This window comes from Paenarthrobacter sp. NCHU4564 (assembly GCF_052156435.1).
Taxonomy (GTDB): domain Bacteria; phylum Actinomycetota; class Actinomycetes; order Actinomycetales; family Micrococcaceae; genus Arthrobacter.
The window spans coordinates 56877-114547 of sequence record NZ_JBQLIS010000011.1 but is presented as its reverse complement, the minus strand read 5'-3'; the positions used below and the strand labels follow the sequence as shown (position 1 = coordinate 114547).

The following is a 57671-nucleotide window of genomic DNA, read 5'->3' as shown; positions in this document are numbered from 1 at the left end:
CGCAGGGGTGCCTTGGCCGAAGAACACTTCAAAGGTGTAGGTGGAATCGGCCGCACTGTAGGAGCCTTGGGTCAGTTCCTTGTGGACTTCGCCCGTGGCCGTGTTCCGGAAGGCGACATACACGTCGTTCAGCGGGCCGGAAGCCTGGAACGTGATCCGCGAGGTCGCATGACCGCCGGAGGCCACGTTTACGGGCGTCGTGGAGACCGCCACAGGAACGGGTGCGAACGTGTCATCAGCCTGCGCCGCTGGTGCCAGACCAAGTCCACCGGCCACCATGATGCTGCCAACGATTGCGGCCAGCCAATTGCGCACACGGCGCCGAGGAGTGCTCCCCATGATTCCCCCAATTCGGGCCGGCCACAGACAACCGGCAGGTATAAGTGAGTTGAGAGTACATGCTCGAAACCGCAGTCTGGGAATTTGCTGGCAAAAATTCACGCAGAAGACAAGTCAAGCTTCAAAAGCAACCGAAATCGGCTTAGAAAACCGCCGTGAAGCTGCCCCAGCCCCAGCCGACAGCCGCAGCACCTTTCCAGTTGCCGTTGCCCGCGCCGTAGTACATCACCAGTTGGCCGGTGGAATCGATGGCCCAGACGTCATTAAAGCCGTCGCCGTTGAAATCACCCGCGCCACCGATCCGTGACATGACGTTCCATCCGGTCCCGACGGCCCGCGCCGTGGTCCACCCTCCGCTGCCGTTGCCGCCATACAGCCGCAGGTTCCCGGCGGAGTCGCGCCCCATGATGTCGGGGTGGCCGTCGCCGTCGAAGTCGCCGGGGGAGAAGACGTGGCTGAGGACTTCCCAGCCCTGGCCCACTGCGCCGGGTGCCCGGAACCCGCCGTTTCCGTTGCCCGGATACAGCACCAAGGCGCCTGTGGGCGTGCGGGCCATGAGGTCGTTGTTGCCGTCGCCGGAGAAGTCGCCCACGGGGAAGACCGCGTCAAAGATGTTCCAGCCCCACCCGATTTCCTTGCGCGCCAGCCAGCCGCCAAGGCCGTTGCCCGGGTACAGGAAGAGCGTGCCGTTCCGGTCCCGGCCAATGACGTCGTTGAACCCGTCGCCGTTGAAGTCACCAGCGTTGAAGACGGTGTCGAAGACGTCCCAGCCGTAACCGATGGTCCTCCGGGCCTGCCAGCGGCCGGCTCCGTCCGTGGGGTACAGCAGCAGGTTCGCGGCAGCGTTCCGGGCGAACATGTCCAAGGAGGTACCGGCGTCGAACCCTTCTGCGGGCGGCTTGTTCCGCACCACGGTGCGGCCGTACACCGTGAACGGCCTGGTCATCCCGGCAGGATCACCGGCCTGGACTACTGCCCGGAAACCCACGACGGCGCCACGGTCGGCAGCGGTCAGGGTGTAGGTACTGCTGGTCGCACCGCTGATCGGGGTTCCGTTCCGCACCCATTCATACCTGACGCTGACGGGACCGCCGGCTGTTCCGGTGGAGACGGTGGCCTCGTTGAAGACGCCGGTGAGCTTTGATCCGACGGTCAACTTGCCCTGGAGTGTGGGAGGTGTGGCCGTCATGGGGGAAGTGGGCGTCAGCGGAAGCGACGACGCGGACACTGCGCGGTACCCGGACCGGGTTGCCGTCACGCGGACGGACAGGGTCTGGTCAAGGTCCGCTTCGATCACCCGGTAGCTGTTGACCGTCGCACCGGCGATCGGCTGCCCGTTCCGCAGCCATTGGTAGATGTAGCCGGTGGGCGGATGGGTCCAGGCGCCGTTGTCCGTGCTGAGGACCTGGTCGTAGCGCGCCGTCCCGGAGACTACCGGCGGCTTGGTGTTCGGGTTGTCCACCAGGGGGAGGGCGGGGTTGTCGACCGAGAAGTCGATCCTGTCCAGGGCGCCCGGGCGCTGGGTCGGCGCTTCCAGGCCCTGGGTGAGGAAGATGATGTTGCCATCGCGTCCGTACCGCACGGCACCTTGCCCTGCGGGCAGGGTGATGTTAACGCTGACCAGCCTGTAGCGGCCGGTTCGTTTGAAGGAGCTGCCCGTCACAGGAACCTTCGCCTGTGCGCTGTACGGTCCAGCGGCTGAACTGGTGGGGCCCAGGAGGGTCGCTTGTTCCAGAGTGTCCTGGTTGACGTAGGTGAATCCGACTTCCTTGGCAGGACCGTTCAGGGTGAAGGACACTGCAATGGTGTCGCCGGGCCCCGCAGTGGGCGGCGATGTCAGCGTGGCAACGGTGGGCAGCGGGACGCCCGGCCCGGCAGCGCCGGCCGGAACGGGTACGGCCATGACCAATCCTGCGACGAGCAACACCGCCACAAGAACCTTTAAAAGAGTGCGGACGGAAAAGAACACTGCCATGACTTCCCCCAGCCCTTAGAAGACGGCGTTGAAGCCGCCCCAGCCCCAGCCGATCACGCCGGAACCGTTCCAGCCGCCGTCGCCGTCACCGTAGTAGGCGATGAGGCGGCCGGACCCGTCCACGGCATGGACGTCAACGTTGCCGTTGCCGTCAATATCGCCGGCGGACGCAATGGTGGTCATGCCGCCCCAGCCCCAGCCGATGGTGGAGGACCCGCGCCAGCCGCCGCTTCCGTTGCCGGTGTACAGGCGAAGGTTTCCAGCGGTGTCCCGGGCCAGGACATCGACGTCGTTGTCCCCGTTAAAGTCACCCGGGGTGATGATCTGGTTGACCACGTTCCAGCCGGTGCCGGCTACCGACCTGCCCAGCCAGCCGCCGTTGCCGTTGCCGGGGTAGAGGAAGAGCGTGCCGGCGGAGTCCCGTGCCAGGACGTCGTTGTTGCCGTCTCCGTTGAAGTCGCCGGGGGAGACAATCGCAGTGAATCCGTTCCAGCCGCTGCCGATCTGCCGGCCGGCGAAGAAGCCGCCGTCGCCGGTGCCTGCGTAGAGGAACAAGCGGCCGGAAGAGTCGCGGGCCAGGATGTCGTTGACGCCGTCGCCGTTGAAGTCACCGGGCGAGAGGACGGAGGTGAACCCGTTCCATCCAGGTCCCACGGTACGGGGTGCTTCCCAGGCGTTGCCGGAGCGCGGATAAAGGACGAGGTTGCCGTCCGTCCGGCGGGCCAGAACCTCGAAGATGCCGCGGCCGGTGAATCCGTTGGCGCGGTGGGAAGCGGAGATCGCTGCGGTTTCCTGGCTGGATACCTCCACGGGGTCACAGCCGTTCTGGCTGGCTACCAGGTGTGCGGCGATTGTTGCTCCCCGGTCTTCCTCCGTGACGATGTAGTTCGGCCACTGCCTGGAAGAGGGGACGCCGTCGCGGGTCCAATAGATGCTGTAGTCCGGCCCGGCAGCAGCTCCGCAACCGCTGAACGAACCCTGTTCGATCTCCACGGTGAGCGTCGAGCCAACGAACGGAGCGCCGTGGATGACAGGTTGGTCGGGATCCATGGTTGCCTGGGCCGGGGCCGGTGCGAGCATGAATGCCGCTGCAAATACGGCCGCGATTCCGGCTACGGCCCGGCGCACGCCAAACACAGGGCACGGTAAAGCGTTCATTGTGTCCTCCCCAGACTTATGCGCCAATAATATCGCGGCTGGGTTTCAGCTAAAAGATTGCTGTGAACCCGCTCCAACCATTACCTGCCGGCTCGGACTTGCGCCAGCCGGTCCTTCCATCGCTGTAATACATGACCAGCCGGCCCTGTTGGTCCACGCCGTAGACATCGGGAAAGCCGTCCCGGTCAAAGTCGCCCGCAGCGCCGACAGACTTGAGGGCACTCCAACCCACCCCGATCAGCCACGACCGCGTCCACCCGCCGGCGCCGTTGCCGCCATAGAAGTAGAGGTAGCCGCTGCGGTCCCGCGCCAAAACGTCGACCTTGCCGTCGCCGTTGAAGTCTCCGGGAGTCACCAGTGCGTCCATCACCTGCCAGCCCTGCCCGACGGCGGTCCTCGCCAACCAGCCTCCGGAACCGTTGCCGGGGTAGAGGTACAGGGCGCCACCTGGCTCCCTGGCCAGGATGTCGCTGTGGCCGTCACCGTTGAAGTCGCCCGGGCTGACAATCTGGTCGAAGATGTTCCAGCCCTTGCCGATCACTTGGGCCGGCTTCCAGCCGCCGGTTCCGTCGCCCGCGTACAGGTAAAGGGTGCCGGAGGCGTCCCGCGCCAGGACGTCACCTTTGCCGTCACCATTGAAATCTCCCGGGCCGAGCAGCGCAGTGAAACCGCTCCAGCCCCAGCCCACGGCACGCGTGGTGTCCCAGGCTGTTCCCTTGCGCCCGTACAGCATGAGTGTGCCGTCGTTGGCGCGGGCCAGGAGTTCGAAGCTGCGGCCGGTGAAGCCGCTGGCGCGGTTGGCCGCTGCCACGGGTCCGGTCTCGTTGCTGTGCAGCGTTTCTCCGGAACACGCGGTCTTGCTTGCTGTGAGGTGGGCGGACATCCGGGCGCCGGTGTCGTCGGGCTGCAGGACGTAGCTGCGGGCTGTTTCACCCGCCACGAGGAAGCCGTCGCGGGTCCAGTACACCGTGAAGTCCGGGCCTTTTCCGCCGCCGCAGCCATAGAAGGTATAGGGCCCGATCTCCGTGGTGAGCGTCTTGCCCACCACGGCCTCCCCCTGGACCACCGGGTCGGGGCCGCTGCTGGGGGCTGCAGACGCCGGCAGGGCGCCCAGTGCCATGACCGCCGCCGTGGCCGTTGCAAGCGCCGCTGCCATCCGGCGTCGTAATGTCCCCATGCTGTTTCCTCCTGCGCGCCCCTGTGCCCCAACCGGGTCGAAGTTGGGGGTGAAAACCTTCCTGAAGTTTAGGGTCGCGGGTAGCCGAATCCGGGGAGCGGCATGCTGCCGGCCTGATCCAGGCACTCTCAGGAAACAGTCAAGAAGCTCCCGTATCATTGATGCGATCGGCCAGCCGCGGGTCCTCGATTCCGGCCGGCCGCTGCCTTGCCAGCTTCCCAAGAGATCGCCGGAGATGTCTGCAGCAAATTCACTGGAACCGTACTCACTGGATCTGACCACGGGGTTGCCCCGCATGGCTGCCGCGCCCACCACGCCGCGGCAGTTGCTGCGCTATGCCCGGATCCTGAAGACGGCCGCAGGTTTTGCGCAACGCCAGTTCGACACACTGAGCCTTTCGGACGTTGCCGCCCGGGCCGATGTTCCGCTGGGAACTCTGTACCGCTACTTCCCGTCCACTGCACATCTCATGCTCGCGGTCTACCGGCAGCAATTGCGTGAGCTGAAGGACGGGCTGCGGCAGCGCGACGGCAAGGGCCATGTGCTCTCCGGGCTGATGATGGAGATCTTCCACCTGCGGGTCATGCAGCCGGGCGTCGAACATTGCCTGATCCGGCCTGCGGGCAAGGACACTGACACGGCGCAGCTGCTGCGGGAGATCGATGTCCTGTCCGAGGAAGTGGTGGGTTCTTTGACGGACCGCGGCAGCAAGGACCCGGCCAGGGCACGTATCCTCCTGCATCTGGTCAGCGGGCTGGTCCAGGCGGTCCGGTGCCGTCGGCTGTCCCTTTTTGAAGCGGAGAAGGACCTCAAGAGGGCCTGCAGCCTGCTCACCGGCGACTGACTGGTCTAGACCGGATGCCTGCTGGGATGCGGTTTTTCCCGTGACGTGAGTCACATTATTTGCTGGATAAACGTTTTACTCTCGAATCGTCTCTCTTGGTATTGAATCTTGTACCTTCCGGGCTTGCCTACGCTGGAAAGACCGAAGCGGCTAGCAGCCCATCTCTGCAGAAGCACCTTCCAGGCCAGCCACCTTTTGGCCTGAACAGCAGTTCTGTTCCTGCCCGAATCATTGCCGTGGGTCCACGGCTAGCCTGAGGAGACAACGACGTGTCCACCGAGACAATCGCTACTGAAACCACTGACAACCTGATCCTCACCGATGAGGAAATCTTCACCGCCCACGAGGGCGGCAAGCTCACCGTCACGAGCACTGTTCCGCTCAACGACAAGCGCGACCTCTCCATCGCCTACACCCCCGGCGTCGCACAGGTCAGCCGCGCCATCCACGCCGACCCCAAGCTGGCCCGCACCCACACCTGGGCAGAGCGCCTGGTGGTAGTGGTCAGCGACGGCACCGCCGTCCTCGGCCTGGGCAACATCGGTCCCAGCGCTTCCCTCCCTGTGATGGAGGGCAAATCGGCGCTGTTCAAGACCTTCGGCGACCTCGACTCCATCCCGCTGGTCCTCAACACCACCGACGTGGACGAGATCATCGAAACCCTGGTCCGCCTCCGCCCGAGCTTCGGCGCAGTGAACCTCGAAGACATTTCGGCGCCGCGCTGCTTCGAACTCGAAGAGCGGCTCATCGAGGCCCTGGATGTCCCGGTCATGCACGATGACCAGCACGGCACCGCCGTTGTGGTCCTCGCAGCGCTCACCAACGCCGCCAAGGTGACCAACCGCGCCATCGAAGGCCTGAAGGTAGTTGTCTCGGGCGCAGGAGCCGCCGGCATCGCCATCGCCGAGATCCTCCTGGCCGTGGGCATCAAGGATGTCATCCTGCTCGACTCCAAGGGTGTCATCAACGCTGACCGTGCAGACCTCGTGGCCGATTCCGGCAGCGTCAAGGCCCGCTTCGCCCAGCGCACCAACCCCCGCGGCGTCAGCGGCGGCCCGGCAGAGGCCCTGACCGGCGCCGATGTCTTTGTGGGTGTCTCCTCCTCCAAGCTGGATGAAGAACACCTCAAGCTCATGAACGACCAGTCGATCGTGTTCGCGCTGTCCAACCCGGACCCCGAGGTCCTGCCGGAGGTGGCCCGCAAGCACGCCGCTGTTGTTGCTACCGGCCGGAGCGACTTCCCGAACCAGATCAACAACGTCCTGGCCTTCCCGGGCATCTTCCGCGGTGCCCTGGACGCAGGTGCCCGCCGCATCACGTCCGAGATGAAGATCGCGGCGGCCCTCGCCATCGCTGAACTTGCTGAGGAAGACCTCTCCGCCGACTACATCGTGCCGAGCCCGCTGGATGCCCGCGTGGCACCTGCGGTCACCGCGGCAGTCGCTGCCGCAGTCACCAAGTAGCGGTCACCACCGCTTCCACAACGACGGCGACCCTCCCCACCGCGGGGAGGGTCGCCGCAGTCGTAGGCGTCAGAAGGCCGGACCGAAGTTCAGCCACCTAGACTTGGGGCCATGAACGCCGAACTTATCGTGACCATCCTGTGCGGCCTGGCCATTGCGGTAGGGATAGCCGGGACCATCATTCCGGTGCTGCCCGGAAGCATCCTGATCGGCGCAAGCCTGCTGGCCTGGGCCATCTGGGGAGGAGCCGGAACGCTGGGTTGGGTGGTCTTCGGTGTGGGCCTGGTATTCGTGATCGCGGGCATGGCGGCGAGCGCGGTCCTGACCGGGCGGAAACTCAAGGAACATGGCATCCCCAACAGGTCCGTGGTGATCGGACTCGTGCTGGGCGTCGTGGCCATGTTCCTCATACCCGTGGTGGGGCTCCTGGTGGGGTTCGCCGTCGGCCTTCTGCTCAGCGAGGTCCAGCGGACCCGCAACTTCCGCACCGCCGTCCGGTCCAGCCTGGCTGCCATCAAGGCCACGGGCATCGGCATCCTGGTGGAGTTCGGGCTGGCGTGCGCCGCCGGGAGCACGTGGATCATCGGGGTGTGGATCAACGCCGCGACCCCTTAACCACGCGCCGAGATGGCACTTAATGACAATGCTGGGCGGCAACATTGTGATCTTTTGCCATCTCGGCGGCGGCTTAGAAGCCCGCAGGCAGGCAGGAAGCAAGGCCCTACTTCAACACGATCGTCCTGTTCCCATTCAGGATGATCCGCCCTTCGCAGTGCCAACGAACGGCGTTGCTGAGGGCCTTGCATTCCGTGTCCCGACCGGCGGCTACGAGATCGTCCGGTCCGAACGTGTGGTCCACCTCCACTACCTGCTGCGAGATGATCGGTCCCTCATCGAGCTCGCCGTTGACGTAGTGCGCTGTAGCGCCCACGGTCTTGACGCCTCGTGCGTAAGCCTGGTGGTACGGCTTGGCGCCCTTGAAGCTCGGAAGGAACGAGTGGTGGATGTTGATGGCCCGGCCGTCAAGCTTCCGGGCAAGGTCGTCACTGAGGACCTGCATGTAGCGCGCCAGGACCACGAGTTCAACGTCGAGCTCGTCGATGATCTCCAGCAGGCGTGCCTCGGCAGCGGGCTTGGTGGCGGCTGTGACGGGGACATGGAAGTACGGGATCCCGTGCCATTCAGCGAGGCCCTTGTGGTCGAGGTGGTTGGACACCACTCCCACCACGTCGATCGGAAGCTCACCGATGCGGGCCCGGAAGAGCAGGTCATTCAAGCAGTGCCCGAATTTGGACACCATGATCAAGACGCGGCGCTTGTAGCCCTGGCGTTCCAGTTGCCAGTTCATGCCGTACTTCTCGCCGACCGGGGCAAAAGAAGAACGCAGCGCCTCAACCGTGGACTCGTCTCCCTCGGATGCGAAGTGCACCCGCATGAAGAAGTGACCCTCGGCGCGATCGCCGAACTGCTTGTTGTCGATGATGTCGCAGCCGTGCTCCAGCAGGAACCCGGAGACCGCGTGCACAATGCCGGGACCTTCGGGGCAGTCCAGGGTGAGCACGTGCTCCACGGTGGTCCCTTCACCGGAAGGAACGGAGGTTTCGGTTTGGATGGCAGTCATTGCTAGCACTCCACTACGTTGACGGCGAGGCCTCCACGGGAGGTCTCTTTGTACTTGGATTTCATGTCGGCACCGGTTTCGCGCATGGTCTTGATCGCCTTGTCGAGGGAGACCTTGTGGCTGCCGTCGCCATGCAGCGCCAGGCGGGCCGCGTTGATGGCCTTGACGCTCGCGATCGCATTGCGCTCGATGCACGGAATCTGCACCAGCCCGCCCACGGGGTCGCAGGTGAGGCCAAGGTTGTGCTCGATCCCGACTTCTGCGGCATTCTCAACCTGCCTCGGAGTTCCGCCGAGCACCTCGCAGAGCCCTGCGGCCGCCATGGAGCAGGCCGAACCCACCTCGCCCTGGCAGCCGACTTCGGCTCCCGAAATCGAAGCATTGATCTTGAACAGGATCCCGACGGCGGCCGCGGCCAGCAGGAACCGCACGACGCCGTCGTCGTTGGCTCCTGGAACAAACTTGGTGTAGTAGTGCAGCACCGCCGGCACAATGCCGGCCGCGCCGTTGGTGGGTGCCGTAACGATCCGGCCGCCGGCCGCGTTCTCCTCGTTCACCGCCAAGGCAAACAGGTTCACCCATTCCATGGCGAGCAGGGGATCGCTGCTGTTGGACGCGTCGGCTTCAGCCAGCTTCTTGAACAACGACGGCGCCCGTCGCTTGACGCTCAAGCCTCCCGGCAGGATTCCCTCGGCAGAGCAGCCGTTGTCCACGCACTCCCGCATGACGGCCCAGATGCCCAGCAGCCGTTCGCGGAGCTCCTCCTCGGAACGCCAGACGAGCTCGTTGGCCAGCATGATGTCGGAGATGGATTTGCCTTCGCGTTCGCAGATGGCCAGGAGTTCGTCGCCGGTCGTGAAAGGGTAGGGCTGGACCGTGGTGTCCGGCACCACCTTCTCCGTGCCGGTGACGTCGCCATCAACCACGAAGCCGCCGCCGATCGAGTAATAGCTGCGCTCCCGCAATACCGCGCCGGTGTGATCCAGGGCGCGGAAGGTCATCCCGTTGGGGTGGGCAGGGAGGGATTTGCGGCGGTGCAGGACCACGTCCTCTTCCCAGTTGAAGTCCACCCGGTGGGTTCCGCCCAAGCGCAGCTCTGCATCCAGCGCAGCAGCCGCCACCTGGTCATCCGCCGTGCGGGTGTCCACTGTTTCGGGGGAGTGGCCCTGCAAACCCAGGACCACGGCTTTGTCCGAGCCGTGGCCCCGGCCGGTGGCGCCCAGGGAGCCGAAAAGCTCAGCCTGGACGCGCACCGTGGCCGGGAGTTGGCCGGACGAAACAAGTCCGTCCGTGAACTGCTTTGCCGCCCGCATGGGGCCGACCGTGTGTGAAGACGACGGCCCGATGCCAACGGAAAACAGGTCGAGCACACTCAGTGCCATTACGGGACCTCAGGCGACGCGTACTCCCGCATGGAATCCAGGAGCCAACGACCCAGGTAATCGGCAAAGGAAGCGCGCGGGAAGATCTTGAACGACTCCTCGTCGACCTTCCAAAGGACCACCGGGATGTGTCCGATTTCCGTGGACAGGGCGGTGCCTGCCTTCAGGACACGGGGGTGGAGGTCCAGTGCGCAGCTCTTCTCCAGGACTGCGCGGGCGCGGCTACCCGAGAGCTCGAACGTGGTGCGGTTGGCGGAGAGGTCCACCACCTGGCCGGAGTCGCTGCCCAGAGCGGCCGTCAGGTCGCTGACCAGGGAGCCGCCGAGGGAATCGTGGGATTCCTCCGGTGCCACGACCAGGAATTCGGTGGGGCCGAGCCACACGGTGCTGGCGGAATCCGAGGACACTACCTCACCGCACGCGGCAGGCAAGCCGCCGGTGACGGACGCAACCCGGGTACCGGCGTCGGACGTCCTGTCCACCCGGACACCCACCTGGGTCTGGTAGGGGATTTCCTTGAGCGTCACCGCCCCGGGCACTGAGCCGGCGGCGAAGGCGTCGGCAAGGTGCTCGGCCGGGCTGCGGCGCGCGGCGCGAACGCGGTCAACATTCACGGTTTCTGCGGGAGTTGCTGTCTCAGCCATCTTTGCGGGTCCCTTCAGCATCAAAAAGTACGGTTTCGCCAACAACCACGTCCACCAGCTGGTCTCCCACGGAAGCCACGAGGGTTTCGCCAATGCGGTTGCGGCCGTTCTGGATCAGGGCCAAGCCAAAGGAACGGCCCAGGGCGGCGCTGTGGTAGCTCGAGGTCACGAAGCCTTCCATGGGAACGGGACCGTTGGCCGGGTTGACCGCGATGCCCTTCTCCACCAGCTGGGTGCCTTCGGGCAGCTTCAAGGAGTGGTTCACGGGCAGGACGCTCACCAGGTGCTTGCGGTCCTCGCGCTTGGAATCCTCTCGGAGGTAGGAACGCTTGCCGATGAAGTCCTTGGCCTTGGAGACGATCCACTCCATGCCGGCATCCTGCGGGGTGACCGTGCCATCGGTGTCCTGACCCACGATCGGGTAGCCCTTTTCGGCGCGGAGGACGTGCATGGTTTCCGTGCCGTAAGGGGTGATGTTGAACTCGGCACCTGCGGCAGCAACCGCTTCCCAGGTGTTGAGTCCGTACCAGGACGGAACGTTGATTTCGTAGGCCAGTTCACCGGAGAAGGAGATCCGGCATACACGGGCCTGAACGCCCGAGGCCAGCGTGGTCTCGCGGAAGGTCATGAACGGGAAGTTCTCTGCTTCCAGCCCACCGTTTTCGGCCAGCTGCGGAGCCACCTTGGCGATCACCGCACGGGACTTGGGACCGACGACGGCGATCGTGCTCCACTGCTCCGTGACGGAGGTGAAGACCACATCCAGTTCCGGCCACTCCGTCTGGTGCCACTCTTCCAGCCAGTCCAGCACCTTGGCTGCGCCGCTGGTGGTGGTGGTCATGAAGTAGGTGTCTTCGTCCAGGCGCAGGGTCACGCCGTCATCGAAGATCATGCCGTCCAGCGTGCACATGACGCCGTAGCGGGCGGAGCCGGGAGCGAGCTTCTTGAACGCGTTGGTGTAGACGCGGTTCAGGAACTCACCGGAGTCCTTGCCACGGATTTCGATCTTGCCGAGGGTTGTGGCGTCCATGAAGCCCACGGAGTCGCGGACTGCGGCGCACTCGCGGAGTACCGCGGTGTCCATGTCCTCGCCGGCCTGCGGGTAGTACCAAGGACGCTTCCACTGTCCGACGTCTTCGAACAGCGCACCCTGGGCAACGTGCCACGGGTGGATCGAGGTGACGCGGGCGGGGTCGAACAGCTCGCCGCGCTGGCGTCCGGCCAGGGCTGCGAAGGCCACCGGGGTAAACGGCGCGCGGTACGCGGTGGTGCCGATCTCGCCGATGCCCGGAACAGCGTCCGCGCCGCCGAACTTGAGCGCTGCGGCAATGACGCCGATTGCGTTGACGCCGGAGGTCTTGCCCTGGTCATTGGCGGTGCTGATGGAGGTGTACCGCTTGACGTGTTCCACCGAGCGCATGCCGGCACCGGTGGAGCGGAGGACATCGGCCACGGACTGGTCGCGCTGGAAGTCAACGAAGTGGTTGTGCCATTCACCCGGTTCGCCGCTCTGGCCGGGAACCAGCCACAGCTGGCGGGTGGGTGCGCTGGCTACCGGAGCCTTGACCTCGGAAGGAGTCACTGCGGACTCGAAGCCTGCAGCGATGGATGCGGCTGCACCGGCGGAGATACCCTCTGCCAGGCAGTCCTGCAGTTCGTAGCTGCCACGGCCTGCGCCCACAACCTGCTGGTCGCGGACCACGGTGGAGGGGACGAACGCTGCGAGTTCATCGTCCCAACGCAGTTTGCCCTGGCGCTGGCTGTGGAGGTGGACCACAGGGCTCCAGCCACCGGACACGGCGAGGACATCGGCGGCGATCTGCTCGACGCCCGAGGTGAGTTCGCCGTCGTCGTTGATGCTGCGGACGGTGACGCCGCTGAGGCGGCCCGACTCATCTGCGCTGGTATCGGCAACGGCGCTGCCGATCAGGACGCGCAGGCCGGATTCGACGGCGGCTGCGGCCTTTTCGCTGATCTGCGGACGGGCATCGACGACGGCGGCAACCGGCACGCCTGCTGCCTTCAGGTCCGCGGCGAGCAGGTAGGCGGAGTCGTTGGTGGTGCTGATGACGACGCGCGAACCGACGGCGACGGCGTAGCGGTTGAGGTAGGTGCGGACGGCCGAGGCGAGCATGATGCCCGGGCGGTCGTTGTTCTCGAAGACCAGCGGACGCTCGTGGGCGCCCGGTGCCAGGACTACCTGTGCAGCACGGATGTGCCAAATACGGGTACGGGAGACGCCGGGAGCTGCAGGAACGCTCAGGTGGTCCGTGCGGTTCTGGGCTGCAATCAGGTAGTTGGAGTCGTAGGAGCCGAAAGCCGTGGTGCGGTGCAGGACCGTGCATTCCTCGGCAGAAACGAGTTCGGCTTCAACGTCGGCAACCCACTCCAGGGCGGGCTTGCCTTCGATCTCTTCCGCGAGTCCCTCCGCGGTGGAACCGGAAAGCAGCGAACCGCCGAGTTCGGGCTGGTCGTCGATCAGGATGACGCGGGCGCCGGTGCGGACTGCTTCACGGGCAGCTGCCAGGCCGGCAACGCCGCCGCCGACCACCAGGACGTCGGTGTGGACGTACTTCTTGTCGTACTCTGCCTTGTCTTCGGCCGGGTCAAGCTTGCCCAAGCCGGACAGGAGCTCGATGCTCTGTCCGTCCACCAGCGAAACAGCCGTGGCGGGGAGCATGGACTCGGCAACGTGGCCGGGGAAGCGGGGCGCGATCTTGACCAGTGCGTTCGGCTCTTCGACCCCTGCGGCGACAATACCGCGGGGGCGGTCCTCGTAGAGGGAGTTGCCTGCGTTGATGTGGCCGTTGGCAAGGAGGGCCGAAGCGATGGTGTCACCGGGGTGGCCGACGAATTCCTGGCCATCCACGGTGAACCGCCAGGTGATGCTGCGGTCAATGCGGCCGCCGGTGGCAAGGCGGGCGTTCTGGCTGCTCACTTCTGGGCTCCTTCCGGGGAGGTGGTTGTGGTGGGGGCTGCCGGTGCGAGTCCGGGGGTGCCGGCTTGACCTGCTGCTCCCTGGTCTGTCGCTGCGAGGTCCGGCCGCGGTGAGCCCATCGCGTAGATCGAGTGGATGTCGTAGCTCACGGTGTCCCGGAGCATGTTGAACCACTGGCGGCAACCGGTGCTGTGAACCCAGCGTTCGGCGTAGGTGCCCTTGGTGTTCTCGCGGTAGAAGAGGTACTCAGCCCACTCCCGGTCCGTGAGGTCGTTCGGGTTTTCCGGGTAGGGGACGTGGGCCTGTCCGCCGTAGTGGAATTCGGTTTCGTCGCGTGGCCCGCAGTTGGGGCATGAAATGAGGAGCATGTCTTTTCCTGTCCTGTGCGGCTAGTGGGCCACGGCTGCGGCGCCGTGTTCGTCGATCAAGGCACCGGTCTCGAAGCGTTCCAGTGCGAAGGGAGCGTTTAGCTTGTGCGGTGCGCCCGTGGCGATCGTGTGGGCGAAGGTGAGGCCCGCTGCCGGGGTTCCCTTGAAGCCACCGGTTCCCCAGCCACAGTTGACGAACATGTTTTCCACCGGGGTCACGCCGACGATCGGCGAAGCGTCCAGCGTGGTGTCCACGATGCCGCCCCAGGTACGGAGCACGTGGGCCCGGGCGAAGATCGGGAAGAGTTCCACGGCTGCTGCCATCTGCTCCTCGATCACGTGGAAGGAGCCGCGCTGGCCGTAGCCGTTGTAGGAGTCGACGCCCGCACCCATGACCAGTTCACCCTTGTGCGCCTGGGAGACGTACACGTGGACGTGGTTGGACATGACCACCGTCGGGTGGACGGGCTCGTGCAGTTCGGAGACCAAAGCCTGCAGCGGGTGGGACTGGATCGGCAGGCGGAACCCGGCCATCTCGGCCAGGACCGAGCTGTGGCCGGCGGCTGCCAGGCCTACCTTCTCAGTGTGGATGGTTCCGCGCGTGGTCTTGACGCCGGTGACGCGGTTGCCGTCCTTGATGAAGCCGGTGACTTCGCAGTTCTGGATGATGTCCACGCCCAGCTCGTCGCACTTGCGGGCGAAGGCCCACGCAACGTGGTCGTGCTTGGCGATGCCAGCGCGTGGCTGGTAGGTGGCACCCATGACGGGGTAGCGGATGTTGTCGCTCGTGTTCAGGATGGGACAGAGTTCCTTGACCTGGTCCGGCTCCAGCCATTCTGCGTCCACACCGTTGAGGCGGTTGGCGCCGACGCGCCGCATGCTTTCGCGGACATCGCCCAAGGTGTGGGCGAGGTTCATGACACCGCGCTGGCTGAACAGGAAGTCGTACTCGAGTTCCTCGGGAAGGATTTCCCACAGCTTGAGGGCGTGCTCGTAGATGGCCGCGCTCTCGTCCCAGAGGTAGTTGGAGCGGATGATGGTGGTGTTGCGGGCCATGTTGCCACCGGCCAGCCAGCCCTTTTCGAGGATGGCGATGTTGGTCATGCCATGGTTCTTGGCCAGGTAGTAGGCCGTGGCCAGGCCGTGCCCGCCGCCACCGACGATTACTGCGTCATAGGACTGCTTGGGTTCGGGGTTGCGCCAGAGGAAGTCAGGGTGTTCGGGGAGGTGGTCGACACTCACTGGGCTGCTCCAATCATTTCTGCTTCGAGTACGGATTCGGCACCATTGCCGTTGTTGGAAAGGTGGGGGTACAGCGGGAACTTGTCCGCCAGCACGGTCACGCGGTTGCGGAGTTCGACGGCGGTCTGGTCATCCAGGGTGCCGGTGGCTGCCGAGGCGATCAACGCCGTCGCAATGATGTCTGCTACTTCAGTGAATTCCTCGGCGCCGAAGCCGCGGGCGGCAAGTGCCGGGGTGCCGACGCGGAGGCCGGAGGAGACCATCGGCGGGCGCGGGTCGAAGGGGACGGCGTTGCGGTTGACGGTGATGCCGATGCGGTGGAGGGCATCTTCGCCCTGCTGGCCGTTGAGTTCGGAGTTGCGGAGGTCGACGAGGACCAGGTGGACGTCGGTGCCGCCGCTGACTACCGAGATGCCGGCCTGGGCAACATCATCCTGCAGGAAGCGCTCGGCCAGAATCTTGGAGCCTTCCAGCACGCGGACCTGGCGTTCCTTGAACTCAGGCTCGGAGGCGAACTTGAAAGCCACGGCCTTGGCGGCAATGACGTGCTCCAGCGGTCCACCCTGCTGTCCGGGGAACACTGCGGAGTTGACCTTCTTGGCGATGTCGGCGTCGTTGGTCAGGATCACGCCGCCGCGCGGGCCGCCGAGGGTCTTGTGCGTGGTGCTGGTGACGATGTGGGCGTGGGGGACAGGGCTCGGGTGCAGGCCTGCTGCCACCAGTCCGGCGAAGTGTGCCATGTCCACCATGAGGTAGGCGCCTACCGAATCGGCGATCCGGCGGAATTCGGCGAAGTCCAGCTGGCGGGAGTAAGCGGACCAGCCGGCAACGATCAGCTGCGGCTTGTTCTCGACGGCGAGGCGCTCCACCTCGGCCATATCGATGGTGTGGGTGTCCTCGCGGACGCTGTACGGGACCACGTTGTAGAGCTTGCCGGAGAAGTTGATCCGCATGCCGTGGGTGAGGTGTCCGCCGTGGGCGAGGTTGAGGCCCATGATGGTGTCGCCGGGGGTGATCAGCGCGTGCATGGCAGCAGCGTTGGCCTGGGCACCGGAGTGCGGCTGTACGTTGGCGTATTCGGCGCCGAACAGGGACTTCAGACGGTCGATGGCCAGCTGTTCGATCACATCAACGTGTTCGCAACCGCCGTAGTACCGCTTGCCCGGGTAGCCTTCAGCGTACTTGTTGGTCAGCACTGAGCCCTGGGCTTCCATGACTGCGGTGGGAGCAAAATTCTCCGAGGCAATCATCTCCAGCGTGGACTGCTGGCGGATAAGCTCCTGGGCGATCGCCTGATCAACCTCCGGGTCCGCCTGTGCGAGCGGGCGGATCAGCGGTTCAACCATGGTGTTCTCCTTTGACGTGCTTCTAGCGGCCGACTGTTAGGCAACTGATATATTAGAACTATTGCCATAGTATGTTGAACGTCACATAGTCGTCAACGGGTCGGTCAAAACTCGTCCGGCAGACCGCTTTACGGCCACGGGAAGAGAGTCATGAGCACAGCACTGGAAGCGTTGGAATCGGCACCGCAGGGTACGTCCCTGGCGGAAAACGCCTACCTGCTCCTGCGCGACAGGCTCATCATGCTGGATATCAAGCCTGGCGACCCCATCAATGACGGTCAGATCGCGGCCGAGCTCGGCATTGGACGCACACCGGTCCGCGAGGCGATCAAGCGGCTGGAGAGTGACCACCTCGTGGTTTCCTACCCTCGCCGCGGCACCTTCGCGACCGGGGTGGACATCACCCAGCTCGCGGAGGTCTCCGAAATTCGTGAACTGCTGGAACCCCTTGCCTCGCGTAAGGCCGCCCGAATGGCCAGCCCTGCCATGCGTTCCGAGCTTCGTGATGTTGCCGCGGCCATCCGTGAGCTTGAAGGCCAGGATGCTTCCTCCAAGGAACTCATGCGGTACGACATTCAGGTACACCGGCTCATCTACAAGGCCTCGGCCAACGCCCACCTTGAGGACGTCCTGATCCGCTACGACAACCTGGCCACCCGCATCTGGTGCCACATGCTGGAGAAGATGCCCTCGGTTTCGGGGCATATCTCCGAGCATGCCGAGCTCCTGACGGCCATTGCCGACGGTGATGAAGAGCTGGCCGCCAAGTTGGCCACGCACCATGTAGTGAGCTTCGAAGAGACCATCCGCAAGGTCCTCTAACCCCTCTCTCACCTTTTTCCCGCTTTTTTGGGGACGCTCTCTCACCTTTTTCCCGTTTCTTAGGGACGCTCTCTCACCTTTCGTGTCGTTTTTGGGGACGCTCTCTCACTGTCCGCGCGCGGGTTGGTCGGCCCATGCTCGACGGCGGCACTCGCTTGGTCGCAGCAGGTACCTCAGCTGCCGGGCTGGTGAGAGAGCGTTGCGCCGGGGTGGGGTTTTGGTGGCAGAGCGTTGCGCCGGGGTGGGGTTTTGGTGAGAGAGCGTTGCGCCGGGGTGGGGTTTTGGTGGCAGAGCGTTGCGCCGGGGTGGGGTTTTGGTGGCAGAGCGTTGCGCCCGGGTGGGGTTTTGGTGAGAGAACGTTGCGTTTCAGGCTCACATGGCGCAACAGGGTCTCACGTATGACAACTCGCCGCTCGGCTTAGCTGCTCCGGCTGTTGTGTTGCCCTAGATCGGTTTCGTCGCAATATTCTGTTCCAGGTAAACCTTGACCGTGCCGCAGGTCACACATACTCTGGTGCAACAGTGTTGCGTTGAATGCAACCCCAAAGATTTTGGTGGATCCATGACTAACGAAACATCCTCAGTGGCAACCGCTGCTTCCAATCCGAAAAGCCGAGTCAGCAGGGACACGCGACGACGCGTCGTCACCGCCAGCTTCATCGGCAACTTTGTCGAATGGTTCGACTACGCCGTCTACGGCTACCTCGCAGGCATCATCTCGACCGTCTTCTTCCCTGAGTCCGATCGGCAGACCGCACTCCTGGCAACGTTCGGCGTCTTTGCGATCTCCTTCTTTGTGCGGCCAATCGGTGGTTTCATCTGGGGCCATATCGGCGACAGGATCGGACGCAAGCAGGCGCTGAGCCTCTCCATTCTGATGATGTCGGTCGCTACGTTCTGCATCGCCCTGATCCCCGGCTACGCCACGATCGGCGTCATGGCTCCGATCCTGCTTTTGCTGGTCAGGGTGGTCCAGGGATTCTCCGCGGCAGGTGAGTATGCCGGGGCTTCCGCCTTCCTGGTGGAATACGCGCCGGCCGGTCGGCGCGGACTGTATGCCGCCGTCGTGCCTGCCAGTACCGCAGCGGGACTGCTGCTGGGATCGTTGCTTGCCGCCCTCCTCAGTTCGCTGATGACCGCTGAGCAGCTCAACGAGTGGGGTTGGCGCCTTCCGTTCCTCCTGGCCGCGCCGATGGGCCTGATCGGCCGCTACATCCGGACCAAACTGGAGGACACGCCGGCGTTCCGGGAACTGGCCGAGAAGGACCATGCGGTGAAGGCGCCCGCGTTCGCGATGTTCCGCCGCTACAAGAAGCAGTTGATCATCGCCACCGGCGCGGTGCTGCTGAATGCCGTCGGCTTCTACGTGATCCTCAGCTACATGCCGACGTACCTCTCGGAAGAACTGGGCTTCGGCGCGACGGAGTCGTTCCTGGCTACCACCATTGCCTTGGCCAGCTACATCGGCTTCATCTTCCTGACCGGCATCGCGTCGGACAAGTTTGGCCGGAAGCGGATGCTGCTCACAGCGTCCATCCTGTTCGCGCTGCTGACTGTGCCGGCGTTCATGCTCCTGGACACGCGGAACTTCCTGGTGATTGTGCTGGTGCAGATCCTCCTCGGCGGAATGCTCACCCTGAACGACGGGACGCTCCCCAGCTTCCTCGCGGAACTTTTCCCCACCAAGGTCCGCTACACCGGCTTTGCTGTCAGCTTCAACCTCTCCAACGCCTTGTTCGGCGGCACCGCCCCGTTCATGGCCACCCTCCTGATCGGCATGACCCACAACCAGTTGGCACCCGGCTGGTACCTGGTGGCTGCCTCCCTTGTTTCCCTCATCGCAGTCCTCTTCGCAGCAGAAACGTCAAAGAAGCCGCTGCAGCAGGACTGACAAACAACCACACCCATTGAAAGGAACACCCATGACCATCACCCAAGACCAGGCTGTCAACGACGTCGCCAAGCTTGAGCGCCTCAAGGTCCTCAACAACGGCCGGAAAGTCTCCTTGACCTTCTCCGACGCCGAGTTCGAGCGCCGTCTCGCCGGCCTCCGCCGCATCATGGCCGAGAAGGACCTCGACGCCGTGGTCCTCACCAGCTACCACTCCATCAAGTACTACTCCGACTTCCTCTTCACGTACTTCGGCCGTTCGTACGGGATGGTGGTCACCAAGGATGACACGGTCACCATCACGGCAAATATCGACGCCGGAATGCCTTGGCGCCGCAGCTACGGTGAGAACCTCGTGTACACGGACTGGCGGCGTGACAACTACATCCATGCCATCCAGGAAGTCCTGCGCACGCGCGGCATCAAGCCGCGCCGCATCGGCGTCGAAGATGACTTTCTGCCGCTGGACAACCGCAACAAGATCCAGGCCGCGTTCGCCGACGCGACGCTCGTTGACGTGGCCCAAGCCGCGATGCGCCAGCGCATGATCAAGTCGGCTGAGGAAATCGAGGTCATCAAGCACGGCGCCCGCATCGGTGACCTTGGCGGCGAGGCAATCCGCAACGCCATCAAGGCCGGAATCACCGAATACGAGGTAGCGCTGATCGGTACCGAAGCCATGGTCCACGAGATCGCGCGCACCTTCCCGAACTCGGAAATCCGTGACACATGGGTGTGGTTCCAGTCGGGCATCAACACTGACGGCGCGCACAACTGGGCAACTACGCGAAAGATCCAGGAACACGACATCCTGTCCCTGAACTGCTTCCCGATGACCAGCGGCTACTACACGGCACTTGAACGGACCCTGTTCTATGGCGAACCCGATGCCCGCTCGCTGGAACTGTGGAACATCAACGTCGAGGTACACAAACGAGGCCTGAAGCTCATCAAGCCCGGTGCCGTCTGCAAGGACATTGCCGCCGAGCTCAACGAGATCTATGTCAACCATGGCCTTCTCGCCAACCGCACCTTCGGCTACGGCCACTCGTTCGGCGTGCTCAGCCACTACTACGGCCGCGAAGCCGGACTGGAACTGCGTGAGGACATCGAGACGGTGCTGGAACCGGGCATGGTGGTGTCCATGGAACCGATGATCACTGTCCTGGATGGGCAGCCGGGTGCCGGCGGCTACCGCGAGCACGACATTCTGGTGGTTGGCGAGGACGGTGCGGAGAACATCACCAAGTTCCCGTTCGGCCCCGAGCACAACATCATCGGAGCGTAAGTGATGGGACCGGTGGTCACGGTGCACGGTGGCCACCGGCCCGATCGCGCCGCCGTCCGGTTCGTGCCCGCGAGACGGTTCCGGTGCGGGCGACCCGGCGAAATATAGTGAATCCATGACTCCCGCGGAATCCAACGATGCTCCCAGCAACGGCGAAGGCAAAGGCGCCTCAGTAATCGTCAACGCCATCGCAGTGCTGAAGAGCTTCAGTGCCGAAGAACCTCTGCTCGGGGTCACCGAAATAGCCGGCCGCATCGGCATGCACAAGAGCACGGTGTCGCGCATCCTTGCCACTTTGGAGCAAGAGGGTTTGGTAGAGCGCGACGTCGATTCGCGCAGGTTCCGCTTGGGGCTGGGAATGATCGCCATGGCTGGCCCCCTCTTGGCGGAACTTGAAGAGCGCCGCGTCGCGTATCCGGTCCTCCGGGAGTTGACCGAACGCACCGGTGAGACCAGTGCGCTCATGGTGTGGAACGGCGTCGAATCCATGTGCGTTGAGCAGATCCCCAGCCGGCATCAGGTGAAGCACCTTGCTCCACTCGGCGCGCGCTACAACGAAGCTCTCAGTTCGTCAGTGCAGGTGTTTCTCGCTGGGGAGAATCCCGATCGCGTCCGGAGCCTGCTGCGCAGCGGCTCGGTCACGTTGCCCGGACTGGATGACGACGCCGTTGAGGCGTACGTCGGGCGGTTGGCGGAAGCGTCCAAGCGCGGATGGGCCGTCAATTTCGGAGAAACGTCCATTGAGGAAGTGGGCGTGGCCTCGCCCGTCTACGACCATCGCGGCGACATCGTGGCGTCCGTGCTGATCCCCGCACCCAAATTCAGGGTCTCCGAAGACATCCTGAACAGCCTTGGCGAAGCGTGCGCCGCCGCAGCAGCTAAGGTCACCACGCGCTTGGGCGGGCGCCCTCAGGCGTAGAGGCTCTACGGATCCCCTCGAGGTGGCAGTTAATGACAATCCCGTGCCGCAGCATTGTCATTAACTGCCAGCTCGGGGTTGACCTGACTCTCCTTCCTTCCTAGGGTGTTCTGAGAAAACGTTTTCTTACCCTTGATTGTCCATGCCGGAGCGCCGTGTGCGCGCTCCAGGACTGGGTCACATCGTTGTGCCCGGGAAGGAATCATCCATGCGAACAGCCCGTACGAAACGCGCGCGCCTTGGAACGGCCGTTTTGGCAGTTGGCCTCGTGTCGCTCACGGCTTTTGGAACGCCGGCTGCCGCGGCACCGGCCAAAAAGCCCGGCGGGACGGACAGCCCCGTTTGCTCCAGCAGCAGCGTCATGCTGACCGCAGGCACTGGCAACGCACCGCAGAACCTCTGCGTTCCTGCCCAAGCCACGGACCACAGCAGCACGCTCTTGGTGTGGAATAAGCCGGCGGACTACGCCGATGTGGTGGACTACCGCGTCTATATGAATGGGCGGCCGCTGGGAACAGCTGAGGAAAATGCCAAAATCCACTCGCCGGCCCAGGAATACATAGAAGCGTTCAGGGCCGCTGACCGGGACGGTTTCCACGTGAGGACCGTGGCGCACAACTTCACCGTGACCGGGTTGGCCCCCACAACGGCCTACCAATTCAGCGTCTCGGCGGTGAGGGAAGATGGAACGGAATCGACGGTGAGTGGCCCCATCACTGTGACCACAACCCCGAGAGCACATAAAGTCAGCATCACAGATCCGGCCTACAAAGCCATTGGCGACGGGAAAACCCTCAACACCGCGGCAATTCAGAAAGCGATCGATACCTGCCGCACGCCGGGCTGCACCGTGGTGGTTCCTGCGGGCACCTTCACAACGGGGGCTCTGTTCCTTCATTCGGACATGACGCTGCATCTGGAAGAAGGCGCCCGGCTCCTCGGATCGGATCGGCCTGAGGACTATCCGCTGGAGAAGGGCTACTACCTCTATCCCGTCCCGGACCCCCTGCCCACCGAAACGGAGTACCGGAACTTCCGGAGGCCGCCGTCGTTGATTAACATCCTGCCGACAGACAACGGACGCTCGGCCGAAAGCCGCGAGCCGGGAGCCGTCGCGAAGAACGTCCGCATCACCGGTAAGGGTGTGGTGGACGGTAACGGCTGGAAGCGGACCGCAGAAGGTTCCATCACGGACGAAGCCGGAAATGTGCTTCCGCAGTATGTCGCCAGCTCGGCCGGCAAGGTGCTGGATGACGGCCTCCTTGCCGCGGCCCAATTCCGCAGCGCGAAGGAGCACCCGGAGTTCCTGACGGGAGTGGTCAATAAGCCGGAAACGCTGGAGGATTCCGTGCTGTACGGCCAGTATCGCTCCAGCCTGATGACCTTCGTGGGTGTGGAAAACCTGTACCTGGAGGGAATCACAGCCGACAATCCTGCCTTCCACGGCGTCATGATCCTGGACAGTGAAAACACCACCGTGAACGGCATGCGCCACACGACATACAACACCAACAACGGTGACGGCTTGGAATTCGGGGGCACCAGCAATGGCATGGTGCTCAACAACTTCTTCGACACCGGGGACGACCAGGTCAATTTCGCTGCCGGACAGGGCAAGTACGGGGCACAAGGACGGCCGAGCGAGGATGTGTGGATCTTCAACAACTACATGCGTATGGGCCACGGCGGAGTTGCTGTAGGTTCCAATACGGCGGCGTGGGTCCAGCGCGTCCTTGCCGAGGACAACGTGATGTACAAGGTCGAAACCGGCGGACTCCGGATGAAGAGCACCTCTGATATGGCAGGCGGCGGACGGGATTTCCTGTTCCGTGATACCGCCATGGCCTGCATGGGCAGCAGCGCGTTCATCATGACGCTCAGCTATAACCAGTCGCCGTCGGGGTATGTTGCCGCGGACTCCGCGACCTTCAAGAACGTCGCCGTCAGGAATGTTTCTGTGGATGGCAATAACTCGCCCACATGCGGCATGGCTGTCTCTGACAGCAAGCCGGTGATCGACATCCAAGCCGGCCCATCCCTGGGCGAAGGGACGGCCACCCTGGGCGCCTTCACGTTCCAGGATGTGGTGTTCCGAAATGTGAATCCCACCAACATCAAGGGGCTCACGGACTCAACTTTCGACGGCGTGACCTTCGGGAGCGTCCGGAACAACGCCAATCCCTGGCGCTTGGACGAGTACTCCACCGGAAACACCTTCACGGAGGTAAGCCCGGCGCCGCAGTAACCCCGAGATGGCAGTTAATGACAATCCGACGCGCAAACACTGCCATTAACTGCCACCTCGGCGGGTGAGACAACAGAACGGCGGCCGTCCCGCGAAAGTGGACGGCCGCCGTCGTTGTTATCAACGTGGGAAAGGCTACCTGGCCCTTCTTGCCGTTGTTGTCTCGTCCATGGCATCCCTGCCGAGCCACGCACCCAGGCCGATCATGGCCACGCCCAAGATCAAGTGCAGCCAGTTATCAGCGGTGTTGAACGGAACAAAGTTGGCGCCGGTTTCCTGGTTGATGACCAAGCCGTAGATCCAAAGAACTACGTAAACGGCGCCGCCACCCAGGAGGAACAGGCGTGCCATGCGAGCGTTCCTCGCCATGGCCAAACCTGCTACGCCGAACAGAAGGTGGACAATGTTATGGAGTATCGACACTTGGAAAACTCCAAGCAGCATGGCGCCGGATTCATGTCCCGCGAAGGTCATGGCGCCGTAATTGGTGGTGATTCCGGGGATGAATCCCAGAACGCCTACCAGCAGAAATACAATGCCAACGCCCATGGCGGTGTTGTGGAGCGTTAAGCCCATCGCGTGGTGATGGGCGGGGTGCGAAGCGGTGGTCATAAGTCCTCCCTTTCACGCTGGTTTCCGGCTCTTCTCGTGGAGAGCCGGCCTGCGGCAAGGGTGTCGGAAAACCTTGCCGACGCCGCCATAATACTCCTGAAATGCCGCAGATAGCAGGGGAAACAGCCGGATAGCATGGGTTCATGAGCCATGGTTCAAACGGGGAATTCAGGTCGTTCTTTTACGACACCCGTGATCTCACGCCGTTCCTGGAAGGGTACGTCCGCACTCCCGTCCGCGGCCTGACTGACGGTTTGGGTGACGCGTTTTCCGGCGTCCTGAACGGTCGCAATTCCGCCAAGCTGTCCGTCGCGGGTCCGGTACCGCGGCTGAAGATGCTCTCCGCCAAGCCGGCCAAGGCCATGCACGACGCCGTTTTCACCTCCACGGAGCCGGAATCGTTGCTTGCCCTGGCCCGCGCCTACCCGGGATGGGCGGGCCTTTGCCACGTCATGGCCGGACTTCTGGCGTACAAGCATGGCAGCTATCTCAGGGCGTCGGAACTGTTGCGGCGCGGCTTGTCCACCAGGATCGACGACGACGCCAGCCAGTTCTCGGCAATGTACCTGGGGCGTGTGGTCACCCGGGTTGAGGTTGCGGAGCGCATCGAGGTGCCGGTCCTGTTCAGTGAGGAATCCGTGTTCCTTGCCTTGGCCCATTGCCTTCGCGAGATGGGCCTGACCGACTCGGCGCTGCAGGCCGTGGTGGGGCTGCCGCCGTCGTTGCCTTCGGCTTTGGCGCGCTGTTCGGCAGCGCATGCACTGGGACGCCACCGCGAAGTAGTGGCCTGGACTGAGGGGCTCCTCAACACCGATGACCTGTCTGCTGCGCTGTTGCTCGTTCGCGCCAGGTCCCAGCGGGCGCGGGGTGACTATGACTCAGCGCAGCAAGCGTTGCGGGAGGTCCTCCGACGGCGGAAGACCAACCTGGCGCTGAAAAATGACGCACTGACCGACCGTGCCCTGCTTGCCCTGGACCTGGGTCGCCGTTCCCTCACGCCCCGCTCCATGAGGCCCTCCCCGGCGGCGGACCTGGAACCCGTGGAGTTCATCCGCAAAGACGAGGAAATGCGCAGGCTCTGGGAGAACGACTTCAAGAACCTCGGGGGCGAGTAGGCCTAGGCAAAAACCGGCAGGAGTTGCTCGGCCAGCAGCACCGCGCCCAGCCCCACCATGATGATCCCGCTCGCCAGGGTCACCGCCCGTGCCGCACCTGGTCGTGAAGCCAGCAGTTTCCGCGACGCCAAGGCGACGCCCGTGTAGACAAGCCCGGCCAGGGCCACGAACGTCAAGCCCAGCAGCCCTGACTGGACGGGCACGGGAAGGGTGGCGTCGGAGCTTACGAATTGCGGAACCAGCGCCACGAAGAACAGTAGGCCTTTGGGGTTGATGCCGCTGGTGCCAACGCCCTGCAGATAGGTGCGGAGGCGGCTGCCGGAAGGTACGACGGCGGCTTCCGCGCTGAAGCTCGCCCCGCGCCACGAGCGGAGGGTCACGACGCCGAGACACAGCAGGTAGGCAGCGCCCGCGACGGTCAGCCAACCCAGCAGGCCCGGAACTCCTGCCAGGAGTGCCGCCAGGCCCAGCACCATGAGCGCGGTGTGAAGCACGTACCCGCTGCAAAGCCCGGCCACGGCAGGCACGAAGCTGGTGTGGCGTAGACCGGCGGAGATGGAGTAGGCCCAGTCGACGCCGGGCGTGCAGGCCAGGGTGGCTGACACGACGAGGAAGGCCAGAAACAGCTGCGGGTCCACGGTTCTCTCCAGGGTTTGTTGGTAGGAAAACTCTAGGGAAAACGGGGCGAAAAGTGCTCTCATTTTTTACTGCCCAGACTGCGGCTTGCAGTAGTATTCTTGCGTGATTGATGGAATCGACAGAAGTATTTTGCGTCACCTTCAAGAAGACGGGCGGATTACTGCTACCGCCCTCGCGTCGAAGGTGGGTCTGACGGTGGCGCCCTGCCATCGACGTCTCCGCGATCTTGAGCAGTCCGGCGTTATCCGTGGGTATCGTGCGGACATTGACCCGGCCGCCGTCGGGCTTGGATTTGAGGCGATTGTCTTCGTCACGCTGCGCCAGGCGGACAAGGCCACCATGGCCGCCTTCGAAGAGAAGGTCGCCGCGAGCACCAACATTGTGGAGGCCCAGCGGCTCTTCGGTTCGCCGGATTACCTCCTGAAGGTCATCGCGGCCGACCTGCCCGCATACCAGCGCTTTTACGACGACGAGTTGGCGGCGTTGCCCGCAGTTGAGCGGTTGAATTCAACGCTGGTGATGAAAAACCTGAAGACCAACACCGGCCCGCCGGTCTAACCCTTTTCCTGCAGGAGTCCGGTGGTCCGGTACGGGATGACTTCGCGGAGGAACATGCTGGTGGACGTGCGGACAATGCCTGGGCACAGCCGGATCTCCTCGGACACCCGGTAGAGGTCGTCGGGGCTCCTGGCCACTACCCGGATGATGAGGTCGGTATCGCCGGCGGGGGCGTGGCACTCCAGAACTTCGGGTATCTCGCGCAGTGCGGCTATGGCTTCATTGAGGTGGCTTTGGTCCAGTTCGGCGCTGACCGCAGCGGCCACGCCCCGGCCAAGCGCGGAAGGAAGGACCCGGCTGCTGTTGGCGCGCAATGCCCCCGAGGCGGTCATACGCTCCAACCGTGACTGGACGGTCCCGCGGGCCAGCTTGAGTTTCTGCGCCAGCACCATGATGGGGACACGTGGATCCTCGTCCAGTGCGGCCATGATGCGGCGGTCTGTGGCGTCGAGTTCCTGCAAAGTGACCACTTCCTGTCGATGAACCGTGCCGGGACTGGTCAGATTGACTACTCAAGCCAGTTCCTGTTGCACCTACTGTATGCCCCCTGCTGAAATAGTGGCAACGAGGCAGGGTGAAGCTACCGCTGGAATCCTGCCGGCACCAGGCAGCTGGAACACCACCCGGCGTCCTGCGACGTTTCCCGCAAGGAAACCGCCGCTGATTGACTCTTGTTCACGCATTGTCATTCTGCACTCGCCCGGAAACGGGCAGCACAGTAAGAGCCCCTGAGCCACCGAACCGTTGCGGTAGCTGAGGGGCTCTTGTGCTGCCGCCCGGCACATAGGCTGGGACCATGACTTCCGCAGGCCGTTTTGCCCCCAGTCCCTCCGGCGAACTCCACGTGGGCAACCTGCGCACTGCCATTCTCGCCTGGCTTTTTGCGCGCTCCACGGGGAGAAACTTCCTGCTGCGCGTCGAAGACCTTGACCGCGCGCGGTCCGGCGCCGAAGCCCGGCAGCTCCGCGACCTGGAGGCCGTCGGCGTCGGGTGGGATGCCGCCGTCGTACGTCAGACGGAGCGCGGTGCGTTGTATGCAGAGGCGATTGACCGCCTGGCCGGGCAAGGCCTCACTTACGAATGCTTTTGCACCCGCAAGGAGATCCAGGAGGCCCCGTCAGCGCCGCACGCACCGCAGGGTGCCTATCCGGGGACGTGCCGGAAGCTGTCGCACGCTGAACGGGAGATCCGGCGCGCTTCGCGCCCCGCCTCGATCCGCTTGAGGTCCGACGTCACGGAGTGGGCTGTTGAGGACCAGTTGCGCGGCCGCTATGTGGGCGTGGTGGATGACTTGGTGCTCCGCCGGAACGACGGTGTGACCGCCTACAACCTGGCGGTGGTGGTGGACGACGCCGCCCAGGGAATTGACCAGGTGGTGCGAGGCGATGACCTGCTCCCGTCCACACCGCGGCAGGCATACCTCGCCTCGCTGCTGGGGCTGCCGGTCCCCGAATACGCCCACGTTCCGTTGGTGGTGAACCACGACGGCGTGCGGCTGGCAAAGCGCGACGGTGCCGTGACGCTGGGCGACCTCGCTGCCGTCGGAATCCCGGCTGACCAGGTGCGGGACCTGCTGCTGGGGTCGCTCGGGCTGCCACCCGGATCTTTGGAATCTTCTGTGTCACGGTTCCGTCCGGAGGAGCTTCCACGGGAAGCGTGGGTGTGGAGCGTTCCCCGCGGCGCTTAGCTGTTGGCCTCGGCCGCCCGTCGCGGCGGGGACCAGTTGTCCTCAGCCCTCAACGAGGCGGCGCCGATGTTTGAGTTCCTTAATCCAATCTCTCGTTTGCATGGCGCCAAAGGGTGAGGCGCCGCCGTCGAGGTCGCCGATCAAGGGGCCGCTGGCTTTGAGTGCAGCCTCCAAGGAATGCTGCGCGGCCCGGTCCGTGAGCCCGAGCTTCACTGCCCAACCCAGGAAGTGCTTCCGGCTGATTCCGGTCTTCTTGCCTCCGATGGCCAGGGCCAGCGTCTTGTCGCCGTAAACCACTGTGGAGGGGATGTCGTAGACCGGAGCGATGATGAACTCCCGCCGACCCTGCACGCCGGGTGTTTCGACCACCGAAACGTTCTTGGCGTGGAGATCGCCGTTGCCGGTCAGCCAGGCGAAGGCCACCTGGATCGCCAGGCTCCTCAGGGCGGGAAGTGGCGCAGGGCAGTGTGCGGCCAGCGCCATGCACACGTCGCTGAAGGGAATGCTGTACTTGTCGGCCGGATAGAGGCCCAGGATTTGTGCTCCGTCCTCCACCGCCAACCGCTGCGGTGAGCCGTCGGCTGCGGTGATGCGGTCGAAACGCTCCACCAAAAGCCCTGCCCGCCCGCCGACGTCGTGCACCAATTGGACATGGCTTACCGGAATCCGCAGCCGACGCGCGTAACGGAACATAAGAAACTCGTTTTCCACGACGAACGGAAACTCCGGCGCGTTGAGCTTCAGGATGTAGCGCTTCCCGGCCTGTGCCACGGGCAGGGAGATCATCCCCGCCGACAACTTGTCCTGCACACCCGCCAGAGCCACGGGGTCGATCAATCCGGAGTCGCCCAGCAGGGCGTCGAAGTCAAGCGGCAGTTTGGGATCAAGCACGACGGCGGAGCCCCCTTCTGCCGGCGGCTCGCCGTGGGGGACCGTTTGGACATCGCCGACCGCGTCTCCGCCGGCTGCCATGAGGAGCGCGAGTTCGTCGTCGGCGCTGGCCTTGACATGGCGGCGAAGTGCGTTGAGGCGTCGACCCTCGGGCAGCAGCCCTGTGAAGTAGGGAGGAACAGCGCCGCTTGGCGTGACTACCGGTTCATTGCTGACGGGCAGGGTGGTTGCTACCGCTGGGAGGTCCTTGTTCAGATAGCCAGGCAGGTAGCTGAACTTGGTGCCCCCTTGATGGCGCTCAAGACGGGCTGCGTGGATGCCTTGCTTGTAGACGTCTGCGATGCGGTGGTACGTCATGGGGTTGCCGTGCTGGCTGGACTGGCGGCGTGGACGACCGAAAGTTCCAACCCGAGTGTGGACAGGACGGCCATAAGTGGCTCAAGTTGAATGGTGGGCTTGCCGTTTTCCACGAAGCGCACGAAGCGTTCGGAGACTCCTGCGAGGTCGGCCACGTCCTGCTGGCTGAGGCTGAGGGACGTGCGGCGGGCACGCACTTCCGCGCCGAGGGTTGAGCTGAAACTGCTGTCTGTCACCCTGGCCTCCTGAATCGGTTGGAGCGGCACGAACGTGCCGGTCTCAACATTGTGGGCGCTTTTGTGCGTCGCTTCAAGGGGCGTGCGGGCGATTTCGGCACGTTCGTACCGGAGGTTTACGTTGCGGCACCTTAGAGGACGTGGGGGACATGTCAGGATGTGAAGCACACATTTGCATAGGGCCACGGGAGGTCCCTAACGCCGGCAACTACACGGTACGTTCATGGGTGGTGCGGTTCATCCTTGCAATCATCATGATTCCGGCCGCGATCGGCAGCTTCATCATGCTTAGCGCGGCCATCGTCAGTCTGAACTGGATCGTGCTGATCTCCGGCTTGGTCTGGACCCCGCTATTCGCTGCCGCTCCATCTTTAGGCTTCGAAGCAGCCAGGGATGGGCGGAAAGCTCGGAAGGCGCGCAAGCTAAACGGTCTTCCGAAACCTCAGACATCCGTGGACGACGAAGCAGCCAGGCGCTACTTCACGAAACATAAGGAACCCGGGCTAGAGATCACCCAGGGAACTTCCCTGACGCCAAATGGTGAGCACGTTGACCGGGAACTGTCCCGGCGGGGTGTTCCAGTTTCAAGGAAGTGGACTGGTTAACCGTGTAGCGTTTAGGGAACCTTCACCGGGCATTTTTGGGGGCGGGTCTTACGGGAATGCCGTAACACTGGAACGGCGGGGTCGTCGATTGCACGTCAGATACGGCCGGTGGGGGACCGGCTTTCAGGCAGACGCGACGCGGGTGGTAACTGCCAGTGACGGTAACGAGAAGCGGTACGCTGGCCAGATCCAATGATCGCTTTCAGTGAGGAGCCCAAAATCAGCAGCCAGAGCGGCATTGTCGAGGAATTGCTTGAGGACGGCTTGGCAGATTGGGTGTCTTTACAGAACGTGGTTTGGCTGTGCACCAGAGGAACGATCAACCCCGACACTAAACAGGCAGTTCTCGACGTACTTCATTTGCTCTACTCTGAGGGGCTCATGGTGCCTGGAGAGCTCGGGAAGAAGGGCTTTGAAGATTGGGCTCCCCCGTCAGGAACATGGGTTATTCGTTCAGAGATGGCGCTCGACGCTCTAGAGTGGCAACCGATGGGTGATGGCTTATGGCTGAGGCTGACAACCCGCGGCAAGTCTCTGGCGCGCAGTCAAAGAGAAGCGACTGACGCAGATTTGGTGATGAAAGAAGAAGACCCTCAATGACTGACCAGCCAACGAGATTTACAACCCAAGAATCGCGCGATGCCTTCGATGTCCTGATGCCGCACGTCGAGGAAAGCCATGGCTCGACTATCGACGGGGACGCTGCCGCAGCTCACATCGTCAATACTGAGCTATCAAAGATGCTCGGCAGGCACGTGGGACCCGACCTGCCTGATCTCAGCGGCCCATTACCTAGCCTTGAACTCCAAGCCGCAGCACGGATGCTAGCCAAAGCCGAAGGCACTGATCCCTGGAAGGGCCTCATGCTGGTCCAACTCCACTACGTCGAAGCCCTATCGGCGCCCGACAAGCTAAAAGCCACCCTCGAGACAGTCAGCCGATACTGGACGCAGGGCACTGGTAGTCCCGAAACCTTGTTGGAAGCAAAGCGCCAGTGTTGGGAGTACCTGAAGAAGTTCCCTATCGAAGAGCACCTGGATAAACCGGACACAAAGTTCGCCCGGGCAATGCTGTGCCTGGTTGAGCCCGTGGGCGATGATGACATGCTCTCAGATACAGCAGACTGGTTTTGCTCAGTGCTCTGGGACATATGGTGATGTCCTCGCAATCGGTCTTTCCGGGCCGCTGATTCTTCTCGACCGACCCGCCCGCAAGACGATCCTGCAACGGGCGTGCCCTCGAGTCCGGAGAAGAAGCTAACTCAACGATGAATCACCTCACCAGGGTCGAGCCCCAGCGATAAGAGGTCGAATTCGATTTGACTGAGGAACTGTCTGCAGCCGCTCTCAACTTCCGACCAATCGAGTGGATTGCTGACCACATCGGGGCTGAATACTGACCCCACCCGCCAGCCTGACGACCCACGTGTCAGTGAAACCGCGCCAAGTTCTTCAAAGGACATCGAGTCAAACACGAAGTCACCTCGGTTCGCGGGCGTTGAGCCAGAGAAACAAGCTGCGAGCGAGTTCTACTACGGGAAAGGCTAGCTCTCGATAGAGCATCACAGGCCCTTCCGAGACAGTGCGATCGGCATCAAGACCGACCAAGTAGTCAGCTTGGCTCGTTCCTCCGATGTTGTCAGAGTCTAAGTTCGCGTAAGAAAGTCTCATAGTTGCCATCTCATCACCAACCCTCCGTGCTCTGCCCGCGGTTCACTCGCACCGTAGACGTCCGAGGATTCAGCGCACAACAATTCCAGGCCCTTCTACCGCCCGTTGAAGATCCACTTTCGCTCGTAGACAGGGCTATGAAGGATCGTCAGGCCACCCTGGGCTAGGTTCCACTCCTACTCCGCCGAAGTCTACGGGCGCGATGCCTGCTCGCCTGGCTGGCCCAAGGCGCTTCTTCAATAGCAATGATGACGGTGTCGTCGACGTCACTGGCGGGAAGAGAATCCAGCCATGGCACGGCAAGTGAAGTCCAATAGTCCATCTGAGTCGCCACAGCTGTCGCCGGAATCGTTGCCAGCGGAACTTTTGAAAGCAGTGTCCCGGACACCATGGATAGCTCACGCTCGCGCTCTTCAAGCTCTGCTCGGACTTCTTCGTAAGGACGTTCAAGGCACGGAAGTAGCCCGACCGGATGCTCCAGATCGAGCTGCCTTTTAGGCCGTAGCTCATCACCCACGTAGAGGACATCTCCAACGAGACCGAGCCATGAATGTTGCCCAAGCCAAAGTATCCGGATCCACGGTGGGTGCATCCGACCAGTGTGAAATAGGGAATGCGAGACTGCAAAAAGACAACCCGGGGCGTTACGGGTGGCGTGGAGCACTGTCCGGTAAAGGATCCTGCAACGGACGGACTTCCGATCTGGATTTTGGACCGGCTGAGGGATGCTTGAACAGGGGTGAGAGTGTCGGGTGATCGACTCTTGGGCGACAACCGCATTCTGGCGGGTATGAGCGTAGGGTGTATTGGCCGCCCACTTTTGAAGAGCGACGACTGGCTTGTTACGCGATGATGACGTGCTTGCTTTTCTGCGAGGTGGTCGATTTCTTTGCGTGGGAAATCTGAATAGGTTGTATCTCGTTAACGTCGGGCGAGACCATAAGGCACCTTCCTGTGTGTTGACTGGATAATGCTTGGCAAAACCCTTAATGCCGGGTTAGTCTCCTCTCGCTAGTCGAATTTGGGGGTTCCTGACGGCAACTGACGCATCCCTCTGTCGAGTGACTTTTGCTCCGGAAAGTGATGCTGTGGCTTCTTCTGCTGCCTTCCTTCGTCGTGCCTGTGTACCCGCGCTGACTGTTTCGTTGTTCCTTGCCGGTCTTGCCGTGCCTGCTGCTGTGGCCGGTCCTGGGGTTCAACCCGCTGAGACGGATCCGGCGGTTGTTGAGACGGGCCCTGGTGCTGTTGTGGTAGAGCCGGGGTCGGAATCAGCGGCGCAGGCTGAGGCGAAGGCGTCGGGGGAGAAGGTCGTGGTCGACTCGGCAACGACCCCGACGGATCTGACGGTCGCGAATCCGGACGGGACGTTTACGCGGTCGATGTCGTCGTTGCCGGTGCGGATGGAGACCAGCGCGGGTTGGGTGGATATCTCCACTGACCTGGTCAAGACAGTGGAGGACGGCAAGGCGGTTATCAAACCGGAGCAGGTCCCGGTTGATGTGACCATCGGTGCCGGCGGGTCCAATGAGATGGCGAAGATTGATGACAAAGAGGGGCATTCGATCACGCAGTCGTGGCCGTTCGGTGCCTTGCCCGAGCCGGTGCTTGATGGTGACACAGCCACCTACCGGCAGGTGCTCCCGGGTGTTGATTTGGTGCAGATCGCGCACCAGACGGGTGTTTCCCAGGTCCTGAAGATTGAGTCTGCTGAGGCTGCCCGGGATCCGCGGGTGGTTGAGATGAGGTTGTTCCTGGATGCCGAGAACGCCGAGCTGGGTCAGTCACCGGAGGGGACACTCACGGCGACCGGTGAGGACACCGGCCAGATCGAGCTTCGGACGACGGGCGGCCAGTGGTGGGATTCTTCGCAGGAAGGCGCTTCAGCGACCGATCCGGGCAGGACAGGGCTGACGAGGCCTTTCACTTTGAGTTTGGGGCAGGACGGGGATAAGCAGACCCAGGTTTTCGGTATGTCTGAAATCCTTGACACCCCTGGCCTGCAGTACCCGCTGTATGTTGATCCGTTGTGGCACCAGACCCGCACCTCGTACGTCTTTGTGGACACGGCGTACCCGAACACCTCGTATTGGAACGGCCAGTTCACGGATTCAACGGTCAACGTCGGGTACTTGCAGGCGCATTGGGCTCCGGACGGTGTCCAGCACCTGGCGAGGACGTATTACCAGTTCGAGGGCAAACCTTTCGACACGTCCGCGGCGATTATCACGGCACGGTTGAGTGTTCTGGAGACGTGGTCGTCCTCGTGCACACCGACGGGGGTGGCGTCCTGGATTACGGGGAACGTCAGCCCGAGCACGACGTGGAACAACCAGCCGTCCTTGACGATGCGCACCGACGTCGCTTCGGTTGCGAAGGGTTACAGTTCTGCCTGCCCTGCCGGGACGGTCGGTTTTGACTTGATGGCGGGCAAAAACGTTCTGTTGAATTCGTCGAAGTGGACGATCATGCTCGCAGCGGAAAATGAGCTCGACAGCAGCGGTCTGGGCTGGAAGAGGTTCTCCAACGGGGCCACCCTCGATGTGGACTACAACCGCAACCCGTACGGTCCGGCGATTGATTCTGTCCAGTCCGGCCGGTGGACGGACGTGCCGTGGCAGTCCAAGTACGTCACCCGCATCACCAAACCCAAACTGTCGGTTTTCGCGGGCGACCCTGACGCCGACGGTGGCAACATCCAGGTTGATTTCAGCGTCCGCCCGGCCGCTGGGGGCGCCAATGTCTTCAGCGGTTCGGTCTACAACACGTCCCCGGCCTGGAAACAGGTTTCCATCGACTGGGGCGGCTGGGCCGCGCTGGCCGAAGGTAACTACATCTTCGAGTCCCGGGCCTACGACATCTGGGGTGGGATCTCACCGCTGATGAGCTTTCCCTTCACTGTTGACACCACCGGCCCGAAGCCGCCGGTGCTGACCAAAGTGGGCACTGCCCTGACGCAACCAGATCCCACAGTGGCTGCTTACACGGACTCCGCGAACGAGCCCGGGAAGGTCCCCTACCAGTTCGAAATCACGAACTCGTTCACCAATTACCGGGAAATGCGGGCCAGCGGGTTCATCTACGCCGTCAGCGAGGCAGAACAAGTCACACTCCCTGCATCAGTGACCTGCCTGACGCCGCCGACCCGGGAATACATCGTCCTTTGCCCCGAAACGGACGGTGTGGTGATCAACATCGGCACGGTCAGTAAGAAAACCAACCTGTCGGTGTGGGCCTTTGACGCTGCCGGGAACGTCACCGGGGAGACCTACAGGATGGGATCACCGACGAGGGCGACGATCACGGTCCCGGAACCGGAACCTGTGCGTACCGTGGAGCCGTTGACGTTGTCCGGCGGGGCGGTGTGGAAGGACATCGTGACCACTCAGGCGACCGGTGACCAGCGCAAGCCGACCGGAACGTGCGGGACAGCGGATGCGACGGGTACGACTAATGCCAAGGCATTGCAGCTCGGTGCAGGGGCGAAGGCCGAGTACCCGTCCCGGGCGGTGGACACCGCGGAGAACTTCAGCGTGGCCGCCTGGGTGTGCCCGACCAGCGTGAACGGTTCGATCCAGTCGTTGATCACCCAGCTCGCCGGCTCGACCCCGGGCGCCGCGTTGGAGATCGACGAAAACTCCGGTGCGGCACGGTTGCAGGCCTGGACCGGGGCAAGTTCCAGTCACATCGTCAAGGGCGACTACCCACTCGTGGCCGGTGGCTGGCGCTACGTCACGGCCGTATACGACAAGATCAACCGCCAGCTCCGGCTCAGTTCCACCTCGGGAACAACGGTCACGACCTGGGTGGTCGCCGCCTCACAGAACAACATCGTCAGCGCCGGATCCACCCAGAAAGTCGTCATCGGGCAGGGCATCACCCGTGGCCAGCAATTCACGGGCAAGATTTACCGGCCCGTGCTGACCAAGGGCATGCTGACCACCGCCCAATTCGAGACCGTGCAGGACGCCTTCATGAACCCAGACGGCATCACTGAGAAGACAGGACTGCTCAAATGAGAACAACCACCCTTTGGGCAGCCCCTGCCAAAGTCATCCTGACGGCAGCGCTGTCGGCGGCGCTGATCGTCTCCGGCTCCGGATTCACCACCGTCCCCGAGACCGCACCAGCGGCTGCGTCCTTCACGCCCGACGCTCCGGACCTGGGCACCCCTGTCCCGGTCCAGCGCTGGAGCGAACCACAACCCGCCACGTCCAGTGCCGGGGTTGAGGCGACCACGGCAGCAGCCCCTGCTGGGGACACCGTGATCGGTGATTCACCCACCGCGAGCACGGTGGGGCAGAAGACCGGACGGGTACCGATGACCGATTCGGTGCCGACAAGTTCGAACGGCACCTCGAACTTCACCGGTCTTCCCGGTGTGGGTGCCGGGACGTGGGGGACCACCGGCCAGACCGGCGGGTTCACCTGGAACTACCCGTTCCCGATCCGTAACGCCCCGGCAGGGAAAACACCGGCCCTGGGGCTGGCGTATGACTCGACCATCCTGGACGGGCTGACCAGCTCAACAAACACCCAGGCCTCCGTGGTTGGTGATGGGTGGACCCTCGCCGGCGCGGGAACGATCCGTCAGAACTTTGGGGCCTGCAAGGATCAAATGCCGGCCGGGACCCCGACCTGGGATTTGTGCGGTAACCCGGGCGGGCAACAGTTCAGTATTTCGTTTGGCAGCCGGTCCGGGCTGATCGTCGAGGACGCCAACCCGGAAACGGACCCGAAACTGAGGTACCGGTTGCAGAAGGATGACGGCAGCCGTCTTGAATACCTCACCGGCGCCACGAACGGCACGTTCGCCGGGGACTATTGGAAAATCACCGACCCGGAAGGCACGCAGTACTTCTTCGGCGTGAACCGGTTGCCGGGGTGGTCCAGTCCAACGCAGTACACCAACTCCACCGATTACGTACCCGTCCGGGCCGCGAACAGCACCCAGCCCTGCGCGCACCTGATCCCCACTGGTGATTTCTGCCAGCAGGCCTACGCCTGGAACCTGGACTACGTCGTGGATGTGCACGGTAACTCCCAGGCGTTCTACTACACCCAGGACACGAACTACTACCACACCAAGGCAGGCACCGGCCCGACGTATTCCTACGTCCGGGCCAGCCGCCTGACCCGGGTTGACTACGGCATGCGCGCCGGCAGTGAACTGACCGCCAAGGCCCCCATGGTCGTGCACCTGGGCTACACCGGCCGCTGTGAACAAGGCGTCAGCTGCGCCGCGGGCAACGATGTGCCTTATGAGCAGTTCAACTGCCCGACCGCGACGAACTGCCCGGTCCAGGCACCGACCTTCTACACCCATTACCGGCTCTGGAACGTCCTTTCCCAAACACTTGTCGGTACGAGCTACGGCAACGCGGACTACTGGTCCCTTGTCCACACCATGCCCAACCCAGGCGACGGCACCAGGCCTGCACTGTGGCTGTATTCGGTCACCCATTCCGGCGCGGACACCACCACAACGGGCATCACCTCATGGGTGACCGACCCGCCCACCGTTTTTGATGGGCACGGGAAGTACAACCGGGTCCAGGACATCCGTTCCGGGCAGGCCTCGATGAACCGCATCCGCCTGGACTATATCGGCAACAGCACCGGCGGCCACACTGACGTGGCGTACATGCCGGCCGAGTGCACGAAGGAAGACGTCAGCGGCGGCAGCGCCGACGGCAAAGCCGACATCGTGCCGGAGACGAACACGAAACGGTGCTTCCCGCAATACTGGGTCCCCACCGACCCGATCGTCGAAGACCAGCGCCTGTCGTACTTCAACATCTACCCGGTGGCAAAGGTCACGACCTACTCGAGTTCCGGTAACGACGGCAGCACCCCGATGCAGACCACCTACGACTACACCGGAACGCCCTTGTGGAAGTACGCCGGCCCCACGTACGACACCTCCACGGGCGGGTCCAAGAAGACCTGGTCCGTGCTCGGTGGATGGTCCCAGGTCAAGGTCACCACGGGCAACGACCCCGTCACGGCGAACAACCCCTACACCATCACCACGTATCTTCGTGGCGGTCACGGCACCCCGTCCAACACCACCGGTGGCATGCGCTCCATAAACGTCACCTCCTCCGACGGTGTGACGGCCACGGTCCCGGACTGGCCCTGGTTCGCCGGGCGCGTTCTGGAAAAGCGCAGCTACAAAGGCAGCGGCGGGACCTACCTGTCAGGAACTGTCACCAAGCCGTGGATGGCAGGAAACCCGACCGCGACCTCCAAAGCGTCCCTCGGATCGGTGAAGGCGTACTTCACCGGGACCGAGTTCACCCAGACCCAGATCGCCTCCAGCCAGGGCAGCGGGTGGCGTAAGACCAAGACCACCAACACGTACGACACCCTGGGCAGGGTCGTGGCCGTCAGTGACGAGGGTGAAGTCGGCATTCCCGCCGATAGCAGCTGCACCACCACCAGTTACGCCGACAACCCCGGCCTGAACATCCTGTCCCTGCCCGCGGTCACCTCGACCTACACCGAGGTGTGCAACACCGCCGGTGTGACCTTGCTGAAGTCCACCCGGACCCTGTACGACGGATCGACCTCCGCCGTGCCCGGCACCACCGGCTACGTGATGCCGACCAAGGGTGACAAGACCCGTGTCGACGCGGCCACCGCCGTCTCCGGCGGGACCGCCACGGCGTGGCAGACCGGCGCGGTCACCGTGTACGACGCTCTGGGCCGTCCGACACAGTCCACGGACAACAGCACCGGAACAGCCCGGGTCTCCACCACCACCTACGCCCCGGCAACCGGTGCGGTGACCACGGTGACGAGCAGGAACGCCGCCCAATGGACCACGGTCACGACCCTGGATGCGATCCGTGGGAACACCCTGAAAACGGTGGACCCGAACGGGCGCGAAACCAGCGCCAAGTATGACCCGTCCGGCCGGGAGATCGCCTCCTGGGACATCCGCCGGCCCCAGGCAAACTACTCCACGGTCCCGACGGTGGCGACCAGTTACAAGGTGTCCGCGACCAGCCCGTCCTGGGTGAAGAAAACCATCCTCAGCGGCAACCAGGACCAAACCAGCAGTTACACCATCTACGACGGTATGGGCCGTGTCCGGCAAACCCAGGCACAGTCACCCGGTGGCGGGACCATCGTCACCGACACCACCTACAACTCAGCCGGGCAGAAAGACCTCGAACGCAACGCCTACTACGTCGACTCCGCCCCGGACGGTGTCCTGGTCACCCCCACCCTCGCGGTGCCGTCCTCGACCCTTTATGAATACGAAGCCGGGGGCCGGGTGGCGGCGGTGCGGGCCATGGCCTGGGACAACGACGAAATCTCCAAAACCACCTACACCTACACCGGTGCCGACACCACCACCGTGACTGTCACCGATGACACAGGTTTCACGACCTCCCCGGTCAAGACGCTGATGAACACGGACGGGAAGCTACAGAGCCGGACCAGCTACTACGGCACCACCGCCACCGGTACCGCCGATGTCAGCTCCTACGTCTACGACGTGTTCGGTCAACTCATCCGCATGGGAGACGGGTCCAACCTGTGGTCCTGGGCGTATGACCCGGCCGGACGCCAAACCGGCAGCGAAGACCCCGACACCGGCAGTGGCACCACCGCCTACGATGCCGCAGGCAGGGTCGCGTCCCGCACCGATGAGCTGAACACGGTCACCAAATACACCTACGACGTCCTGGACCGGGTCACCAAACAGACCCTCACCCCCGCCGGGGGTACGGAGAAGACCCTGATCACCAACACCTACGACGGGTCAAGCCTCAAGGGTGTGCTCTCCAGCTCCACCAGGAACAACGGGGCCGCTTTCAACCAACCCGTGACCACCACGTTCACCGGCTTCGACCTGGCCTACACCCCCGGCACGACCACCACCACGCTCCCGGCCGGGCTGACCAACTTCAACGGCTCCTACACCTTCACGAACACCACCACCTTCACCGGCAAAACCGACGTGGCCGGGACCCCGGCCATCGCCGGCTTGCCGGCCGAATCCGTCGGCTACGGCTGGGACGGATTCGACAATCCGACAGAAATTGTCGGCAGCGGCAACAAATACGCCGGCAACGGCATGTACAACCATTTGGGCCAGCTGACGAAGTACACCCAAACGGACAACAACTACTCCTCCGGCGCCAACACCGCAGGCAGCATCGACGTGACCTTCACCTGGGACGCAACAACCGGCCGCCTGGACAAAACCCAGGCCACGAACAAGCTCGGCTTCGCCCCGGCCGACCTGGGCACCACCCGCTATACCTATGACCCGGCCGGGCGGATCACCGAACGCGAACAGGCCTACACCTCCAGGCCGTCATCACCGCTGGATAACCAGTGCTACGCCTACGACCACGCCGACCGGCTCAAAGCAGTCTGGACACCAGCCACCACCACCTGCGGCGCCGCCCCAGCACCGACCGCTACGACGGTCACGGGGCTTGGTGGGCCCGCCCCGTACGCGCAGACCTACACCTACACCGGTGCCGGTGACCGGTCCCAGGTCAAACGCTTCGGATCCAACGGCGCCCTGGCCGTCACCGAAACCTACGCCTACCCAACCCCAGGCACCGTAGGACCCCACCGGGTCCAGTCCGTCACCTCCGTTGCCGGGTCAACCACCACACCCCGGTCCTTCACCTGGGACACGGCAGGGCGGATGACAGGCCGTGCAGGTCAAACCATCACCTACACCCTCGACGGGCGCGTCGACACCACCACCGGAACCAGCACCATCCCGGCCAACCCGAACCCCAACGCCACAGCAGGCACAGCCCCGGCCCCAACCACCGGTGCCGGAAGTGCCGGTGCCCGGTACTATGACGCCGCCGGGAACCTCGTCGGCATCACCGACGGCACCGGCACCACCATCACCCTGGGCAGCATCACCGCCCACTCCACCCCCGCCGGCGTGAAAACAGCGACAAAGACCTACACCTTCGCCGGTAAAGTCGTCGCCCAACGCACCGCCACCAGCGCGGGCACCAAAGTCGCGTTCATCATCGGCGACAACATCAACACCGCCCAAACCATGGCACTGCCCAACACAACCGCCGGTACCGGTGCGGTCACTCTCATCCGCCGCACCGACCCCCTCGGCCTTGCCCGGGGATCGAACAACACCGGCACCGGCAATGCGGCCTTCACCACCGCCGCGGCCACCACCGCCGGTGCCGGTTCCAACGCAGCCAGCAGCACGGGGTTCAGTGCCGTCAACGGCTACATCGCCGGACTCGACGACACCATCAGCTCCCTCACCCACCTCGGAGCCAGGGACATGGACCCCGTTCTCGGCGTCTTCACCGCACCCGACCCTATCCTCATCACGGAAGACCAAAGAGGATTCACCCCCTACACCTACGCCTTCGGCATGGTCATTAACGCCTCAGACCCAAGCGGCCTGGCTATCCAGCAGCCACTTCCCGACGGTGAAGGTGGAACTTGGGACGGGCAAATCTACCAAGATGCCATGGTCGAAGGTGGAAACGGCGACGTCCCGTATTACACATCTAACCCTCTGGGTAAACCGCTAGTCGTTCGTGCTACAAGTCCCATTACTGGGGATCCGGTCAGAGGCCACTCTGGACTAAACAACAAAACACCGGATCCAGACATGCTTCATTCGGGCGCGTATTCGTATCATGTCGAAAACTGGCTCGGAGCCGATGTGAATGCGTACAGTGCGAAGGAGATTGCGAAAGTCTTCAAGGATCACCCAACGGAAATCTTCCCATTCGATGTACAGGGATGCTCCACCTTCGAGGACGGTGCCTCTTGTACCTTGATCAAGGCTGTCGCAGGAGACTATTGGCCATTCGGCGACGACACAGGTGTGGTAGCCGTGAGCGCGACGGACACTAGCGTGACCTTCACTGTTACATCCGAGGACTATTTCGATGCTCCTGGATCAACCATTACCTTTGATGTTGTACAACGACAGAATGGCTATTATCTCGACCAAACTACCCAAGCGTCAGGAGCTAACGTTTTCGTGACCATGGGACAGGCTGTCGGTATACAGCGGATTCCCTGGGCAGAACAGGCAAACAACCTTAGAGAGGCGGTGGTCAAGTATGGCCAGAAATAGCTCACAAGTCGGGTGGTGGAGGCGGGGAAATCTTAGGCCCAGGGCGCTTTGGCTGGGAGTCATCCTCGGTGTAGTTGGTTCAATCATCTACTTTCTGAGCTTGGGCTGGGGTAAGCCAGTAAGACTAGGGGAACTTGTGTGGGCCCTATTCGCCTTCTTCTTCATCGCTGTAGCTGCGGCAGCTCTAGGACTGTTTGTAGCCGGAATCGTCACTGGTTTTCAGCGTATGGTTCCAGAAACGTCCTCTCGTTCGAGGCGTGCGATGCTTACAGGTGGCGTTGCAACGGTGGCATCATTCGTCGCAACCATTATCCTCTTCAGCGCACTTCCCCTGGTCCTGCATGCTGATCGCTGGGCAACAGCGGTCATTACCGGAATATTTGGAGGCGCTGCATTCGCTGCGCTTTCTTATTGGCGCACGACTGAGAGCTAACGGTCACGAAGCGCTGCCCGTATGTCGATCCCTTACCATGCGCCCGGCCCCTGATTTTTTCACCGGCCGCCATGTGCCGGTGTGAATCTTGAGGGAACGAACCCTAATGTCGGGAGTACAGGACTCTCCCCGTCGAGGCGTCTCGGACTTGGGTGACCTTGTCGGTGAAGAAGAAGTCTATCGGCTGACCGGCTACGAACGGGCTCGCGTTAGTTGTCATGTGCGCGTACTCATCGCCAAGGTCGTAACCCCAAGCGATGTTGAAAACCGTGAAAGTATCCCCGTCCCTTACGTCCACAACGGTTCCGATGCCGTCACGAGCATTCAAGAGGTCGACTAAATCCCCATCTCGGGGCTCAGGGTGTGACACTTCCATGAAAGCCAGACTACCGGCGGCACGTCCCGAGCTGTCCAGGCTAATACCGACTACCCGAACCACGTCCGATAGCGGATCCTTCAGTGGACGGCCTTAATCAATAGTGTCAGCCGAGGGCTTCTGCTGAGTGGAGGCGTAGATGTGGGTGAAATAGACTCCGTACGCGCTTTCGTCCGAGAACCCCGACAGGTCCAAATCGCCGCTTGCCTGGAACTCAGACCACAACTTTTCCCCAACGGCCTCCCACGGCGTAGGACCGCAACCGCAACACCAGGGAAACGACTTCGACATCCAACCCAGGACGAATCTAACCGTGGTGTCGATCTCAGCAGGTGAGGTGAGGTAGGCAGCCAGCTCGGGGAAAAGAGAGGTGCTGTAGTCGTATTCCGGTAGTCCGGTCAGAAAGCCGGGTTCACTACAAGACCACCATTCGAGGAATGCGAGTCGAAGTGCGGTTCCCTTATCCGGCGGGAGGGAGTGCCAGCGGGCAATCAACGCTTCACACGATGCGGAGAGCGCTCCGGGGTGCTCCAACTCAATTGCTTGTCTCAATGACAAGGCCTGCTTCTCATTCACTGCGCGATTCTATGGCACCTGCTTCGGCTGTGTTCCAGCGTCCGTAAGCCGACCGGCTTACGCAACTGCTCAGCGATGACTCGATGGCCGTCGAAGGGCTATTTGGCGGAGCTGACGTTGGGTGAAGCAACTATCCAGAGATGGCCTTGGGCGCAGTCGCGTTCAGTCCAGTTTTCACCTGGCGAGTCCGGAAGACCGAGACCGCCCCCGATCTGAAATTCGGATCCTGAACGTGCCACGACATTCTTATCCGCATCTACAACTTCGAAGGCGTTCGAATCGCCTTGGACTGTATAACCCTGCGGCCAGACGAGCGTGTAAACCGTGGACTTGTCGGTTCCTTGACGCGCCTGAACGCACCCCTTGGCATCGATGGTCAACGTGCCGGAAAAGTTCGCATCCATGGCACCGTTCTGGGGTGCGTTGATTGTGACGAGGCGCAAGGATTGCGACGCGGAAGGGGAAGGGGGCAGCTCGGGGGCAGGTGCCGAGCATGCATTTGCCGACGCTAGGAGGCCCATCAGCGATCCAATGGCGATAGGCGTTGACCATCGTGTCTTCATGATGGGACTCTACCGCCCTTGTGCCCTACCAACGGGGCCAGAAGAGGAGACCTTTGGACCAATCCGGACTAACGGCTCCCCGGCGTGTCCTATGCTGTTGGCCGGGATGTCGGCTGAGGGTCCTGCTGATTTGTCGGATGATTAGTGCTTGAGGCTGAAGCTCGGAAATCCCCGTCCGGTAGTGCATCCCCTTACGGACGCCCATGCAGCCGACTTCGGACATCCGTGCAGCCGCCTCTGAAAACTGACACGAATCCGCGCGATCCCGCGGAACGCCAACGTTTCGCATGTAGTCCCAAAACTCATGCAACAAATCTCTGCTACAGGGACAACTTTCGGTACAGCACGCATGGTATATCTGCGCGTACTTTCAGTTAGTGCAGAGAAGTCTAGGCCTGTGGTCCGGCCGTGAAGATACCCGCTACGCTCCTACGACTGGGAGAATGGCAGCGTAATTGTCGGCTGGGAGAGCAAGGCGGATGGCCTGTGTCGTTTTGGCTTCAAGTAAGCAAACGAGAGAATTCCTGGTGGTGGCTGGTACCCCTTGTGCTTTTCTCGTCGCTATCTGGATCAGCAGTGTTGCTGCAATGGCCCACGCCAATCCTCGTGATCTGCTTGGTCCTGACCGCTTCGGTGCCCTTGGTTGTTACTGCGGCTAAACAACGGGCCAAGGAGATTGATACTTCCACTAGCGCTAAGAAGAGCTCCATGCGCACAGCTCATCTAAGGTCCGGGGAAGCGCCCCTCGCCAAGCATGTCCATCCCGAGGATTGGGGTGTGCATCCTTCTCTCATACGCATTCCGTACCTCAAAAGGGATATTGAGGGTGAAATCCTGGATGTCATCGAAGGCAACCAACCGGTACTGGTCATTGGTCCATCGATGGCCGGAAAAACCCGTATGGCAGCGAAGCTGGTGCAGGAGTGCTTTCCCGACCGGCAAGTCGTCATGCCTGACGTACCCGACGGCTTGGCCACACTGATGGCAGCCGGTGGCATCCCTCAATATGCGGTTATCTGGCTGGATGATTTGGATCGCTACATAGCAGACCCCAAACACCTCAAGACCCGCTGGCTGGACGAGCTAAGCGAGGCTGGCAACTTCATCATTGCCACGATGAGAGCAAGCCAGTACGAGGCTTTTCAGCCCTCTGACGGTATGCCCAAGACCCAGTGGGAAACTCTCAGCAAATTCCAAAAGGTACATCTCATCAACGAGAGCCAAGAACAGGCCCGCCTTGCGGCCCGGGTGGCGGACCCACGGCTTCGGCAGGGGATCCTCGAATATGGATTGGGGACGTATGTCGGTGGCGGGTACATAGCCAGGGAAAGATTCCTCGGAGGGAAATCCACCAATCCAGTCGGGGCCGCGCTGATCCGCGCAGCGATTGATTGGCAACGGACGGGCATTGCCGAAACGATTCCTCATGACATCTTAATGGCCGCTCTCCCTGAGTACGTTGGCACAGCCAACTCTCAGCTTGACGACGAAGTCCTATCCGGCGCAATGGCCTGGGCGAGCGATGCCAAGCCGCTCGGCGGCAGGGCGGGTCTCCTCATCAAAGCGGGGGACTCTTGGCGTCCATTCGATTTCTTGGTTGATGAAGCAGCAGCAGCCGGTGACCCGATTCCCCGGAAGATGTGGCAACTCGTCGTCAAACACGACGCTCCTGCCGCGCGTCTGAACCTCGCAGGTCTGACAGCCCACTTCAATAACCAGGCCGATATAGCAGACAAGCTGTTCTATCGGGCAGCGGTGGCCGGAGATCCGGAGGGCATGGCCAACTGGGCAATGACATTGAATCTCCGAGACCGTTTCGCGGAAGCATTGGAGTACTACCGCCGGTCAGCCGATGCCGGCAGTAGCCACGGCATGACGGGCGTGGGCATCGCACTCATGGCAGAGGGAAACTACGACGAGGCAGCGGTCTACCTTCGGAAGGCCGCAGAGGAGTACGGAAATCCTGATGGGATGGCGAATCTGGGTACCTTGCTCTTAAGGCAGGGGAACGTGACCGAAGCCACCGAATGGTACCGAAGATCGTCAGAGGCGGGCAGCGCATACGGTATGGCAAATTATGGAGCCGAACTGATGAAACTCGGTCGGGACGAGGAAGCCGAGGGCCTGTTCAGGCGAGCAGCCGCTATGAACAGTGCGGGAGGACTATACGAGCTATCGGAAATCTACGCAAAACAAGGGGACGACGAACATTCAGAACGGCTGGCCCGTCGTGCCGTGACGGGCGGCAATCCCAGCGCCATGCTCAAGATGGCCGGAATCATGATCCAAAGGGGCAAGGTCCTTGAGGCTGAAAAACTATATAGGCGGGCCGCAGAGAGGGGCCCCGGATTCCTAGCGAATCTTGGCCGGTTCCTGGCGGAACAAGGACAAACGGAGGAAGCAGAATCTGTGTTGAAGCGGGCCGCCGATCTGGGCGAACCCTATGCGCATCACTGCTTGGGAGTAATTTCAGCCGGCAAGGGGGAACTCGGCAAAGCTATGGAGCACTACCGCATAGCCATCGGAGACGGCTCAAATTTCGGTGATTTGATCCAAAGCAAGGTCAATCTTGCGCACCTCCTGCTCATGACCCTCGAGGATGATAATGAAAAAGAGGCCGAACAGCTGTGCCGAGAGGCGGCAGCGGCGGGAAGTGGTCAGGGGATGGTATTGCTCTCGCTCTTCCATAAACATCGCGGTGAAGACGAGCAAGCCCAGTTGCTGATCGACCGGGCGAAGTCAGCATATGATGCAGAAGCTGCAGTAGCCCTCCACGAATTTCTTACTACCCCTCCTCCTGAGTGATCTCATCATCGGCCGAAATTCACTTGAGGATGAGGTGGATGGCTAGGAAATTTCACTCGAAGCGACGCCTCGGCTCGTCATCCTTTCCAGCTTTGCGCGCCCGTCACGGCTGAGCACTGTTTTTTGCTTGTGCCTGCTGGTGTCGGTAAAGGGTCGCACGGCTCCAGCCCACCAAGCGCGCCGCATCCTCGGCGGTCCGGCCCTTAGCCCTTTCTTGTCTGACGATTTCCAGCTTGCCGGCGATCACTGATGGATCGGCCACAGGGCGGCCGAATCTCGTCCCGTTGGACCTAGCCGCAGCGATCCCGGCGTTGACACGCTCAGTGATCAGCTCGCGTTCATACTCGGCCAGCGTGGCCAGCATGTTCAGCATTAGCATTCCAGTGGTCGTTGCTGGACCAATGCCGTCCGAAATGGACCGAAGCTCGACTCCCGTCCCCCGCAGCACGTTGACGGTGTTCAGAACATCAATCAGCGAGCGACCAAGCCTATCCACACGCCAAACCACGACAGTATCCCCCGACTCGGCGTACCCTAGCAAGTTCTTCATTCCAGGCCGATCAACAGCGGACCTGCTTCCTGGCGTCACATCGGAAAAAATGTCGCGCTTCTGCACACCCGCGGAAAGGAGAGAATCCACCTGCAGTTGTGCATCCTGCGCCGCCGTGCTGACCCTGGTGTACCCAAGTAACCTCATCCGTCAATCATGCCTCGAAAACCTACTTGAACGAGATACGTAAGACACTTTACGGTGAGACGACTTAACGAGACGCCGGCGGCTGCGGAAAATCGGGCGGAACTGATGTCAGTTTTCGAAGTCCTCTGCACGAATGATCGAAGTGCCATGCGCAGGCCTCCGTCCGAGATTGAACCCGTTCAATTGGGGATCCCTTCACCGAGGCACCAGGCAGCTCCGAAGGCCGTGGCAGGCGAACGCCACACATCCAACTGTATGGCGCATGAAGTGGTCTTGGCTGCCGACTCGGAGGTGGCCCCACGGTCGAACTTATGGGGCCGACAGACGATCACGACTCCGACACCCGCCTGGAGTGCCGTCTCTTCGCGGTGACGGCGCCGCCGGACGCCGATTGCTTCTGCGCGGAAAGGGTCGCCTCACACTGCTCAGTTTACTTATTAATGCGCCCCCAAGTACTTGACTTTTTAATACTAAATCCATTTGATATAGTCCACTTTTCCGGCGTAGGACTCGTCGGATCAGACGTTGGGAGGAGGAAAAAATGCCGTACTCAAAGCCGGTTAAGGTAAAGGCCAAGCCGATCAAGAGCATCCAGAAATTCCTTTAGCAGAACGGGAAGACGCGGGCTCTGTCCCGCGTCTTCCCACCGAATGGACAGCATATGAAACTTCCCCCCAGATTCTCTGAGCTCATCAATCGTCTCGGTAGACAGGACCTCTCTTATCTCTCTGGATCGATAGTGGAGGGTACTGGCCATGCCCATAGTGATGTGGATTTGTACGTCATCGCCGGACTGACTGATGAATCCCTCGAGGCTGATGGTATCAATACCTCGACTACTTATCACGAGGCGCCGGTCCCGATCCTGATTGAGCACTTTGAGGGTCAACGGTGGGATCTTGAATATTGGTCAAAGGCTGCTGCTGATGCTGTCATCACGAAGCTCGAGTCCGACTTCACTTCCGGTCGTAAATCAATCAGTCATGGGGACGCGGAGTTCCTGTGCCGCGTCGTTAACGGGCAGCCTTTGACGAACCCGTCGGGGCACGAACAATTAAGGGAACGTGTTCTTCGTGCTGGTCTTCGGCAGGTCCTGATGAGGCGCTTCGCCTACTCGGCGGAGGTCCGGTTGGAAGATGCCGCAGGACTCTTCAAATCGGGAAGCACTCGTGAAGCGGCCTTACAGATCAGGGATGCATTTGGGTTCGTGGTTGATTTTGAGCTTGCCCGTAACCATGACTTTTCACTCAGTGCCAAACGCCGGTTGTTGCGCTTGGAGAGAACTGAATCCGCAGTCTTTACCGCCGAAGACTATTGGCAGGCCGAATGTATCCAAGCCGATGAGGATCTAGGCGGTTGGTGCCGAAAGACGACCCTGCGGCTGAGAAGGGTGTTGGCTAATGTCGAGTGATCAGATTGTCAGTCCGGATCTCAACTGCCGGTGGCGTGTTACTGAGGATGGCTACATCGTCGAGTTCAATGGCGAGCAGTGGCAGTTGGAAGATGTAGCGGCAGCTGTTTGGTCGCACATCCTTGAAGGGGCCACCCTTGGCGAGACCATCAGCGCCCTGGTTGCAAGATACGACGCCCCTGCCGAGGACATCGAGGCAGACGTACGGGAATTTGTCCGGGAGCTCTCCGCTGATGGCCTGGTACATGAAGAACCTACCTAGAAACTCGCGGCCGTTTCAGCTTGTCACTTTCGACCTCTTCGACACGATCTTCCGTCTTGCCGACCCGGGCCAGGGGCATGCTCGGCGGAAGGAGAAGCTTCGTGCTTTGCTGTCGGACTTCGGCGTCGGTTCCTACAGCATTGCAACTGTGGATGCCGCCTACCGTGCCGCGGAGAAACGAGCCGTCAAGAGGATTACTGACACCGGGTTGCAACCCCGAACCGAGCGCTTTTTCGAAGATATCGTCGAATTCGTCGGCGGATCCTGCACGCCCGAAATCACGAGCGCCGGAGCAGCAGAACTGCAGAAGGTCTCAGTGGATGAACACTTCGAGTTTGCCGATCGAATCATCGAGCACATTTCAAGGCTTGCGGCGGCCGGCATCGAACTCGGAATCGTCAGCAACAACTTCTTCCATGAACCGAACATATTGCTTGAGAAATTGCAGAGCAAGAACGTGCTGGGGCATTTCACCCCTGAAGCCATCGCCTTCTCTTCAGTTGAAGGCATTGCCAAACCCAACCCTCTGATTTTTTCAAGAGTCTGCACGCGCATGAACGTAGCCCCGTCGCAGGTGCTCCACATCGGGGATTCGGCCCATACCGATTACGAGGGTGCGAAGACCGCAGGCATCAAATGTGTACTTGTTGCACCTTGGAGCAAAGGCGTAGCTGATTCAGAGCTAAGCGAGGCGTTCTCATGGATAAGTTGAAGGAAGTTGAGTCAGCTCCGACCGCGCCACTCCACCGGAATCCGCGCTTCCTGGCGCTCTGGAGTGCCCTGTCGCTGACGGCCCTCGGAAGTGCCGCGGCGCCCATCGCGCTGGCATCGATCGCGCTTCAAGCCACGGGCTCTCCTGCGCTTGTCGGCCTTGCTTTGGCCGCCAGAGTCGTTCCAGTGCTCCTCTTTACCCTTTTGGGCGGAGCCTGGGGAGACAGATATTCAAAGTCCACGATCCTGTCGGTCTGCGATGCAGTGAACTTTGTCGCCCAAGCGACCTTTGGCCTGGGGTTGTTGCTAGGCGCAAAGGACACCAACCTCATTGCACTAATAGTTGCTACGCAGCTAACAGGGGGAATGGCAAGTGCCATGTTCTCGCCGTCCATGCGTGGAATGATCCCGGAACTCGTCGATAAGGATCGACGCGTCCAAGCCAACAGTCTTATCAGCGCGAGCAACGCAAGCGCCATGGTGGCAGGCCCGATTCTTGGAGGAATGCTCACCCTCTTTTTGGCCCCGCACGCAGTGATTCTTGGCAACGCTGCGCTCTTTGGAGTCAGCAGCCTCCTGCTGCTATCCATAAGGGCCAAGCGAAGAGAGCCATCCACCGAAAGCAAGCCATCGATCCTGGCCGAGATCGCAGCGGCTTTCCAAGTAGTCAAGACCACACCATGGCTGAAATGGGGCATAGTCCTGGATTCAGGATTCGGCCCATTGTTTTCAGCGCCCATCCTTGTCCTTGGCCCAAGCCTGTTCGGCGTAGGCACGGGCGGTGAAGGCCTTTGGGGCGTACTCCTGGCGGCATGGGCGGTCGGGCTGCTTTCAGGATCTTGGCTTGCAGCAAAGTATTCCCCCATCAACCCGCTCCGGGCCGGGTCCTACATGCTGATGGCCCTACCCCTGGCCCTCGCAGCGCTGGCCTTGGGCACGAATGCAGTTCTCAGTATCACGATGATCGCCGTCAGTGGCTTGGCCAGCGCTTTCTATGACATCCACTGGTCTACAGCTATCCAGGACCATGTGGATCCCGACATGCGATCCCGGGTATTTGCCTTCAACTGGCTCGGCGTCTCCCTCCTCACGCCCATAGGTTATGCCCTCTCCGGAACCCTCAGCGCAAACACAGGAATCCAGCCGCTCCTCCTTGGCGCTGGCTGTGCTCTCGCAGCACTGGTCGGTTGGCGCCTATTCCACCCCGCGTTGAGTATCCCCGTCTCAGTCGGAGGGGGGCCATCCCATGTCAGGGACTAACATCCGCCAAGTCCTCGGCGTCAACGTGGATCTCCGGGGGAGCGTTCCAGCCCCGGACAGTAAATGGTTCAACGTCTTCCAAACCGAACCCACAGAGATAAGCGCGAAAGCAACCGTCGTTCGGACGGCCGAAGAGCCACATTGGACTTGGGACGCCTCCGAACACCACCTGTACTGCAACTACGGTGCAGCCGAAGTGTCGAAAGAACCAGGGCCGGCTTATCCCGCTCTGATCTTCGCCGCGGAAATGGCCAGACAGCACTCGGGATATTTTTCCATCCACAGTAGTTGCGTCCAGTCCGCCGCCGGCGGGCTGCTGCTCACGGGCGGGAGCGGTGCCGGTAAGACATCCCTCGCGCTGGAACTCTGCCGGTCAAAGGGCTGGCAATTTATCTCTGCCGACAGGACTTCACTGACTTCCCGAGACGGGGCCCTGATAACTGATGGCGTGTGGCCCTACTTCCGGCTGAGAGCCCACTCATTCGCCAAGCTCTCCCGCGGATTTGCAAACGCTGAAAGAAACAGAATCAGTTCATGGCAAACCAGCGACTCATCTTCCTGGGACAGGAAGCTCCTCGTCCATCATTCTGAACTGGGACTCCAACCATGCGCACGCGCCGTGCCCATAACGGCCACCTACGACGTCAAAGTTATTCAGGACCACCCACTGGAAATCCATCCCTACACAGAGCGTGACAGGACATTCTTCTTCGCTGGAGCCCTCTCCGACAACTCAAGCGGACGGTTCGCCATGAGCGACGTCGAAGGAAAGCTCCTAGGAACACCTTTCGCGCACACATCAGCTGCCATTCGCCACCACCAGGCAGGACTTGTCCATGCCGTAAGCAGGATCCCTCTATACAAAATCCGAGGGAGCCTCAACGCGATCGTCGAGCACTTGGAAAAGGAACACAATGCCTGAACCGGAAACCTGGTCAAAGACCGGCGCCGCCCGCGCCTACAACGGATTCGTCAAAATTGACCGGGCAACCTTCCAGGAACCCGGAGGGACAATCTCCGAGTGGGACATCATCACCGGCCCAGACTCGGCCGCCGTGCTGGCGTTTACACCTGAGGCAAGCCACGTAGTCCTGTTCGAACAATTTCGTGTAGGACCTGAGCGGTCACTTCTGGAACTGCCCGGAGGATATCTCTCTCCCAACGAATCCCCCGAAACGGCAGCAACACGGGAGTTACTCGAGGAAACCGGATACCAGGCGGGTTCAACGTACTACGCCGGAGCAGAATGGTGGGCCGCGAACTCCACCAGGCGCAAGCACATCAGTATCGCCGCGGACGCTTCACCAACCTCTAACCCCAGCTGGGACGTCTCGGAAATGGGAAACATCCAGCTGCTCCCAAGCCAAGAGCTGCTGCACTTCCTGCTCAGCGGCAACCTCACCGATGCAGGTCTGGCCTGTCGTGCGCTCCTGTCCTTCACACAGGCCCGCCAAAGCGATCCAGAGCTGAAGGAGCTTCAGGACGCGCTACGAACTCTCCTGACTTACTAAACGCGATCATCACCGACACAACCTGCAACAACGAAAGGACCATCATGCGTCTTACCCCTGCCCAAGTGCACCTTTTCCGGCAGAACGGCTACCTCAAACTTGAAAACGCGCTCTCCCCAGAGACCGTCGCTGACCTCCGGCTCAGCGTCAAAGAAGAATTTTCGAAGGAAGAAACAAGCGGTGATAAGACTTCGTTCAAGCTCTACGGCTTCTTCGACCGTTCAGAACCCTTCAGGAAACTCGTCCGCAGCCAAGCCCTCACAGAACCACTCTCAGACCTCCTCGGCCCCAACGTTGTCTTCGTGAAAAACCGCCACAACCACGCAAGCATCAACGACAAAGGCCGGGTAGAACCACGCTTTCACCGTGACATCCTGCACTGGTCAAGGGGCCTGGTCACAGCCATCGCCTACTTGGAAGATGCCCGCCCCGACAACGGCTGCACCTACGTGATCCCGGGATCTCACAACCTTCCCTTTGTAGGTGTCACCCAAATCGATCCTCCAGGTGGTGGAACGTGGCTCGACGAACACAAGATCTTTGACGGCGTTGAGGAGCAAGCTGTGCCCGTCACCATCGGGGCCGGCGGCATACTCCTCTTCGACGCCACACTCTTTCATTCCGTTGGCGACAACAACTCTGATGAGTCGCGGATCAGTCTGACCATGGGGTACCGCAGCTCAGACGAACTGGACGACGCCCCTGCCCACACACAGGTCCAGGTCCTTGGCGAACACACCTACCGCGGCAATGACCGGTAAAGGGACAACTCCGCTCGTAATCATGGCCGCAGGACACGGCACCCGAAGCGGACTGGCCTCTCACCAACACAAAATGCTCCAACATATCGGTGGGAGGACCATACTGGCGCGCATCGTGGAAGCCGCCAGGAACTCCGCTGCCGTCGGAGAAATCATCCTGGACATGAATAGCAAGAGCCGTGAAGCCGCTGAAAAAGCGGCCGAGACACTAGGCCCTGCAGGCCAGCTCCACTTTTCGGAGCCACGAGGGTACCTGGCTGATTTCATCCGGTGGGGACAGAAACTCAACGGCGAAGCATTCATTGTAGACGCCGACGTTTACACCGCTGTCGAGCAGATGGAACACTTCTTCGACTACCCCTACTCCAGCTCTCCCGGGGCACCCGCTCTCGCCCACACGTCGGTCAACGAGTCCAACCGGGAAGATCCGCGGTCTGCGTGGGTGCGGGTCAGTCCGGGCGGGTCACTGCTTAACCATGCCCGCGGAGAAGCACACAGGACGGGCCACTGCACCATCGGGCTATGGAAAACCTCACCAACATTCATCGACTTCTTGTCCAAAAGCCACGACAACGGCCTCACCAGCATCACGGCTGGTGTCGACAATTATCTCGGCCAAGGGCAACAGATGCTCTCACCCCTTGTGGAGGGTGCTGTCAACGTTAACGCGCCAAGGGACCTGGACGCAGCGTGTGCCCTCTCCTCTGAAAGCCTCGTGTCCTAGAGTGGTTTGCGTTGTCATCACAGGCCCATCAGGAGCAGGCAAGACAACCTTTGCCCAAATACTGGCCACATCCACCGGATGGCCGGTGGTCTCAAAGGACCAGATCAAGGAGGAGTACTTCGCACTCGGCGATTGCCCCTCAAGAGAGGTCTCAAAAGAGATTGGGCACAAAGCCTTGGCAACAATCGCCAGACACATCCAGGAGGCAAGCGTCTCAGGTGCTCACCTCATCGTCGAAGGCAACCTCCGTACGTCCTGGCTGGAAGAAACCTGCCGTGTGCCAAGTTCGTCCACTCAGAGGTTTGTCCAAGTACAACTCTCGGCTTCCGGCGAAATACTCACGTCGCGGATCCTCGCCAGAGCCAACTCCGGAGCCCGCCACCCCTGCCACTTCGATGCTGAGGCACTCCGCGAGAACGCAGACGAACTCGCCGAGGGAAGCTACCGTGACGCGCGCATCCCGGGTCCAGTAGTGCACTTGGACACAACAGAGATGAACGATGCCGCGATGGAAGAAGAGGCACAACGAGTGGAAAGGACTGCATACCTTCTATCAACCCCAGCCCGGGCCGGATGATGGGGTCCACGTCCCTTATAGGGCTTCCTGTTGGTTAGCTCCGGTTCGTCCGTGCGAGTAGCTTCTTTCCGCCTGAGCGTAGTTCTCCGGTGGGTGAGATGTGGCGGTAGAGGGTTTGTCGGGTGATTCCGAGTTCTTGGCAGAGGTCTCCGACGTGCGTTCCGGGATCGCCCATGGAAGCCATGGCGAGGCGGAGCTTGGCTGGGGTCATTTTGGGGGGTCTTCCTCCGACGCGGCCTCGGGCCCGCGCGGAGGCCAGTCCAGCGATGGTGCGTTCTCTGATGAGCTCGCGTTCGTACTCGGCGAGGGCGGCGAATATTCCGAAGACGAGCTTCCCTGTGGCTGTGGTGGTGTCGATTGCCGCGCCTTTGTCGCTGCTCCGTGAGGTGGGGGTGAAAGTCTTGGTCATCGATGAGCTTCACAATGTCCTGGCCGGGCGCGGGGATGCCCGGCGGGAGTTCCTGAATCTGATCCGGTTCCTGGGCAATGAGTTGCGCATCCCTTTAGTGGGAGTAGGCACCCAGGACGCCTATTTGGCGATCAGGTCAGATGACCAGCTTGAGAACCGTTTCGAGCCGTTCCCCTTGCCCCGGTGGGAGCCAGGGCCGGAAGCATGCGCCTTGCTGGCGAGCTTCGCGGCGGCTTTCCCGCTTCGGCGTCCCTCGCTGATCGGCACCGAGGAAATGGCTGCGTACCTCTGTAGCGGAGCTCGATCCCGTGCTGCTCGCAGCCCCTGCGTAGCGCTTCGCTCTTGAACTCCGCCGCGTTGTCCAAGTACAGAGCACGCGGCTTCCCGCTCATCGGCCACGCCGCCTCAACGCCGATCCGCTCAAGCCAAGGCCTCTTGTCCATCACGGCATGTGCGAGACAAAGACCTACAGACAGCGCCGAAGGCGCCTCAAGCGTTACCACCAGCCCAATAACGCACCGGCTGAAGACATCAATCGCGACCGTCACGTACGGACGCCCGATCGGCAGACGCGCCTGCTCATCGACCACGATGACATCCACAACCGTGTGATCGATCTGCACCTGCTCCAGAACCTCCCGAACCGGCGGCACGCGCCCACCTGCAGGCTGAAGCCGACGAGCACCATCCGGCCCCTCACGGGCAGTTGTGGTCGCCACCGGGTCAAGCTGGACGATGCGACGATCGATAGCCGAACGAGATGGCACAGGAAGCCCCTGGGCGCGGCAAAGCCGACCGATCTCCCGGTGGACGGAGGCAACCGACCTCTTCTGGCGACTCGCGTAGGCCTTGGCCAGTACCTCACGCACAACGTCCTCTACGGCGGCCGGCAGCCGCGGACGGCCACGCCCGCCGGAAGAACGACGCGGAATCAAGTCCGAGGCGAGGCCCTCTCCTGCCCGCCAACGCTCCAACAGCCCGTATATGTGGCGTCGGGAAACGCCCAGCTCCGCCGCGGCCCGATCAACGGCCGCCCCGCGGAGGCCGCCGACCTCGGCCAGAGGGCCGATCACCTGCGCGCGCCGCACGGCAAGAGCCCACATCGGCTCCGGAGCCGAGAGTACTCCCCGTTCATGTGTCTGGCCGCCAACGGCCGACTCGTCCTCCACGCCACCATGAAACTACGACAAACCGTGCACACGAGTACGACACGCTCAACTTTCGAAGCCCTCTGCACAAGCCATCAAATCAGCAGGTCGACATGAAGAGGACTTCGAAATCCGACAACTGACCCCTCCCCTTGTTCACTCACAATGTCCCGAAAACCTTTAGTTTTACGAGGCGCGCATTGCCCCCCGACAGTCCAGCTTCCGACGTCCCGTTTCCTTGGAACTAGAACACCCCCGCCGGGACACTTTCCGGTCGGCGGGTTCACCATTTGGCGTCAGGGAAGTTCGCTGGGGTGATCTCTAAACCGGCGTCCTTGTGTTTTGTGAAGTAGCGCCTGGCTGCTTCGTCGTCCACGGATGTCTGAGGTTTCGGTAGGCCCTTTAGCTTGCGCGCCTTCCGTGCTTTTCGCTCATCCGTGGCTGCTTTGAAGCAGACATAAGGAGCGGCAGCGAACAACGGGGTACAGACCAAGCCGAAGATCATTACGATCCAGTTCAGGCTGAAGATGGCTGCGATAAGCATGATGAAGCTACCGGAATCATGATGATTGCAAGGATGAACTGCACCACCCATGAACGTACCGTGTAATTGCCGCCGTTAGGCAGGGAACCTCCCATGCCCCACTCATCTGGGGCATAGGCGTACATGCGCTTGTCACCGGCCCATGCGTAGTAGTAACGGCGTTCCGGTGGAAGGACAACCTCCGGCTTGTCATTCACAGTTCTTCCACGGTCACGGTTCAACGTCATAAAGCCCACCTTAATGTGGCGTTCGGTGGAGGTGTGCGCATTGGTCCAAACCCCAAATCCTGATTCGGGATGCACGCGGGACTTCCGGGGTGTCGTAAGAACCGCCCTCAGGCGCCGTAAACGATACAGGGTTGCCCTTCCCGCTTCCTTGGAAGTGGGACAGGCCATCCGCCGCGCCGTTAGGTACCTTCGCCCGCGACCGGAGCTGTCCCTGCCGACGTCGTGCTGCCGGGCCAGGTTCAGACTCGTACAGATCGCTATGCCGTCCAGGTCTGGTAATGGTCCAGTGAGCATCATCGCTCGAATCATTTCGCCGCAGGCACGGTGGGCCTGATGATTTTGCCGTGATAAATTTGCAACTATCGTCGTCGATTCACGTTTTTTTGGTGGGAAAATTGAGAAAACAAATCGCCTTGCTGGCTATCGCTGCCATAGGCTTGAGCTCCTGTTCTATACCGTCTCAGCCCGCTCAAAGTGCAGCGGCTTCTCAGCCCGCTCAAAGTGAAGCAGCTTCCCAGGCTCCGCAGCGCAGCAAAGAGAACGAC

Annotated in this window: 49 protein-coding genes and 2 pseudogenes (2 of these 51 cut by a window edge); 28 read left to right on the top strand and 23 right to left on the bottom strand. The window is 62.0% G+C overall.

What is annotated here, in order from left to right:
- The 4 genes from ACSVIE_RS12940 to ACSVIE_RS12925 form a co-directional block, all read right to left on the bottom strand.
- Positions 1-339, bottom strand: partial view of an FG-GAP repeat domain-containing protein gene (locus ACSVIE_RS12940; protein ID WP_442424105.1) — the beginning only. Its footprint begins 945 nt before the window's first position; only the first 339 of its 1284 coding nucleotides appear in the window; its start codon is at positions 337-339; its stop codon lies off the left edge, out of view.
- A gap of 142 nt (positions 340-481) precedes the next feature.
- Positions 482-2242: an FG-GAP-like repeat-containing protein gene (locus tag ACSVIE_RS12935; RefSeq protein ID WP_442424104.1), complete on the bottom strand. Its 1761-nt coding sequence runs from the start codon at positions 2240-2242 to the stop codon at positions 482-484.
- 87 nt (positions 2243-2329) lie between these two features.
- The gene (locus tag ACSVIE_RS12930; protein ID WP_442424103.1) at positions 2330-3472 is read right to left on the bottom strand and encodes an FG-GAP repeat domain-containing protein; all 1143 of its coding nucleotides are present in this window, start codon (positions 3470-3472) and stop codon (positions 2330-2332) included.
- Positions 3473-3521: 49 nt separating this feature from the next.
- Entirely contained in the window at positions 3522-4649 is a 1128-nt protein-coding gene (locus ACSVIE_RS12925; protein ID WP_442424102.1) for an FG-GAP repeat domain-containing protein, read from the bottom strand.
- 235 nt (positions 4650-4884) lie between these two features.
- On the opposite strand from ACSVIE_RS12925, the gene ACSVIE_RS12920 reads away from it, so the two are divergent.
- The 3 genes from ACSVIE_RS12920 (at position 4885) to ACSVIE_RS12910 (ending at position 7571) form a co-directional block, all read left to right on the top strand.
- Complete coding sequence (locus ACSVIE_RS12920) at positions 4885-5493, top strand: TetR/AcrR family transcriptional regulator (protein WP_426004591.1); 609 nt, start codon at positions 4885-4887, stop codon at positions 5491-5493.
- A gap of 269 nt (positions 5494-5762) precedes the next feature.
- Complete coding sequence (locus ACSVIE_RS12915) at positions 5763-6956, top strand: NAD(P)-dependent malic enzyme (protein ID WP_442424101.1); 1194 nt, start codon at positions 5763-5765, stop codon at positions 6954-6956.
- A 111-nt stretch (positions 6957-7067) separates the two neighbouring features.
- On the top strand, positions 7068-7571 hold the full coding sequence (locus ACSVIE_RS12910) for a DUF456 domain-containing protein (RefSeq protein WP_442424100.1): 504 nt from the start codon (positions 7068-7070) through the stop codon (positions 7569-7571).
- Between the two features lie 106 nt (positions 7572-7677).
- Here the strand turns inward: ACSVIE_RS12910 and purU are convergent, their stop codons facing one another.
- Genes purU through glyA form a run of 7 tightly spaced genes read right to left on the bottom strand, consistent with a single transcriptional unit; the run spans position 7678 to position 16497 of the window.
- Positions 7678-8577 carry a formyltetrahydrofolate deformylase gene (gene purU, locus ACSVIE_RS12905; protein WP_442424099.1) on the bottom strand — a complete coding sequence of 300 codons (900 nt, stop codon included), beginning with the start codon at positions 8575-8577 and terminating at the stop codon, positions 7678-7680.
- 2 nt (positions 8578-8579) lie between these two features.
- Positions 8580-9959 (bottom strand): L-serine ammonia-lyase, encoded by a 1380-nt coding sequence (locus tag ACSVIE_RS12900; RefSeq protein ID WP_426004585.1) that lies wholly within the window; start codon positions 9957-9959, stop codon positions 8580-8582.
- On the bottom strand, positions 9959-10603 hold the full coding sequence (locus ACSVIE_RS12895; protein ID WP_442424098.1) for a sarcosine oxidase subunit gamma: 645 nt from the start codon (positions 10601-10603) through the stop codon (positions 9959-9961). Before ACSVIE_RS12895 ends, ACSVIE_RS12900 begins: the two co-directional genes overlap by 1 nt.
- Positions 10596-13541 carry a 2Fe-2S iron-sulfur cluster-binding protein gene (locus ACSVIE_RS12890; RefSeq protein WP_442424097.1) on the bottom strand — a complete coding sequence of 982 codons (2946 nt, stop codon included), beginning with the start codon at positions 13539-13541 and terminating at the stop codon, positions 10596-10598. The genes ACSVIE_RS12895 and ACSVIE_RS12890 overlap by 8 nt, the downstream gene beginning before the upstream one ends.
- Complete coding sequence (locus ACSVIE_RS12885; protein ID WP_426004582.1) at positions 13538-13909, bottom strand: sarcosine oxidase subunit delta; 372 nt, start codon at positions 13907-13909, stop codon at positions 13538-13540. The genes ACSVIE_RS12890 and ACSVIE_RS12885 overlap by 4 nt, the downstream gene beginning before the upstream one ends.
- Positions 13910-13930: 21 nt before the next feature.
- Positions 13931-15151, bottom strand: coding sequence for a sarcosine oxidase subunit beta family protein (locus ACSVIE_RS12880; RefSeq protein ID WP_442424096.1), 1221 nt, complete (start codon positions 15149-15151; stop codon positions 13931-13933).
- Positions 15148-16497 carry a serine hydroxymethyltransferase gene (glyA, locus tag ACSVIE_RS12875; protein ID WP_442424095.1) on the bottom strand — a complete coding sequence of 450 codons (1350 nt, stop codon included), beginning with the start codon at positions 16495-16497 and terminating at the stop codon, positions 15148-15150. Before glyA ends, ACSVIE_RS12880 begins: the two co-directional genes overlap by 4 nt.
- Before the next feature lie 150 nt (positions 16498-16647).
- On the opposite strand from glyA, the gene ACSVIE_RS12870 reads away from it, so the two are divergent.
- From ACSVIE_RS12870 to ACSVIE_RS12850, 5 genes are all read left to right on the top strand, one after another.
- Entirely contained in the window at positions 16648-17319 is a 672-nt protein-coding gene (locus ACSVIE_RS12870; RefSeq protein ID WP_442424094.1) for a GntR family transcriptional regulator, read from the top strand.
- Between the two features lie 562 nt (positions 17320-17881).
- Positions 17882-19210 carry an MFS transporter gene (locus tag ACSVIE_RS12865; protein ID WP_426004576.1) on the top strand — a complete coding sequence of 443 codons (1329 nt, stop codon included), beginning with the start codon at positions 17882-17884 and terminating at the stop codon, positions 19208-19210.
- A 31-nt stretch (positions 19211-19241) separates the two neighbouring features.
- A complete protein-coding gene (locus ACSVIE_RS12860; RefSeq protein ID WP_442424093.1) occupies positions 19242-20498 on the top strand; it encodes an aminopeptidase P family protein in 1257 nt (418 codons plus the stop codon).
- A gap of 115 nt (positions 20499-20613) precedes the next feature.
- Positions 20614-21417, top strand: coding sequence for an IclR family transcriptional regulator (locus tag ACSVIE_RS12855; protein WP_442424092.1), 804 nt, complete (start codon positions 20614-20616; stop codon positions 21415-21417).
- A gap of 208 nt (positions 21418-21625) precedes the next feature.
- A complete protein-coding gene (locus tag ACSVIE_RS12850) occupies positions 21626-23662 on the top strand; it encodes a glycosyl hydrolase family 28 protein (protein ID WP_442424091.1) in 2037 nt (678 codons plus the stop codon).
- A 135-nt stretch (positions 23663-23797) separates the two neighbouring features.
- Here the strand turns inward: ACSVIE_RS12850 and ACSVIE_RS12845 are convergent, their stop codons facing one another.
- Positions 23798-24274, bottom strand: coding sequence for a DUF4383 domain-containing protein (locus ACSVIE_RS12845; protein ID WP_442424090.1), 477 nt, complete (start codon positions 24272-24274; stop codon positions 23798-23800).
- 143 nt (positions 24275-24417) lie between these two features.
- On the opposite strand from ACSVIE_RS12845, the gene ACSVIE_RS12840 reads away from it, so the two are divergent.
- Positions 24418-25389 (top strand): tetratricopeptide repeat protein, encoded by a 972-nt coding sequence (locus ACSVIE_RS12840; protein ID WP_442424089.1) that lies wholly within the window; start codon positions 24418-24420, stop codon positions 25387-25389.
- A gap of 2 nt (positions 25390-25391) precedes the next feature.
- On the opposite strand, the gene ACSVIE_RS12835 is transcribed toward ACSVIE_RS12840, so the two are convergent.
- Positions 25392-26027: a LysE family translocator gene (locus ACSVIE_RS12835; RefSeq protein WP_426004567.1), complete on the bottom strand. Its 636-nt coding sequence runs from the start codon at positions 26025-26027 to the stop codon at positions 25392-25394.
- A gap of 103 nt (positions 26028-26130) precedes the next feature.
- Here ACSVIE_RS12835 and ACSVIE_RS12830 point away from each other — a divergent pair, with 103 nt between their 5' ends.
- Positions 26131-26586, top strand: a complete 456-nt coding sequence (locus tag ACSVIE_RS12830) for an Lrp/AsnC family transcriptional regulator (protein WP_426004565.1) — start codon at positions 26131-26133, stop codon at positions 26584-26586.
- Here ACSVIE_RS12830 and ACSVIE_RS12825 read toward each other — a convergent pair.
- Complete coding sequence (locus tag ACSVIE_RS12825) at positions 26583-27047, bottom strand: Lrp/AsnC family transcriptional regulator (protein WP_426007614.1); 465 nt, start codon at positions 27045-27047, stop codon at positions 26583-26585. The two genes, ACSVIE_RS12830 and ACSVIE_RS12825, sit on opposite strands and share 4 nt — an antisense overlap.
- A gap of 335 nt (positions 27048-27382) precedes the next feature.
- Here ACSVIE_RS12825 and gluQRS point away from each other — a divergent pair, with 335 nt between their 5' ends.
- Positions 27383-28273 carry a tRNA glutamyl-Q(34) synthetase GluQRS gene (gene gluQRS / locus ACSVIE_RS12820; RefSeq protein WP_442424088.1) on the top strand — a complete coding sequence of 297 codons (891 nt, stop codon included), beginning with the start codon at positions 27383-27385 and terminating at the stop codon, positions 28271-28273.
- A 42-nt stretch (positions 28274-28315) separates the two neighbouring features.
- Here the strand turns inward: gluQRS and ACSVIE_RS12815 are convergent, their stop codons facing one another.
- Together ACSVIE_RS12815 and ACSVIE_RS12810 are read right to left on the bottom strand one after the other, a co-directional pair.
- Positions 28316-29521, bottom strand: coding sequence for a type II toxin-antitoxin system HipA family toxin (locus ACSVIE_RS12815; protein ID WP_442424087.1), 1206 nt, complete (start codon positions 29519-29521; stop codon positions 28316-28318).
- Complete coding sequence (locus ACSVIE_RS12810) at positions 29518-29757, bottom strand: helix-turn-helix transcriptional regulator (protein ID WP_442424086.1); 240 nt, start codon at positions 29755-29757, stop codon at positions 29518-29520. The genes ACSVIE_RS12815 and ACSVIE_RS12810 overlap by 4 nt, the downstream gene beginning before the upstream one ends.
- A gap of 227 nt (positions 29758-29984) precedes the next feature.
- Here ACSVIE_RS12810 and ACSVIE_RS12805 point away from each other — a divergent pair, with 227 nt between their 5' ends.
- The 3 genes from ACSVIE_RS12805 (at position 29985) to ACSVIE_RS12795 (ending at position 31519) form a co-directional block, all read left to right on the top strand.
- The gene (locus tag ACSVIE_RS12805) at positions 29985-30362 is read left to right on the top strand and encodes a hypothetical protein (RefSeq protein ID WP_442424085.1); all 378 of its coding nucleotides are present in this window, start codon (positions 29985-29987) and stop codon (positions 30360-30362) included.
- 192 nt (positions 30363-30554) lie between these two features.
- On the top strand, positions 30555-30962 hold the full coding sequence (locus ACSVIE_RS12800) for a hypothetical protein (protein ID WP_442424084.1): 408 nt from the start codon (positions 30555-30557) through the stop codon (positions 30960-30962).
- Complete coding sequence (locus ACSVIE_RS12795) at positions 30959-31519, top strand: hypothetical protein (RefSeq protein ID WP_442424083.1); 561 nt, start codon at positions 30959-30961, stop codon at positions 31517-31519. The genes ACSVIE_RS12800 and ACSVIE_RS12795 overlap by 4 nt, the downstream gene beginning before the upstream one ends.
- A 104-nt stretch (positions 31520-31623) precedes the next feature.
- Here ACSVIE_RS12795 and ACSVIE_RS12790 read toward each other — a convergent pair whose 3' ends face one another.
- A complete protein-coding gene (locus ACSVIE_RS12790; protein WP_442424082.1) occupies positions 31624-31836 on the bottom strand; it encodes a DUF7878 domain-containing protein in 213 nt (70 codons plus the stop codon).
- Between the two features lie 1284 nt (positions 31837-33120).
- On the opposite strand from ACSVIE_RS12790, the gene ACSVIE_RS12785 reads away from it, so the two are divergent.
- Both ACSVIE_RS12785 and ACSVIE_RS12780 read left to right on the top strand, forming a co-directional pair.
- Entirely contained in the window at positions 33121-36048 is a 2928-nt protein-coding gene (locus tag ACSVIE_RS12785; protein ID WP_442424081.1) for a LamG-like jellyroll fold domain-containing protein, read from the top strand.
- Positions 36045-42131, top strand: coding sequence for a hypothetical protein (locus tag ACSVIE_RS12780; RefSeq protein WP_442424080.1), 6087 nt, complete (start codon positions 36045-36047; stop codon positions 42129-42131). The genes ACSVIE_RS12785 and ACSVIE_RS12780 overlap by 4 nt, the downstream gene beginning before the upstream one ends.
- Before the next feature lie 902 nt (positions 42132-43033).
- On the opposite strand, the gene ACSVIE_RS12775 is transcribed toward ACSVIE_RS12780, so the two are convergent.
- Positions 43034-43516 carry a hypothetical protein gene (locus ACSVIE_RS12775; RefSeq protein ID WP_442424079.1) on the bottom strand — a complete coding sequence of 161 codons (483 nt, stop codon included), beginning with the start codon at positions 43514-43516 and terminating at the stop codon, positions 43034-43036.
- Between the two features lie 98 nt (positions 43517-43614).
- Entirely contained in the window at positions 43615-43920 is a 306-nt protein-coding gene (locus tag ACSVIE_RS12770) for a hypothetical protein (RefSeq protein ID WP_442424078.1), read from the bottom strand.
- A gap of 867 nt (positions 43921-44787) precedes the next feature.
- Between ACSVIE_RS12770 and ACSVIE_RS12765 the strand changes: the two genes are divergently transcribed.
- Positions 44788-46884, top strand: a complete 2097-nt coding sequence (locus ACSVIE_RS12765; protein ID WP_442424077.1) for a tetratricopeptide repeat protein — start codon at positions 44788-44790, stop codon at positions 46882-46884.
- 103 nt (positions 46885-46987) lie between these two features.
- Here the strand turns inward: ACSVIE_RS12765 and ACSVIE_RS12760 are convergent, their stop codons facing one another.
- Complete coding sequence (locus tag ACSVIE_RS12760) at positions 46988-47581, bottom strand: recombinase family protein (RefSeq protein WP_442424076.1); 594 nt, start codon at positions 47579-47581, stop codon at positions 46988-46990.
- A gap of 661 nt (positions 47582-48242) precedes the next feature.
- Here ACSVIE_RS12760 and ACSVIE_RS12755 point away from each other — a divergent pair.
- The 9 genes from ACSVIE_RS12755 to ACSVIE_RS12715 all read left to right on the top strand — a co-directional run bounded on the left by ACSVIE_RS12755 (position 48243) and on the right by ACSVIE_RS12715 (position 54798).
- A complete protein-coding gene (locus tag ACSVIE_RS12755) occupies positions 48243-48992 on the top strand; it encodes a hypothetical protein (protein ID WP_442424075.1) in 750 nt (249 codons plus the stop codon).
- The gene (locus ACSVIE_RS12750) at positions 48982-49254 is read left to right on the top strand and encodes a PqqD family protein (protein WP_018780241.1); all 273 of its coding nucleotides are present in this window, start codon (positions 48982-48984) and stop codon (positions 49252-49254) included. The genes ACSVIE_RS12755 and ACSVIE_RS12750 overlap by 11 nt, the downstream gene beginning before the upstream one ends.
- Entirely contained in the window at positions 49238-49966 is a 729-nt protein-coding gene (locus ACSVIE_RS12745; RefSeq protein ID WP_442424074.1) for an HAD family hydrolase, read from the top strand. Before ACSVIE_RS12750 ends, ACSVIE_RS12745 begins: the two co-directional genes overlap by 17 nt.
- Complete coding sequence (locus ACSVIE_RS12740; RefSeq protein WP_441995425.1) at positions 49954-51225, top strand: MFS transporter; 1272 nt, start codon at positions 49954-49956, stop codon at positions 51223-51225. The genes ACSVIE_RS12745 and ACSVIE_RS12740 overlap by 13 nt, the downstream gene beginning before the upstream one ends.
- Positions 51212-52147, top strand: coding sequence for a hypothetical protein (locus ACSVIE_RS12735; protein WP_442424073.1), 936 nt, complete (start codon positions 51212-51214; stop codon positions 52145-52147). Before ACSVIE_RS12740 ends, ACSVIE_RS12735 begins: the two co-directional genes overlap by 14 nt.
- On the top strand, positions 52140-52736 hold the full coding sequence (locus tag ACSVIE_RS12730) for an NUDIX domain-containing protein (protein WP_018780245.1): 597 nt from the start codon (positions 52140-52142) through the stop codon (positions 52734-52736). The genes ACSVIE_RS12735 and ACSVIE_RS12730 overlap by 8 nt, the downstream gene beginning before the upstream one ends.
- 44 nt (positions 52737-52780) lie before the next feature.
- A complete protein-coding gene (locus tag ACSVIE_RS12725; protein WP_018780246.1) occupies positions 52781-53497 on the top strand; it encodes a phytanoyl-CoA dioxygenase family protein in 717 nt (238 codons plus the stop codon).
- A gap of 73 nt (positions 53498-53570) precedes the next feature.
- A complete protein-coding gene (locus tag ACSVIE_RS12720; protein WP_416430426.1) occupies positions 53571-54221 on the top strand; it encodes a hypothetical protein in 651 nt (216 codons plus the stop codon).
- The gene (locus ACSVIE_RS12715) at positions 54148-54798 is read left to right on the top strand and encodes an AAA family ATPase (RefSeq protein WP_442424072.1); all 651 of its coding nucleotides are present in this window, start codon (positions 54148-54150) and stop codon (positions 54796-54798) included. The genes ACSVIE_RS12720 and ACSVIE_RS12715 overlap by 74 nt, the downstream gene beginning before the upstream one ends.
- A gap of 34 nt (positions 54799-54832) precedes the next feature.
- Here the strand turns inward: ACSVIE_RS12715 and ACSVIE_RS12710 are convergent.
- Positions 54833-55168, bottom strand: a pseudogene (locus ACSVIE_RS12710) (recombinase family protein); the annotation flags it as partial.
- On the opposite strand from ACSVIE_RS12710, the pseudogene ACSVIE_RS12705 reads away from it, so the two are divergent.
- Positions 55065-55337, top strand: a pseudogene (locus ACSVIE_RS12705) (TniB family NTP-binding protein); the annotation flags it as partial. The pseudogenes ACSVIE_RS12710 and ACSVIE_RS12705 sit on opposite strands and share 104 nt — an antisense overlap.
- A gap of 1 nt (position 55338) precedes the next feature.
- On the opposite strand, the gene ACSVIE_RS12700 reads toward ACSVIE_RS12705, so the two are convergent.
- Together ACSVIE_RS12700 and ACSVIE_RS12695 are read right to left on the bottom strand one after the other, a co-directional pair.
- On the bottom strand, positions 55339-56310 hold the full coding sequence (locus ACSVIE_RS12700; RefSeq protein ID WP_442424132.1) for a helix-turn-helix domain-containing protein: 972 nt from the start codon (positions 56308-56310) through the stop codon (positions 55339-55341).
- 328 nt (positions 56311-56638) lie between these two features.
- A complete protein-coding gene (locus ACSVIE_RS12695; protein ID WP_442424071.1) occupies positions 56639-56950 on the bottom strand; it encodes a hypothetical protein in 312 nt (103 codons plus the stop codon).
- 520 nt (positions 56951-57470) lie between these two features.
- On the opposite strand from ACSVIE_RS12695, the gene ACSVIE_RS12690 reads away from it, so the two are divergent.
- Positions 57471-57671: the 5' end (the start) of a hypothetical protein gene (locus ACSVIE_RS12690; protein ID WP_442424070.1), read on the top strand. It continues 450 nt past the right edge of the window; 201 of the gene's 651 nt are visible here — the first part of the coding sequence; it begins with the start codon at positions 57471-57473; its stop codon lies off the right edge, out of view.

Coding starts and splice junctions, on each gene's coding strand:
- purU (WP_442424099.1), bottom strand. CDS start 8,577: ATGACTGCCATCCAAACCGAAACCTCCGTTCCTTCCGGTGAAGGGACC.
- ACSVIE_RS12870 (WP_442424094.1), top strand. CDS start 16,648: ATGAGCACAGCACTGGAAGCGTTGGAATCGGCACCGCAGGGTACGTCC.
- ACSVIE_RS12930 (WP_442424103.1), bottom strand. CDS start 3,472: ATGAACGCTTTACCGTGCCCTGTGTTTGGCGTGCGCCGGGCCGTAGCC.
- ACSVIE_RS12900 (WP_426004585.1), bottom strand. CDS start 9,959: ATGGCACTGAGTGTGCTCGACCTGTTTTCCGTTGGCATCGGGCCGTCG.
- ACSVIE_RS12740 (WP_441995425.1), top strand. CDS start 49,954: ATGGATAAGTTGAAGGAAGTTGAGTCAGCTCCGACCGCGCCACTCCAC.
- ACSVIE_RS12855 (WP_442424092.1), top strand. CDS start 20,614: ATGACTCCCGCGGAATCCAACGATGCTCCCAGCAACGGCGAAGGCAAA.
- ACSVIE_RS12725 (WP_018780246.1), top strand. CDS start 52,781: ATGCGTCTTACCCCTGCCCAAGTGCACCTTTTCCGGCAGAACGGCTAC.
- ACSVIE_RS12850 (WP_442424091.1), top strand. CDS start 21,626: ATGCGAACAGCCCGTACGAAACGCGCGCGCCTTGGAACGGCCGTTTTG.
- ACSVIE_RS12765 (WP_442424077.1), top strand. CDS start 44,788: ATGCGCACAGCTCATCTAAGGTCCGGGGAAGCGCCCCTCGCCAAGCAT.
- ACSVIE_RS12860 (WP_442424093.1), top strand. CDS start 19,242: ATGACCATCACCCAAGACCAGGCTGTCAACGACGTCGCCAAGCTTGAG.
- ACSVIE_RS12695 (WP_442424071.1), bottom strand. CDS start 56,950: ATGGGTGGTGCAGTTCATCCTTGCAATCATCATGATTCCGGTAGCTTC.
- ACSVIE_RS12865 (WP_426004576.1), top strand. CDS start 17,882: ATGACTAACGAAACATCCTCAGTGGCAACCGCTGCTTCCAATCCGAAA.
- ACSVIE_RS12720 (WP_416430426.1), top strand. CDS start 53,571: ATGCTCCAACATATCGGTGGGAGGACCATACTGGCGCGCATCGTGGAA.
- ACSVIE_RS12935 (WP_442424104.1), bottom strand. CDS start 2,242: ATGGCCGTACCCGTTCCGGCCGGCGCTGCCGGGCCGGGCGTCCCGCTG.
- ACSVIE_RS12770 (WP_442424078.1), bottom strand. CDS start 43,920: ATGGATGCGAACTTTTCCGGCACGTTGACCATCGATGCCAAGGGGTGC.
- ACSVIE_RS12895 (WP_442424098.1), bottom strand. CDS start 10,603: ATGGCTGAGACAGCAACTCCCGCAGAAACCGTGAATGTTGACCGCGTT.
- gluQRS (WP_442424088.1), top strand. CDS start 27,383: ATGACTTCCGCAGGCCGTTTTGCCCCCAGTCCCTCCGGCGAACTCCAC.
- ACSVIE_RS12760 (WP_442424076.1), bottom strand. CDS start 47,581: ATGAGGTTACTTGGGTACACCAGGGTCAGCACGGCGGCGCAGGATGCA.
- ACSVIE_RS12750 (WP_018780241.1), top strand. CDS start 48,982: ATGTCGAGTGATCAGATTGTCAGTCCGGATCTCAACTGCCGGTGGCGT.
- ACSVIE_RS12920 (WP_426004591.1), top strand. CDS start 4,885: ATGTCTGCAGCAAATTCACTGGAACCGTACTCACTGGATCTGACCACG.
- ACSVIE_RS12840 (WP_442424089.1), top strand. CDS start 24,418: ATGAGCCATGGTTCAAACGGGGAATTCAGGTCGTTCTTTTACGACACC.
- ACSVIE_RS12910 (WP_442424100.1), top strand. CDS start 7,068: ATGAACGCCGAACTTATCGTGACCATCCTGTGCGGCCTGGCCATTGCG.
- glyA (WP_442424095.1), bottom strand. CDS start 16,497: ATGGTTGAACCGCTGATCCGCCCGCTCGCACAGGCGGACCCGGAGGTT.
- ACSVIE_RS12925 (WP_442424102.1), bottom strand. CDS start 4,649: ATGGGGACATTACGACGCCGGATGGCAGCGGCGCTTGCAACGGCCACG.
- ACSVIE_RS12700 (WP_442424132.1), bottom strand. CDS start 56,310: ATGTGGGCTCTTGCCGTGCGGCGCGCGCAGGTGATCGGCCCTCTGGCC.
- ACSVIE_RS12755 (WP_442424075.1), top strand. CDS start 48,243: ATGAAACTTCCCCCCAGATTCTCTGAGCTCATCAATCGTCTCGGTAGA.
- ACSVIE_RS12885 (WP_426004582.1), bottom strand. CDS start 13,909: ATGCTCCTCATTTCATGCCCCAACTGCGGGCCACGCGACGAAACCGAA.
- ACSVIE_RS12745 (WP_442424074.1), top strand. CDS start 49,238: ATGAAGAACCTACCTAGAAACTCGCGGCCGTTTCAGCTTGTCACTTTC.
- ACSVIE_RS12845 (WP_442424090.1), bottom strand. CDS start 24,274: ATGACCACCGCTTCGCACCCCGCCCATCACCACGCGATGGGCTTAACG.
- ACSVIE_RS12735 (WP_442424073.1), top strand. CDS start 51,212: ATGTCAGGGACTAACATCCGCCAAGTCCTCGGCGTCAACGTGGATCTC.
- ACSVIE_RS12815 (WP_442424087.1), bottom strand. CDS start 29,521: ATGACGTACCACCGCATCGCAGACGTCTACAAGCAAGGCATCCACGCA.
- ACSVIE_RS12795 (WP_442424083.1), top strand. CDS start 30,959: ATGACTGACCAGCCAACGAGATTTACAACCCAAGAATCGCGCGATGCC.
- ACSVIE_RS12780 (WP_442424080.1), top strand. CDS start 36,045: ATGAGAACAACCACCCTTTGGGCAGCCCCTGCCAAAGTCATCCTGACG.
- ACSVIE_RS12800 (WP_442424084.1), top strand. CDS start 30,555: ATGATCGCTTTCAGTGAGGAGCCCAAAATCAGCAGCCAGAGCGGCATT.
- ACSVIE_RS12730 (WP_018780245.1), top strand. CDS start 52,140: ATGCCTGAACCGGAAACCTGGTCAAAGACCGGCGCCGCCCGCGCCTAC.